Source organism: Nonomuraea composti, assembly GCF_012034275.1.
GTDB classification, from domain to species: domain Bacteria; phylum Actinomycetota; class Actinomycetes; order Streptosporangiales; family Streptosporangiaceae; genus Nonomuraea; species Nonomuraea composti.
In genome coordinates, this window is sequence record NZ_JAATEP010000059.1 from 1 (window position 1) to 57,176 (window position 57,176).

At 68.0% G+C, this 57,176-nt stretch carries 52 protein-coding genes and 2 pseudogenes; 31 read left to right on the plus strand and 23 right to left on the minus strand.

Annotated features, from left to right (window positions below):
• Positions 1 to 160: 160 nt before the first annotated feature.
• Both HCN51_RS47850 and HCN51_RS47855 read right to left on the minus strand, forming a co-directional pair.
• Positions 161 to 1,417, minus strand: coding sequence for a sensor histidine kinase (locus HCN51_RS47850; RefSeq protein ID WP_168018661.1), 1,257 nt, complete (start codon positions 1,415 to 1,417; stop codon positions 161 to 163).
• Positions 1,417 to 2,070, minus strand: coding sequence for a response regulator (locus tag HCN51_RS47855; RefSeq protein WP_168018663.1), 654 nt, complete (start codon positions 2,068 to 2,070; stop codon positions 1,417 to 1,419). The genes HCN51_RS47850 and HCN51_RS47855 overlap by 1 nt, the downstream gene beginning before the upstream one ends.
• 202 nt (positions 2,071 to 2,272) lie before the next feature.
• Here HCN51_RS47855 and HCN51_RS47860 point away from each other — a divergent pair, with 202 nt between their 5' ends.
• The 5 genes from HCN51_RS47860 (at position 2,273) to HCN51_RS47880 (ending at position 7,779) form a co-directional block, all read left to right on the plus strand.
• On the plus strand, positions 2,273 to 2,869 hold the full coding sequence (locus HCN51_RS47860; protein WP_168018665.1) for a hypothetical protein: 597 nt from the start codon (positions 2,273 to 2,275) through the stop codon (positions 2,867 to 2,869).
• Between the two features lie 200 nt (positions 2,870 to 3,069).
• Positions 3,070 to 4,002, plus strand: coding sequence for a peptidoglycan-binding protein (locus HCN51_RS47865; RefSeq protein ID WP_168018667.1), 933 nt, complete (start codon positions 3,070 to 3,072; stop codon positions 4,000 to 4,002).
• On the plus strand, positions 3,999 to 4,772 hold the full coding sequence (locus HCN51_RS47870) for an ABC transporter ATP-binding protein (RefSeq protein WP_168018669.1): 774 nt from the start codon (positions 3,999 to 4,001) through the stop codon (positions 4,770 to 4,772). The genes HCN51_RS47865 and HCN51_RS47870 overlap by 4 nt, the downstream gene beginning before the upstream one ends.
• Complete coding sequence (locus HCN51_RS47875; protein ID WP_168018671.1) at positions 4,769 to 5,965, plus strand: ABC transporter permease; 1,197 nt, start codon at positions 4,769 to 4,771, stop codon at positions 5,963 to 5,965. Before HCN51_RS47870 ends, HCN51_RS47875 begins: the two co-directional genes overlap by 4 nt.
• 239 nt (positions 5,966 to 6,204) lie before the next feature.
• Positions 6,205 to 7,779: an alpha/beta hydrolase gene (locus HCN51_RS47880; protein WP_168018673.1), complete on the plus strand. Its 1,575-nt coding sequence runs from the start codon at positions 6,205 to 6,207 to the stop codon at positions 7,777 to 7,779.
• 240 nt (positions 7,780 to 8,019) lie between these two features.
• Here the strand turns inward: HCN51_RS47880 and HCN51_RS47885 are convergent, their stop codons facing one another.
• Entirely contained in the window at positions 8,020 to 9,108 is a 1,089-nt protein-coding gene (locus HCN51_RS47885) for a serine hydrolase domain-containing protein (RefSeq protein WP_168018675.1), read from the minus strand.
• A 278-nt stretch (positions 9,109 to 9,386) separates the two neighbouring features.
• On the opposite strand from HCN51_RS47885, the gene HCN51_RS47890 reads away from it, so the two are divergent.
• Positions 9,387 to 10,187 (plus strand): IclR family transcriptional regulator domain-containing protein, encoded by an 801-nt coding sequence (locus tag HCN51_RS47890; RefSeq protein WP_206068743.1) that lies wholly within the window; start codon positions 9,387 to 9,389, stop codon positions 10,185 to 10,187.
• 20 nt (positions 10,188 to 10,207) lie between these two features.
• Here the strand turns inward: HCN51_RS47890 and HCN51_RS47895 are convergent, their stop codons facing one another.
• On the minus strand, positions 10,208 to 11,230 hold the full coding sequence (locus HCN51_RS47895) for a Glu/Leu/Phe/Val dehydrogenase family protein (RefSeq protein WP_168018677.1): 1,023 nt from the start codon (positions 11,228 to 11,230) through the stop codon (positions 10,208 to 10,210).
• Between the two features lie 76 nt (positions 11,231 to 11,306).
• On the opposite strand from HCN51_RS47895, the gene mdlC reads away from it, so the two are divergent.
• The 5 genes from mdlC to HCN51_RS47920 are packed head-to-tail and all read left to right on the plus strand — an operon-like array spanning position 11,307 to position 17,464.
• Positions 11,307 to 12,851 (plus strand): benzoylformate decarboxylase, encoded by a 1,545-nt coding sequence (gene mdlC, locus HCN51_RS47900; protein WP_168018679.1) that lies wholly within the window; start codon positions 11,307 to 11,309, stop codon positions 12,849 to 12,851.
• A gap of 16 nt (positions 12,852 to 12,867) precedes the next feature.
• Entirely contained in the window at positions 12,868 to 14,181 is a 1,314-nt protein-coding gene (locus HCN51_RS47905; protein ID WP_168018681.1) for an NAD(P)/FAD-dependent oxidoreductase, read from the plus strand.
• 8 nt (positions 14,182 to 14,189) lie between these two features.
• On the plus strand, positions 14,190 to 14,564 hold the full coding sequence (locus tag HCN51_RS47910) for a RidA family protein (RefSeq protein WP_168018687.1): 375 nt from the start codon (positions 14,190 to 14,192) through the stop codon (positions 14,562 to 14,564).
• A gap of 9 nt (positions 14,565 to 14,573) precedes the next feature.
• A complete protein-coding gene (locus HCN51_RS47915; protein WP_168018689.1) occupies positions 14,574 to 16,178 on the plus strand; it encodes a helix-turn-helix domain-containing protein in 1,605 nt (534 codons plus the stop codon).
• 47 nt (positions 16,179 to 16,225) lie between these two features.
• Complete coding sequence (locus HCN51_RS47920) at positions 16,226 to 17,464, plus strand: serine hydrolase domain-containing protein (RefSeq protein ID WP_168018691.1); 1,239 nt, start codon at positions 16,226 to 16,228, stop codon at positions 17,462 to 17,464.
• A 1-nt stretch (position 17,465) separates the two neighbouring features.
• Here the strand turns inward: HCN51_RS47920 and HCN51_RS47925 are convergent, their stop codons facing one another.
• Entirely contained in the window at positions 17,466 to 18,311 is an 846-nt protein-coding gene (locus HCN51_RS47925; RefSeq protein ID WP_168018693.1) for a M55 family metallopeptidase, read from the minus strand.
• Positions 18,312 to 18,437: 126 nt separating this feature from the next.
• On the opposite strand from HCN51_RS47925, the gene HCN51_RS47930 reads away from it, so the two are divergent.
• From HCN51_RS47930 to HCN51_RS47950, 5 genes are read left to right on the plus strand one after another with little or no spacing between them, the layout of a single operon-like run.
• On the plus strand, positions 18,438 to 20,084 hold the full coding sequence (locus HCN51_RS47930; RefSeq protein WP_168018695.1) for an ABC transporter substrate-binding protein: 1,647 nt from the start codon (positions 18,438 to 18,440) through the stop codon (positions 20,082 to 20,084).
• Positions 20,081 to 21,019: an ABC transporter permease gene (locus HCN51_RS47935; RefSeq protein WP_168018697.1), complete on the plus strand. Its 939-nt coding sequence runs from the start codon at positions 20,081 to 20,083 to the stop codon at positions 21,017 to 21,019. Before HCN51_RS47930 ends, HCN51_RS47935 begins: the two co-directional genes overlap by 4 nt.
• Positions 21,020 to 21,022: 3 nt before the next feature.
• Positions 21,023 to 22,885: a dipeptide/oligopeptide/nickel ABC transporter permease/ATP-binding protein gene (locus HCN51_RS47940; protein WP_346434057.1), complete on the plus strand. Its 1,863-nt coding sequence runs from the start codon at positions 21,023 to 21,025 to the stop codon at positions 22,883 to 22,885.
• 49 nt (positions 22,886 to 22,934) lie between these two features.
• Positions 22,935 to 23,849, plus strand: coding sequence for an oligopeptide/dipeptide ABC transporter ATP-binding protein (locus HCN51_RS47945; protein ID WP_240974015.1), 915 nt, complete (start codon positions 22,935 to 22,937; stop codon positions 23,847 to 23,849).
• Positions 23,827 to 25,263, plus strand: coding sequence for an aldehyde dehydrogenase (locus HCN51_RS47950; protein WP_168018701.1), 1,437 nt, complete (start codon positions 23,827 to 23,829; stop codon positions 25,261 to 25,263). The genes HCN51_RS47945 and HCN51_RS47950 overlap by 23 nt, the downstream gene beginning before the upstream one ends.
• A gap of 353 nt (positions 25,264 to 25,616) precedes the next feature.
• On the opposite strand, the gene HCN51_RS47960 is transcribed toward HCN51_RS47950, so the two are convergent.
• Positions 25,617 to 25,826 carry a membrane dipeptidase gene (locus HCN51_RS47960; RefSeq protein ID WP_168018703.1) on the minus strand — a complete coding sequence of 70 codons (210 nt, stop codon included), beginning with the start codon at positions 25,824 to 25,826 and terminating at the stop codon, positions 25,617 to 25,619.
• Entirely contained in the window at positions 25,823 to 26,317 is a 495-nt protein-coding gene (locus HCN51_RS47965; protein ID WP_168018705.1) for a VOC family protein, read from the minus strand. The genes HCN51_RS47960 and HCN51_RS47965 overlap by 4 nt, the downstream gene beginning before the upstream one ends.
• 158 nt (positions 26,318 to 26,475) lie before the next feature.
• On the opposite strand from HCN51_RS47965, the gene HCN51_RS47970 reads away from it, so the two are divergent.
• Positions 26,476 to 27,033 (plus strand): fumarylacetoacetate hydrolase family protein, encoded by a 558-nt coding sequence (locus HCN51_RS47970; RefSeq protein ID WP_346434058.1) that lies wholly within the window; start codon positions 26,476 to 26,478, stop codon positions 27,031 to 27,033.
• Between the two features lie 58 nt (positions 27,034 to 27,091).
• Positions 27,092 to 28,642, plus strand: a complete 1,551-nt coding sequence (locus HCN51_RS47975) for a bifunctional 3-(3-hydroxy-phenyl)propionate/3-hydroxycinnamic acid hydroxylase (RefSeq protein ID WP_168018707.1) — start codon at positions 27,092 to 27,094, stop codon at positions 28,640 to 28,642.
• Between the two features lie 249 nt (positions 28,643 to 28,891).
• Here HCN51_RS47975 and HCN51_RS47980 read toward each other — a convergent pair whose 3' ends face one another.
• The 9 genes from HCN51_RS47980 to HCN51_RS48020 all read right to left on the minus strand — a co-directional run bounded on the left by HCN51_RS47980 (position 28,892) and on the right by HCN51_RS48020 (position 38,390).
• Entirely contained in the window at positions 28,892 to 29,728 is an 837-nt protein-coding gene (locus HCN51_RS47980) for an alpha/beta fold hydrolase (RefSeq protein ID WP_168018709.1), read from the minus strand.
• Positions 29,725 to 30,252 carry a RidA family protein gene (locus HCN51_RS47985; RefSeq protein WP_168018711.1) on the minus strand — a complete coding sequence of 176 codons (528 nt, stop codon included), beginning with the start codon at positions 30,250 to 30,252 and terminating at the stop codon, positions 29,725 to 29,727. The genes HCN51_RS47980 and HCN51_RS47985 overlap by 4 nt, the downstream gene beginning before the upstream one ends.
• The gene (locus HCN51_RS47990) at positions 30,249 to 31,709 is read right to left on the minus strand and encodes an amidohydrolase family protein (protein WP_168018713.1); all 1,461 of its coding nucleotides are present in this window, start codon (positions 31,707 to 31,709) and stop codon (positions 30,249 to 30,251) included. The genes HCN51_RS47985 and HCN51_RS47990 overlap by 4 nt, the downstream gene beginning before the upstream one ends.
• Positions 31,706 to 32,590, minus strand: a complete 885-nt coding sequence (locus HCN51_RS47995; RefSeq protein ID WP_168018715.1) for a fumarylacetoacetate hydrolase family protein — start codon at positions 32,588 to 32,590, stop codon at positions 31,706 to 31,708. The genes HCN51_RS47990 and HCN51_RS47995 overlap by 4 nt, the downstream gene beginning before the upstream one ends.
• Positions 32,565 to 33,503, minus strand: coding sequence for a LysR family transcriptional regulator (locus HCN51_RS48000; RefSeq protein ID WP_168018717.1), 939 nt, complete (start codon positions 33,501 to 33,503; stop codon positions 32,565 to 32,567). Before HCN51_RS48000 ends, HCN51_RS47995 begins: the two co-directional genes overlap by 26 nt.
• A 4-nt stretch (positions 33,504 to 33,507) precedes the next feature.
• Entirely contained in the window at positions 33,508 to 34,098 is a 591-nt protein-coding gene (locus HCN51_RS48005; RefSeq protein ID WP_168018719.1) for a flavin reductase family protein, read from the minus strand.
• Between the two features lie 65 nt (positions 34,099 to 34,163).
• Positions 34,164 to 35,723 carry a 4-hydroxyphenylacetate 3-hydroxylase N-terminal domain-containing protein gene (locus tag HCN51_RS48010; RefSeq protein ID WP_346434059.1) on the minus strand — a complete coding sequence of 520 codons (1,560 nt, stop codon included), beginning with the start codon at positions 35,721 to 35,723 and terminating at the stop codon, positions 34,164 to 34,166.
• Complete coding sequence (gene hutH / locus HCN51_RS48015) at positions 35,713 to 37,362, minus strand: histidine ammonia-lyase (RefSeq protein ID WP_168018721.1); 1,650 nt, start codon at positions 37,360 to 37,362, stop codon at positions 35,713 to 35,715. The genes HCN51_RS48010 and hutH overlap by 11 nt, the downstream gene beginning before the upstream one ends.
• Positions 37,363 to 37,661: 299 nt before the next feature.
• Positions 37,662 to 38,390, minus strand: coding sequence for a sensor histidine kinase (locus HCN51_RS48020; RefSeq protein ID WP_168018723.1), 729 nt, complete (start codon positions 38,388 to 38,390; stop codon positions 37,662 to 37,664).
• Between the two features lie 660 nt (positions 38,391 to 39,050).
• Between HCN51_RS48020 and HCN51_RS48025 the strand changes: the two genes are divergently transcribed.
• Positions 39,051 to 40,073, plus strand: a complete 1,023-nt coding sequence (locus HCN51_RS48025; RefSeq protein WP_168018725.1) for an IS481 family transposase — start codon at positions 39,051 to 39,053, stop codon at positions 40,071 to 40,073.
• Here the strand turns inward: HCN51_RS48025 and HCN51_RS48030 are convergent.
• Complete coding sequence (locus HCN51_RS48030; protein ID WP_168018727.1) at positions 40,070 to 41,332, minus strand: serine hydrolase domain-containing protein; 1,263 nt, start codon at positions 41,330 to 41,332, stop codon at positions 40,070 to 40,072. The two genes, HCN51_RS48025 and HCN51_RS48030, sit on opposite strands and share 4 nt — an antisense overlap.
• 144 nt (positions 41,333 to 41,476) lie before the next feature.
• Between HCN51_RS48030 and HCN51_RS48035 the strand changes: the two genes are divergently transcribed.
• From HCN51_RS48035 to HCN51_RS48055, 5 genes and pseudogenes are all read left to right on the plus strand, one after another.
• The gene (locus tag HCN51_RS48035; RefSeq protein ID WP_168018729.1) at positions 41,477 to 42,130 is read left to right on the plus strand and encodes a response regulator transcription factor; all 654 of its coding nucleotides are present in this window, start codon (positions 41,477 to 41,479) and stop codon (positions 42,128 to 42,130) included.
• Between the two features lie 2 nt (positions 42,131 to 42,132).
• Complete coding sequence (locus HCN51_RS60640) at positions 42,133 to 43,296, plus strand: ATP-binding protein (RefSeq protein ID WP_206068746.1); 1,164 nt, start codon at positions 42,133 to 42,135, stop codon at positions 43,294 to 43,296.
• Between the two features lie 95 nt (positions 43,297 to 43,391).
• Complete coding sequence (locus HCN51_RS48045) at positions 43,392 to 44,309, plus strand: MFS transporter (protein WP_206068747.1); 918 nt, start codon at positions 43,392 to 43,394, stop codon at positions 44,307 to 44,309.
• Between the two features lie 113 nt (positions 44,310 to 44,422).
• A pseudogene (locus HCN51_RS60645) lies at positions 44,423 to 44,679 on the plus strand (transposase); the annotation flags it as partial.
• Between the two features lie 165 nt (positions 44,680 to 44,844).
• Positions 44,845 to 46,266, plus strand: coding sequence for a hypothetical protein (locus HCN51_RS48055; RefSeq protein ID WP_168018659.1), 1,422 nt, complete (start codon positions 44,845 to 44,847; stop codon positions 46,264 to 46,266).
• Here HCN51_RS48055 and HCN51_RS48060 read toward each other — a convergent pair whose 3' ends face one another.
• The 5 genes and pseudogenes from HCN51_RS48060 to HCN51_RS48075 form a co-directional block, all read right to left on the minus strand.
• Positions 46,267 to 46,710 (minus strand): hypothetical protein, encoded by a 444-nt coding sequence (locus tag HCN51_RS48060; protein ID WP_168018733.1) that lies wholly within the window; start codon positions 46,708 to 46,710, stop codon positions 46,267 to 46,269.
• A 47-nt stretch (positions 46,711 to 46,757) separates the two neighbouring features.
• Positions 46,758 to 47,129 (minus strand): RIP homotypic interaction motif-containing protein, encoded by a 372-nt coding sequence (locus HCN51_RS48065; RefSeq protein WP_206068749.1) that lies wholly within the window; start codon positions 47,127 to 47,129, stop codon positions 46,758 to 46,760.
• Between the two features lie 544 nt (positions 47,130 to 47,673).
• Positions 47,674 to 47,841, minus strand: a pseudogene (locus HCN51_RS60650) (ISKra4 family transposase); the annotation flags it as partial.
• Positions 47,842 to 48,282: 441 nt separating this feature from the next.
• Positions 48,283 to 48,681, minus strand: a complete 399-nt coding sequence (locus HCN51_RS48070) for a hypothetical protein (RefSeq protein WP_168018735.1) — start codon at positions 48,679 to 48,681, stop codon at positions 48,283 to 48,285.
• A gap of 173 nt (positions 48,682 to 48,854) precedes the next feature.
• Positions 48,855 to 49,514: a transposase domain-containing protein gene (locus HCN51_RS48075; RefSeq protein WP_346434060.1), complete on the minus strand. Its 660-nt coding sequence runs from the start codon at positions 49,512 to 49,514 to the stop codon at positions 48,855 to 48,857.
• Between the two features lie 335 nt (positions 49,515 to 49,849).
• Between HCN51_RS48075 and HCN51_RS48080 the strand changes: the two genes are divergently transcribed.
• From HCN51_RS48080 to HCN51_RS48105, 6 genes are all read left to right on the plus strand, one after another.
• Positions 49,850 to 50,845: an SAVED domain-containing protein gene (locus HCN51_RS48080; RefSeq protein WP_206068750.1), complete on the plus strand. Its 996-nt coding sequence runs from the start codon at positions 49,850 to 49,852 to the stop codon at positions 50,843 to 50,845.
• A 180-nt stretch (positions 50,846 to 51,025) separates the two neighbouring features.
• Positions 51,026 to 52,000 carry a nucleotidyltransferase family protein gene (locus HCN51_RS48085; protein ID WP_168018741.1) on the plus strand — a complete coding sequence of 325 codons (975 nt, stop codon included), beginning with the start codon at positions 51,026 to 51,028 and terminating at the stop codon, positions 51,998 to 52,000.
• Positions 52,001 to 52,214: 214 nt separating this feature from the next.
• Positions 52,215 to 52,580: a ubiquitin-conjugating enzyme family protein gene (locus HCN51_RS58580; RefSeq protein ID WP_206068751.1), complete on the plus strand. Its 366-nt coding sequence runs from the start codon at positions 52,215 to 52,217 to the stop codon at positions 52,578 to 52,580.
• A complete protein-coding gene (locus HCN51_RS48095) occupies positions 52,577 to 53,872 on the plus strand; it encodes a ThiF family adenylyltransferase (protein WP_168018745.1) in 1,296 nt (431 codons plus the stop codon). Before HCN51_RS58580 ends, HCN51_RS48095 begins: the two co-directional genes overlap by 4 nt.
• Complete coding sequence (locus tag HCN51_RS48100; RefSeq protein WP_168018748.1) at positions 53,869 to 54,138, plus strand: hypothetical protein; 270 nt, start codon at positions 53,869 to 53,871, stop codon at positions 54,136 to 54,138. Before HCN51_RS48095 ends, HCN51_RS48100 begins: the two co-directional genes overlap by 4 nt.
• Positions 54,135 to 54,353 carry a hypothetical protein gene (locus tag HCN51_RS48105; protein ID WP_168018750.1) on the plus strand — a complete coding sequence of 73 codons (219 nt, stop codon included), beginning with the start codon at positions 54,135 to 54,137 and terminating at the stop codon, positions 54,351 to 54,353. Before HCN51_RS48100 ends, HCN51_RS48105 begins: the two co-directional genes overlap by 4 nt.
• Positions 54,354 to 54,479: 126 nt before the next feature.
• Here HCN51_RS48105 and HCN51_RS48110 read toward each other — a convergent pair whose 3' ends face one another.
• Positions 54,480 to 55,628: a coiled-coil domain-containing protein gene (locus HCN51_RS48110; RefSeq protein ID WP_168018752.1), complete on the minus strand. Its 1,149-nt coding sequence runs from the start codon at positions 55,626 to 55,628 to the stop codon at positions 54,480 to 54,482.
• A gap of 183 nt (positions 55,629 to 55,811) precedes the next feature.
• Here HCN51_RS48110 and HCN51_RS60655 point away from each other — a divergent pair, with 183 nt between their 5' ends.
• On the plus strand, positions 55,812 to 56,867 hold the full coding sequence (locus HCN51_RS60655; protein WP_168018774.1) for a tyrosine-type recombinase/integrase: 1,056 nt from the start codon (positions 55,812 to 55,814) through the stop codon (positions 56,865 to 56,867).
• The last annotated feature ends 309 nt before the right edge of the window (positions 56,868 to 57,176 follow it).

Genomic DNA, 57,176 nt, shown 5'->3' on the forward strand with positions numbered 1-57,176 from the left:
TGCCACGTCCGCCCCGGCCGGCTGAGTGGTGCGATCCGGTCGTGAAGGGCACTCCGGGCTTCCGGAGGGTCGGTCCACCGGGTGATCTCGCCGACACCCCACACAGGTCCCGAGCCGCTACGGTTCGGGACCTGTGATGTCTTCGGAGCGTTCGAGACGGTCAGCGACGGTGACGTCGAGCGGGCGGGCGCGGTACAGGTCGTGAGGGGAAGGTGACGGTGACGGTGAGCCCACCCTCCGTTCGCGGGCTGGCGGTGATGGTGGCGTCGTGGGCCGTTGCGATCGCTTGGACGATGGACAGGCCGAGCCCCAGGCCGTCCGGGCGGGTGGCGCGGGCGGTGCCGTGGCGTTGGAAAGTCTGGAAGAGCCGTTCCACGGTGTCCTGAGCGACCACGGGCCCCGGGTTGCTGATCGTGAACACGGCATGGCCCTGCACGGTGCCGGTCTCCACTCGCACCCAGCCAGGCGAGGTGTTGTAACACAGCGCGTTGTCCACCAGGTTGGCGATCAGGCGTTCAGCGAGAGGACGGTGTCCTGACACGGGAGCGACGTCGTAGGACGCGTGGATCGTCACGCCGCGCCGGCCGGCTTCGGCGCTGCGGCTGTGGACGACTTCCTCGGTCAGTTGGGCCAGGTCGAAGGGGTGGCGGACGTCGAGTCCCGCGTGTCCGCGGGTCAGGGTGAGCAGTGCCTCGATGAGGCGTTCCTGGTGCGCTCCGGCGGCGAGGATCTGCTCGTGCGCCTCTCGCAGCGACTGCACGGTGGCCGTGGGGTCGGACAGGACGACCTGGCCGAGTGCCCGCTGGCGGGTCAGCGGGGTGCGGAGCTCGTGGGAGGCGTTGGCGACGAACTGACGCTGCGCCTGGAAGGACGCCTCCAGCCGGGTCAGCAGAGCGTCGATGGTGTCGCCGAGAGCCTTGAGCTCGTCGGCGGGTCCGTCGAGGGCCAGGCGCCGGTGCAGGTCCGTCGCCGAGATCTCCTCGGTGGCGGCGATGATCGTACGGAGCCTGCTCAGGATCCGCCCGGCGATGATCCAGCCGAGCACGACCGAGATCACCGCCATGAGGGCGAGCGCGATCGCGGAGTTGATCAGGAGCTGGTCCAGCATCGCGGCCGTTTGGCGCTGGAGTGCCTGTTGCAGCTCGGCCGGGAGCAACTGCACGGTGCGGGACTGGCCGGGGGGTGGCATCCCGGGGGAGGGCACGGGGGTGTGGTGGGGCGCGGGGATGAAGCTCTTGGCCATGCGGCCGGTGAGTGCGTTGCGCACCAGTGCGTACGTGATGGCGAGCAGGACGGTTCCGGAGATCAGGAACAGGCCGCCGTACAGGAGCGTCAGCCGCAGCCGGACGGTACGGCGGGGAAGGTGGGGACGGGCCAGCCGGCCGGCGAGCCGCGTGAGCGCCGACAGGGAGGCCATCAGATGCGGTAGCCCTGCCTGGCCACGGTCTCGATGATCGGTGGATCGCCGAGCTTGGCCCTCAGTCTGCTGATGGTGATCTTGACGGCGTTCGTGAAGGGGTCGGCGCTTTCGTCCCAGACTCGTTCGAGGAGTTCCTCGGCGGAGACCACTCGCCCTTCGGCGGCCAGGAGCAGCTCCAGCACGCCGAATTCCTTCGGCGCCAGATCGAGCGGCCGGCCCGCCCTGCTCACCCGGCGTCGCGCTGCGTCAAGTGTGAGATCACCGTGACGCAGCACCGGGGGAAGCGCGGGATGGACGCGGCGGGCCAACGCGCCGATCCGCGCCACCAGCGCGGGGAAGTCGAAGGGCTTGGTGAGATAGTCGTCGGCGCCCAGCCCGAGCCCGTCGACCAGGTCCTCCAGCGTGGCCGCGGCGGTCAGCATCAGGACCCGGCTGCGGCAGCCGGCGGCGAGGAGCTGTGCGCACACCTCGTCTCCATGCATGCCCGGCAGGTCGCGGTCGAGCACGATGACGTCGTAGTCGTTGAGCAGGGCACGCTCCAGCCCGCCGGGACCGTCGAGCGCCACGTCCACGGCCATCCGGGCCCTGCGCAGCCCCGTGGCCACCGTCTGCGCGGTCACCTCGTCGTCCTCCACCACGAGCACACGCACTCGCTACTCCCTCCGATCGAGAAACGTCACCCTGGCAAGCATCGCCCGAGGCCGGTTTCGGTGGCGTTTCGTCCGCAGGCCACGGCCCACGAAACCATGCCGAAACCATCGATCGATTACAACCATGCACACCTCACCGTGCACGCGTGGCCTCTGCGGACCGCTGGCGCGGGTACCTCCTCAGGACCTCATGGAGAGCGCCATGCGAAGCGTCGTCGATGCCGGCATCCGTCGAAAGGACCGCGTGCTGCGGGGGAGCGCGACGGCCGCATTGTTGGCCTGTCTCGCTCTGGCGGCGGCCTGCGGCGGTGGCGAGGCTCCGGCCAGGACCGTCGCCTCCGTGGCGCCCAAGGCAGGCACCACGGCGTCTCCGGCAGCGGGCGCCTCCACAGGAGACCCGTTGGCGTTCGCCGCGTGCATGCGTGCCAACGGCATGCCGGACTTTCCCGATCCCCAGCCTGGCAAGGGGCCTGCCCTCTCGCCGGAACTGGTCGACTCCCCGCAGTTCAAGACGGCCGAGAAAAGCTGCAAGCAGTACCAGCCGTCGGCTCCCGCCAAACAGCCCGCGCCCGACGACTCCTGGCCGATCTCGGACAAGCTCAAGTACGCGAAGTGCATGCGCGACAACGGGGTGCCGAGCTTCCCTGATCCCGACGACAACGGCGGATTCATCTTCCCGCAGAACGGCACCGTGGATCCCGCCTCCGAGCCGTTCAAGAAGGCCGAGCAGACGTGCAAGCAGTATCAGCCGCAGAACATGCCGAAGAAGGGGCAGATGAAGGGGGGTGACACGCCGTGAGTGCCGCCGCGCAGCGGGACGCCGGCCACGCGGACGCGCACGTGCCGCGCCCCCACCGAAGCCGGTCGGGTCCGCTGGTGGCGGTCCTCGCAGGCGGGGCGGCGATCGCCTGCGGTGTGTGGCTCGTGCTCTCCGGCCCGTTCGCCGCTGGGACGCCGTACTCTTCCGTCCGGACCGCAGCCGCCACCGCACTGGCCCAGGTGACCAGAGGCACCTTGTCGGCCAGGACGATGGAGAACGGCACGCTCGGCTACGCCGGCGATTACCAGGTGGTCAACAAGGCCGGCGGCACCATCACCGGGCTGCCCTCGGTGGGGCAGACCATCGGCCAGGGCAAGGTGCTCTACCGGGTGGATGGCAAGCCGGTGGTGCTGCTGCGCGGCGACGTGCCCGTCTACCGTAGCCTGTCCTGGGGCTCGCAGGGCGCCGACGTGCGGCAGCTGAACACCGCGCTGGTGAAGCTCGGATATGCCACCGACAACCAGATCGACCCTGGCTCCGACCACTTCGGCAGACAGACCTACTACGCCGTCAAAGAGCTGCAGGACGCGGTCGGGCTGGCGGAGACCGGCAGCCTGGCACTGGGCCAGGCGGTGTTCGTGCCGGCAGGGCGCATTCGCATCACCGAGGTCGTCGCGGTGCCCGGCGGCATGGCCGCGGCCGGTTCCGTGGTGCTGCGGGCCTCGTCCACGGCCCGCGAGGTCACCGTCGCGTTGAACGCCAGCCGTCAGTCGCAGGTCGCTGCCGGGGACAAGGTGACCATCACACTGCCCAACGGCAAGACGACCGCCGGCGTGGTCTCCTCGGTGGGCAAGGTGGCCGTCAAGGCCGACAGCGGCACCACCGTGGACGTCCGGATCAGGCCGCTCAAGCCGCAGGCGACAGGACGGCTCGACCAGGCGCCGGTGCAGGTCTCCATCGTGACCGACACGGTACGGGACGTGCTCTCGGTGCCGGTCAACGCGCTGCTGGCGCTGGCCGGCGGCGGCTACGCGGTCGAGGTCGTGGAGGCAACCGACCGGCATGAGCTGATCCCGGTGAAGACCGGGCTGTTCGACGACAGCGCCGGCAAGGTCGAGGTGAGCGGTGACGGTCTGGCGGCCGGCCAGGACATCGTGGTCCCGGGCACATGACCGGCGTCGGGCCGGATCGCCGGTCGCTGGGGGACCAAGAGGTCGGCGAGCCGGTGCTGCGGCTCGAACACGTGACGAAGATCTACCCTGGTGCCACTCCGGTCGTGGCGCTCGCCGAGGCCACCTTCACCGTACGGAGGGGCGAGCTGGTGGCCATCGTGGGCCCGTCCGGCTCCGGAAAGTCGACCCTGCTGCATGTGATGGGCACCCTGGACCGGCCCACCTCCGGGATCGTTCGCATCGTGGGGCAGGACGTGGCCCGCATGCCGGACCGCGCGCTGGCCCGGCTGCGGGCCGTGCGGATCGGGTTCGTCTTCCAGCAGTTCTTCCTGGCCCAGCAGGCCACCGCGCTGGAGAACGTGGCCGACGGGATGTTGTACTCGGGTGCCCGCCATCGGACCCGCCTGCCGGCCGCCGCAAGGGCCTTGGAAAGGGTCGGGCTCGGGCATCGCCTCCACCACCGGCCGCCGAAGCTGTCGGGTGGGGAACGGCAGCGCGTGGCGATCGCGCGTGCCCTGGTCGGCGACCCGGACATCGTGCTGGCCGATGAGCCCACCGGCAATCTCGACAGCGCCTCCGGCAACGCGATTTTCGCGTTGTTGCGGGAGCTCAACCTCGACGGCGCCACCATCATCATGATCACCCACGATCGGGAGCTGGCCGCACGCCTGCCTCGCCGCATCGAGGTCCTCGACGGCCGCATCGTCGCTGACACGGAAGCCGGCACGGAAGCCGGCACGGAGACCGGCGCCGCAAGGAACCGCCGATGACGACTACGGCCACTGGGCGGCTGCATCCGGCGGACCTGGCCCGCGTCGCGAGCGTGGGCCTGCGCACCCGTCGCGTGCGCGTCACGCTGTCCGCCCTGGGCATCGCCATCGGTGTCGCCGCGATGGTAGCCGTACTCGGACTGTCGGCCTCGTCACGGGCCGGCCTGCTGGCCGAGATCGACAAGCTCGGCACCAATCTGCTGACCGTCACCCCCGGCCAGACCATGATCGGCGCCGACGCCGAGCTTCCTCTGGACGCTCCCACGATGATCGCGAGGATCGGCCCGGTCGACTCCGTGGAGCACACCGGCAAGATCGAGGCCAACGCTTACCGTAGCCCCCACATCCCCAGCGTCAACACCAACTCGATCACCGTCTACGCCGCCAGCCTGAACCTGCTGGCGGCCGTACGCACAGCCGTCGCCCAAGGCCGGTACCTCAACGCCGCCACCGCCGAGCAGCCGGTCGCCGTGCTCGGCTCGGACGCCGCCGCCCGCCTGGGCATCGCCCGCATCCACCCGGACACCCGCATCTGGGTCGGCGGGCGATGGTTCTACCTGGCCGGCATCCTCCAGCCCGCCACCCTGACGCCCGAGATCGACGCCTCGGTGCTGGTCGGTTACCCGGCCGCGCGGCGGTATCTCGACTTCGACGGCCATCCCTCCACGGTGTACGTGCGTGCCCAGACCGAGCAGGTGAGCCAGGTGCAGCAAGTGCTCGCCGCCACGGCCAACCCGCAGAACCCGGGCGAGGTCAGCGTCAGCCGGCCCTCCGCCGCGCTGGTGGCCCGCGCCGCGGCACAGTCGGCACTCGACGGCCTGTTCCTCGGTCTCGGCGCGGTCGCGCTGCTGGTAGGCGGGATCGGTGTGGCGAACACCATGGTCATCTCCGTTCTCGAACGACGGTCGGAGATCGGGCTCAGGCGCGCGCTCGGGGCCACCAAGGGACATATCCGGTTGCAGTTCCTGGCCGAGGCGATCCTGCTCGCCGCGCTGGGCGGCGTCGCCGGAGTCGCGATCGGAGCGGCGGCCACGACCGTCTACGCCCACGTCAAGGGGTGGGCCACCGTGGTGCCCCCGCTCGCCTGGGGCGGCGGGCTCAGCGCCGCCGTCGCCATAGGCGCTCTCGCGGGACTGCTCCCGGCGCTGCGCGCCGCTCGTATGCAACCCACGGAGGCCCTCAGAAGCGTCTGAGCCCTGACCGCTTCCTGGCGCAGTGGGACGAGGACCGCGGCGCCAGGTATCGGCATGCCCGCTACCAGGTACTTCATCTCGCCGGCCGCACCGTGGATGAAACCATCCCGAAACTGTCACCCCCGTATACCTGTGACCCATCGGTTCGGCATCCGTAAATGCCCGGCGGGCCAGACCGCAATCCGCGCGTGATGCCGCCCCGCTTTCCGAACCCCGATCGAACGACGAAGGGAAGCCTGATGAGGCTCCGCAGCCGCGAAGATCATTCACCTGCCAGACCTCGTACCGAACGCCTGGCCGCTTTGCTGGCCGCCGCGTTCATGCTGACGACCTCGGCGTGCACGGCCGCCCAGGCCCAGGCCACGTCACCGAAGGCCGCCATCGACTGGCAAGCCTGCGAGGACGCCTCGGGCGTCGAGTGCGCGACCCTCAAGGTGCCCCTCGACTGGTCCAAGCCCAAAGGGAAGACGATCGAGATCGGCCTGGCCCGCCGCAAGGCCACCGGCGCCCGGATCGGCTCCATCCTCATGGACCCGGGCGGTCCCGGAGTGTCCGCGGTGGACGAGGTCAAGCGGAAGGAGAACCTGTTCACCCCCGCCATCAGCGAACGCTTCGACGTGGTCGGCTTCGACCCGCGCGGCGTCAACACCAGCACCCCCGTCACGTGTTCCACGGAACTGATCCAGAAGGCGGATGAGGCCAAGAGGTATGCCAGCCGTAGCGAGGCCGACTTCGAGGCCCTGCGACAGATCAACAAGGAGCTCAGCGAGGACTGCCGCGAACGTACCGGCCCGCTGTACGACCACGTCGACAACCTGCACGTCATCCAGGACATCGACGCCATCAGGCGCGCCCTGGGCGAGGACAAGATCACCCAGGTGGGGTACTCCTACGGCACCGAGATGATCCAGCAGTACGCCGAGAAGTACCCCCAGCACGTACGGGCCCTGGTCGCCGACGGCAACGTGGACCGCAGCCTGCAATCCGCCTGGGACTTCCTGGACGGCCAGACCGCCGCCATGGAGAACAACTTCAACCAGTGGGCGGACTGGTGCGACAAGACCCCCGACTGCGCCCTGTACGGCCTGGACACCAGAAAGGTCTACGGCGAGCTGCGCGAACACGCCAAGGACGGGACACTGGTGAACCCCGCCACCGGTGAGGTGCTCGACTTCGGCTGGTTGAGCAGCCGGGCCCAGGCCGTCAGCTTCCCGGAGGGCTGGAAGGAGCTGGCAACGGTCCTCAAGCCCGTGTACGACGGCATAGGGACCACCCCTACGCCCTCGCCCACCTCGACGCCGGAGCCGCCTGAGGTGCCCGAGACGAGGACCTATCCGCGGCAGGCGATGTGGTGCGAGGACTGGACCTTCGAGATCAAGGACTACGCCGAGCTCAAGAGCACCATCGCCCGTCTGTCCCAGCGCTACCCCAACGTCGAGTGGAACCCCAACGCCACCGACGGCGCGCTGGACTGCGTGGGTTGGGAAGGCAGGACCACCAACCCCCAGAAGCCCATCCAGGTGAAGGACGATCTGCCGCTGGTCATGATCGGCAACCTCAACGACCCCATGAGCGTCTACCAGTGGTCCAAGAACTCCGCCGAGCAGAGCGGAGCCACCCTGGTGACCTACGAAGGCTTCGGGCACACCATCTACCCCTCTACCGTCGCCTTCGGGCCCAGCACCTGCATCAACGACGCGATCGACGACTTCCTCATCGACCTCAAGACCCCCGATGCGGGCACGAGTTGCCCGGCCATCGAGGTGCCGGGCGAGGGCACGAAGCCGAGTCCTCTCGCTGAGTACTCCAACTGACATCACCGCCCCTCACCCACTGCCGGGAAGGCCGAACCAGGCACTCCCGGCAGTGCCCTGCCGTCCGGCGTGCCCGTATCAGCCCCGCGTGGCTGTTGCGGGCACGCCTCGATGTCGAGCGAACGCGCAACCGGGAAGGTGCCGACCACGCCACCGGATCACCTGGCGATCGATGCCCGCCCCTTGGAAGCGGCCGGCGAGGTGGCGTCGGTGCTGCGCCTGCCAGGCCGGAGCCGGACGTCAGGCCACCGGACAGTAAACGGCTTCGACGGTTTTGATCAGCACGGGGACGATGGCGTCGTCGCCGGCCGTGCTCCGGGTGACGGAAACGGCGAACTGCTGCCGGCCGTCGGTGGAGGCAAAGGTCAGTGTGGTGAAGCCGGGCGCCGAACCACCGAGCATCTGTCCTTGCAGCTTTCCCCCGCACAGGCCCTTACTCTGCTGTGCGCTCCCACCCGTCAGGACCTCCCGCAGCGCCGGCGGCAGCAGCTTGCCCTGATCGAGAGCCCGCCGGAAGGCGCTGACGTCTCGCGTGGTCGAGATGACGCCGCCGGCGCCGTTGCCCCAGCTTGCGTTCAGCCGGTGCACGTCGCGCAGAGTGCCGGTGGAATCAGGGTAGTAGCCGTGCCCGTGCGGGCCCTTGATGCCCTCCGGCGGCTTGGCGACATGGTAGGTCGCCGTCATGCCGAGCGGGCGGAAGATACGCCGGTCGAGCTCGGCGCCCAGGCCGTGCCCCGTCACCTTCTCGATGATCATGCCAATGAGGGTGTAATTGGTGTTGGAGTAGCTGTACGTCTCGCCCGGCTCGCCGGTTCGCGGCCGGCCCCGCGTCATCTTCACAAGGTCAAGAGGCCGGTAATAGGTGGTGAAGTCGAAGACGTCGAACGCCGGGGCAGTCGAGCCGCTCTCGTGGAACCAGTCAGGGATGCCAGAGGTGTGCTGGACCAGCTGCTGGACGGTGATGTCAGCGGCCCGTTCCACCAGCCCGTCGGCGGCCACCTCGGGCAGCAGATCGGCGAGCTTGTCATCAAGGCCGAGCCGGCCCTCCTCGACGAGTTGGAGGAGTACGGTGGCCACCATCGTCTTGGACTGCGAGCCGATGCGGAACCGGGAGTCCGCCGGAATGGCACCGCCCTTGCCGTTGAGCAGCCGGGACCCGGCGGTGCCCCGGCCGGCGAGCTTGCCGTCCACGTACGCGCCGCCGATGGCGCCCACGACGCCGGGCGTCTTGGCAAGGGTCTCCATCGCCTTCTGCACGTCCCCTACCTTGACGGGAGCGTCAACTGCCGAGGCGGTGGCGGCCGGGGCCGGGCTCAAGACCAGCACCATGCTCGCCAGGGAGGCCGCGCCAGTGAGCGTCGCTCGACGCAAAATCATGAAATTTCCTCTTCCAGGGATCGTCGGGGAGCGAATACTCCGCTGTCGAGCCACAAGTCCTAACAAGGGCGGTGTTTCCCCGGTGTTACCGGTGGCGGGGAGTCCGCAAGGCATCGTGCTCGGCGACTGAAAGTGGCGGCTGAAAGAGGCGGCCGAGCACGCGGAGGACTACGCCAGTCGGCGCATCGAGGGCCGGCACCACCCGCGAAGCCGTCCAGTACCATTTCCGCGTGCCAGGAACAGACTCGCAGGCCTCCGCGTACCGCAGCCGTAACTCCACGGCCGACCGGGCGCTGGACATCCTGTTGATGTTCGGCGACGACGTCACCGTCCTTTCGGCGAACCGCGTGGCCGAGCATCTCAACGTCGCTCGTTCGACGGCCTACCGCTACCTGCAGAGCCTGACGTCCACCGGATTCCTGGAGGAGAACGAGGGCGGATCGGGCTTCCGGCTCGGCCCTCGCATTCTCGACCTGGCGCGGCTCGCCCGTAAGGGCATCGGCCTGTCCGACCTGGCCCGGCCGGTCATGCGCGAGCTGGTGCGCGAGACTGGCTTCCCCGCCCTGCTGACCCGTCGTGCGGGTGCCTCGGTGGTCTGCCTGGAGCGGGAGGAAGCCGGTCAGACGCTGCGGTTGTCGTACGAGCGCGGTCAGGTCCTGCCGATCAACGCGGGCGCCGCCGCGCTCGCACTGCTGGCCTGGGCCCCCGTCGAAGTCGTCGAAGAGGTGCTCCGGCAGCCGCTCGTCAGGTTCACCGATGCGACGAACACCGATCCGGAACGGCTACGTGACCGGCTGCCGCAGATCCGGGACCAGGGATACGTCATCTCGCGAGGCGAGCTGGACCCCGACGTGCTCGGTGTGGCCGCGCCCGTGTTCGGCGCCGACGGCGGGCTGGTCGCCGCCGTGAGCATCGCCGCGCTGTCGCACCGTGTCACCGACGCTCAGGCGGTGGCGACCGCCGAAGTCGTCATGCGGGCGGCTCGTGAGCTCGGTGCCCAGGTCGCCAGGCTGGAGGTCGCCACCATCTGATCACGCGCGTGCGGGCTTCGTCACCGGGTGCCCATGCGCTCGGCGACCATGCGCTCGGCCGCCTCGGTCTCGGTGATGGACTGCGTCGCGGCTCGTTCCAGCACGTGGAGGACGGTCGTACGAATCCGGTCGATGTGCTCGTGGACGGCGCTCTCGTCGAAGCCGTCGAGCTCGTGCTCGCCCGCGATGAGACCGCCCGCGCTGATCACGAAGTCGGGCGCGAAGGCGATGCCGCGGCTCGCCAGTGCCCGCCCGGCGTCCGGGTCGGCGAGCTGGTTGTTGGCGGCGCCCGCCACCGCACGCACTCTCAGCCGCTCGACGGAGGCTCGTGTGAGCACTCCGCCGAGGGCGCACGGCGCCAGGATGTCGGCCTCCGCATCGAGGAGCGCCGTCGGATCGATCGACCTGGCGCCCAGCTCTGACGCCAGCGCGTCGGCCTTGGCGGTGTCGGTGTCGGCAATCGTGACGATGGCGCCGGCCGCCACGAGCAGGCGCGCCAGCTGGGCGCCGACGTTCCCGGCGCCCTGGATGGCTACGCGCACCCCTTCGAGCCGGTCACGGCCCAGCTTCCACTCCGCGACCGCCTCGATGCCACGGAACGTGCCGCGGGCGGTGTACGGGGCGGCCGGATGGTCCACGGCCACCACATGGGGGGTCACACTCCGGATCACCGCCAGGTCCTCGGTGCCGATGCCCACGTCAGGCGCGCACACGTACGCTCCGCCGTAGGAGTGCACCACCTGGCCCATGGCCTGCAGCAACGCGGGCGTCTTGGGACGCGAGGGGTCGGCGAGCACGCACGACTTGGCGCCGCCGGCGGCGACTCCCGCGAGCACCGCCTTGCGCGTCATCGCCGCCGACAGGCGCAGCACGTCGTCGATGGCGGCCTGCTCGCTGGAGTAAGGGCGATAGCGGATGCCTCCGCAGCCGCGGCCGTCCCGTTTGCGGTGGATGGCCACAAATGCGCGCAGGCCCGTCTCCGGGTCGTGGTGAAAGGCGAGGGATTCGTGCTGGTCGAAGCCAGGGCTTGACGTGATGGACATGCACTCTCTTCCCTTGAGTCCTGAATATCGGTACCTTGGTCTCAACATTCAGGAAAGAACGGAAGGGTGTCAACCGATGCGGACCGTTCTTTCGTCCACCTTCAACATCCTTCGCGCCAGCGGGTTGACGACCGTCTTCGGCAACCCGGGATCGAACGAACTGCCCTTCATCGGAAACCTGCCGAATGACTTCTCGTACGTGATGGGGTTGAACGAGGCGGTGGTGGTGGGCATAGCCGACGGGTACGCGCAGGCATCCGGCGGTCCGGCGCTGGTCAACCTGCACTCTGCCGCCGGCACCGGCAACGCGATGGGTGCGCTGACCAACGCATGGTACGCACACAGCCCACTGGTGATCACCTCCGGCCAGCAGGTCCGCGAACACATGGGCGGGGAGGCGATGCTGAGCAACGTGGCCGCCACGACGCTGCCGCAGCCGCTGGTCAAACTGGCCCTCGAACCGGCCCTTCCGGCCGACGTGCCGCGTTCCATGGCTCAGGCCGTCCACAGCGCGATGCTCCACCCCCGCGGCCCCGTCTACGTCTCGATTCCCTACGACGACTGGGATCGCGAGCTGGATACCGAGGTGCAGGCGCGACGGGTTCGCCAGGGAGGTGGCCTGCCCGCCGGAGACCTTGACGAGATCGCGGCGCGCCTGTCCACGAGCGAACGTCCCGTTCTGGTCCTGGGCGGCGACGTGGACGCCGCGCAGGCCAACGCCCTGGCGGTGCGGCTGGCGGACCGGGCTGGGCTGCCGGTCTGGATCGCTCCCTCGCCCTATCGCTGCCCGTTCCCCACCAGGCACCCGCGCTTCCAGGGAGTGCTTCCCGCGTCGATGCGGGGTGTCTCCGCCGCGCTGGCCGGGCACGACCTGATCCTGGTCGTGGGCGCGCCGGTCTTCCGCTACCACCAGTACGAACCCGGACCGCTCCTGCCGGACGGCGCGTCGCTCGTGCACATCACCTCGGACCCGGGCGAGGCAGCCCGGGCATGGTCCGGAGACGCCTTCGTCGGCGACGTGCCAGGCACGCTCGACGGCCTGCTCCGGCGCCTCCCGGAGAAGCAGGCGCCCGCCCCCGTGCCACGACCCCGCCAAGTCCTCAGCAGCGGGCCGGAGCGGGTGTTCGAGACGCTGAACCAGGTCGCACCCGAGTCGGCCATCTACGTGACCGAGTCGACGTCCACGGCGGACGCCTTCTGGACGACCATCGACATCTCGGCCCAGGGCGGCTTCTACTTCCCGGCGGCGGGCGGGCTGGGCTTCGGCCTGCCTGCCGCGCTGGGCGTACAGTTGGCGCAACCGGAGCGGAAGGTCATCGCCGTGATCGGGGACGGAGCCGCGAACTTCGCCATTCCCGCCCTGTGGACCGCGGCCCGCTACGACATCCCCGTCACCTACTTGATCCTCCAGAACAACGCCTACGGGGCGCTCCGCGGCTTCGCGGACCTGATGGACATTCAGCACCCTCCGGGCCTCGATGTTTCCGGAATCGACTTCTGCTCGATCGCGGAGGGGTACGGCGTGCGGGCGGAACGGGCCGAGGCCGGCCCCCATCTCGCTGACGTGCTGAAACCCGCGATGGACGCCGATGCCCCCAGCGTGATCGTGATCCCGACTTGAGAGAGGTGATGAACACATGCATACAGTCGTGATCGGCGGCGGCGTCATCGGCCTGGCGGTGGCGCACTATCTGACGCTTGAGGGCTGCGAAGTGACGGTCTTCGACCAGGGACCCGCCGGCATGGGATGCTCGTACGGGAACGGCGGCTGGATCGTGCCGCGTACGACGGCTCCCCTGCCCGCGCCGGGCATCGTGGGCTACACGCTCAGGTCGCTCGGCAGGCCGGCGTCGCCGGTCTACCTCAAGCCGCAGCCCAGCCTCGGTTTCGCGAAGTGGATGTGGGATTTCTGGCGCTCTTGCGACCGGGACAGCTACGAGCGCGGCCGTGCCGGGCTGGTCCGGCTCGGCGGGCGCAGCGTGGAGATGTTCCACGAGCTGTACGAACGAGCGCCGTTCGCGATCGGCTCTCTGGAGAGCATGCGCGTCTTCCGGCAGCCCGACGGTGCCGCGGGGGCCGCCGCCGAGCTCGCGTTCCTCAAGGAGCTCTCCATCGACGCCGACTACGAGGTCCTGTCGGGGGCCGAGGCGCGCTCGGCCGAGCCGGTCCTTTCCGGCAAGGCCGGCAGTGCCCTGCTCATGCGGGGCGACCTGCTGGTCGAACCCAAGTCGGTGTGTGACGCGCTGGCCGCGCAGATCGTCGCGAACGGCGGGACGATCAGGGAGAACGAGCGAGTGCTCGCCTTCAAGGTCCGCGACGGCGCGGTCACCGCGGTCCGGACGCAGGCCGACATCGTGGAGGCCGACGACGTCGTCATCGCCGGCGGCTCCTGGTCGTCCTTCCTGACCGGGCTGCTCGGCGTGCGACTGCCGCTGCAGGCGGGCAAGGGGTACAGCTTCTGCGTCGAGCTGCACCCTCGCCCCACCCGCGTCATCGACATCGCCGACGCCAAGACCGGCATCGCGCCTTTCGAGGACACGACCCGGGTCGTCGGCACCATGGAGTTGAGCGGCCTGAACTCCAGGATCGACCGGCGCCGGATCCGCGCGATGATCGCCGGCGCGTCGCCGTACGTGGAGAACTGGCCGGGGCAGGTCACCAGGGAGTGGGTGGGCCTGCGGCCGATGCTGCCGCACGGACTGCCGGTGATCGATCGGCTGTCACCGTACGAGAACGTGTACCTGTCGACCGGCCACGCCATGATGGGCGTCTCCCTGTCGCTGGCGAGCGGGTTCGAACTGGCCAGGTACGTGAGGAGTGGCACGCGGGCCGAGGTCCTGCGGCCGTTCACCCTGGGCCGGTACGGCCGCTTCAGCAAGCCCCGGCTCACCGGGTCGTGGACGGGCGCCGTCAAGGAACGTCTGGTCGTGCCGGACGGCGCCAACCCATAGGAGATCTCATGCCGGTGCGTCATCTTCCCCCCGCCTTCGACACGCTGCCCATCGCCAAGGCTTCGATCGCAGGCTCTCTCGTCTTCTGCACCGTCGTTCCCGAGGACGACAGCGGTGCGATCGTGGGCGCGTCGATCGTCGAGCAGGCCCGCGTCGTCTTCGCCAAACTGGCGGAAACCCTAAAGGAGTGCGGTTGCGAGCTCGGCGCCGTCGTCCACGTCACCGTATACCTGCCTGACATCGCCGATCGCGGCGGCATGACGCAGGTGTGGCGCGAGGTGTTTCCGGACACCCCGCCCGCAAGAGCCACGATCGGCGTGTCAAGCCTCGCCCATCCGGACATAAAGATTGAGATAACCGCAATTGCCTATAAAGGCGACTAGGGGCGCACGATGCCGGACAAAAGCCTGACGCGTATCCGGCTCCAGCGGCTCGTCGATGATCTCGGCTCGACCCTGCTGGAGGTCGTCGAGCCGGCCGGGGCGCTCGACACCGACGTCACCGGCGTCACGATCTTCGATCCGCACGATGAGCCGCCACTGTGTGCCGGGGAGCTGGTGCTCGGCGTCGGCCTCCAGGACGAGAAGCAGACCGCCGAAGTCATCGGCCGGCTCGCGCCGGCCAAGGTGGCGGCCCTGGTCGTCAAGGGCAACGTGAGCCTCGCGTTGCGGGAGCGGGCCAGGGATCAGGGTGTCCCGCTGATCGCGTTGACCCGCTCGGCGTCCTGGTTCCATCTCGCCGTACTCCTCCAGGCGCTGCTGGAGCGCTGGCTGGTCATCGACGGCGACCAGCACGGCACCAGCTCCGCCGGAGACCTGTTCGCCTTCGCCAACGCGGTCAGCGCGCTGGTCGACGCGCCGATCACGGTGGAGGATGAGGCCTCGCATGTGCTGGCCTTCTCCGGGCGGCAGGACGAGGCCGACCCCGGGCGGATCGAGACCGTCCTGGGCCGCCGGATGCCGCAGGGCACACGCAGAATGCTGGAGGAGTCCGGAGTCTTCCGGGAGCTCCACCGCAGCCGTGAGCCGATCTATGTGCCCGGTCCCGACGAGAGCGTGCTGCCGCGGGTCGCCGTGGCGGTCAGGGCGGGGGAGGAGGTGCTCGGCTCGCTGTGGGCGGTGGTCAGGGAGCCGTGGCCGGAGGACCGCATGAGAGCGCTGGCCACCGCCGCCGACATGGCCGCGTTGCACCTGCTCCGCCAGCGCAGCGCGCTCGACCTGGAGCGGCGGCTCAACGCGGAGCTGCTCCAGGCCGTTTTCGACGGCGGCCAGGACGCGGTCGAGGCGGCGAGCCGGCTGGGCCTGCGTGAGGGCTCTCTATGCGTGCTGACGGGGCAGCCGCTCGGCGTGGAGAGCGCCGATTACGAGATGGCCAGCCGGCATCTGGCCATCTCGCTCTCCCTGCACCTCAGTGCCATCCACCCGCGCTCCGCGGTCGCCTGGATCGGCGGCTTCGTCTACGCCGTGATCTCGGTCGCCGGCTGCGGCACCCAGGAGCGGGCCCTTCGCCGCGTCCACGCCACCGCGTCCGACTTCGTCTCCAGAATGGGCAACAGGACCCCGGCCGTGATCGGCGTCGGCGGACCAGTGCCCACCAGATCCCTGCTCGACCGCGCCAGAGCGGAGGCCGAGAGCACCGTGCGCGTGCTGCGCGACGGCGGCAGGGGCGCCGCGGCCTGCTTCGACGACGTCTTCCTGGAGACCGTGCTGGACAAACTGGACGATGTCCTCGCCGGTGAGGACCCGCGGGCGCGCGGCCCGGTGGCGCGTCTGCTCGCCTACGACGAGGCCAACGGCGCCGATCTGACCACTTCGCTCAAGGCATACCTCGACGCGTTCGGCGACGTCATCGCCGCCGCGGCGGTCACGGGGGTGCATCCGAACACCTTCCGCTACCGCCTGCGGCGCATCCGCGAGGTAGGCGACCTGGATCTGGACGACCCCAGGAGCCGGCTGGCCGCACTCGTGCAACTGGCCACGTTGCAGCGCCGTCCCTAGTCGTACGGCACGAGGCGGCGGCATGTCGCCGCTGTCACCATCGACCCATGGACGCGAAAGAACTGATCCGCGCGCTGAACGCCCGCGACGAGGCGGCCGGCCCGGACCTGCTGGCCCGGACCAAGGCGACGGGTCCCCTCGAGATCAGGGGTGAGTTGCTGTACGCCCCGCTGGTGCGCAACTGGTACGAGCTGACGGACTCGCTGGAGCTGATACCGGCGAAAGCCCCCGAGTGGCGCCCGCTGCAGTGCGGCATCGATGAACGCGCCCAGGCGGCCACCGGTTACCTGCTCGCGCTGGCCGAGGCCGATGTGTTCTCCGGCGTGGTGCGGCTCTCCCGCGGCGAGGAGATCCTTTTCGAGGAGGTTTACGGCTGGGCCGATCAGGATCGGCGGCGTCCCAACCTGCCCGGCACCCCGTTCAACGTCGGCTCGATGAACAAGATGATGACCTCCGCCTGCGTCGGGCGGCTGATGGAGCAGGGCGACGTGCGCCTGGACGACAAGGTCATCCGTCACCTGCCGGGCTTCCGTCCCGATATCACCGCCAGGATCACCGTCCGGCAGTTGCTCACCCACACAAGCGGGATGGGCGACTTCTTCGGCCCGAAGTTCTTCGCCGGAGGGCGGCACCGCCTCGAAACGATCGACGACCATCTGGACCTCATCCGCGATGATGAGCTGCTGTTCGAGCCGGGTGCCAGGTTCGAGTACAGCAACTCCGGCTTCGTCGTGCTGGGCGCGATCATCGAGGCCAGGTCCGGGTGCTCGTACGCCGACTACGTCCGCGAGCACGTCTTCGAGCCCGCGGGCATGCGCTCCAGTGATTTCCCCGCCTTCCACGAGCTCGATGGCCAGGCCATCGGATATACCAACTTCACCGCCCACGGCGCCGTCACCGGGCCCAGGAGGCCGCACGAGGACACCCTGCCACGGCGGGGCTCAGCACCGGGCGGCGGCTACTGCAGTGCCGAAGATCTGGCCCGGTTCGGCGCCGCCCTGATGCGGGACACGTTGATCGGCCCTGACGTCAAGGCGGCGCTGCTCGGCCTCCGGAGCGACAGCGGGTCAGGACGTCCCGGCGGCGTTCCGTACGCACATGGCTTCCAGGTGGAGAGCGAGCATGGCGTGCTGAGCTACGGGCACGGAGGCGGCGGGCCGGGCATCTCCGCGTTCATGGACGTCTTTCCCGATCAGGGCCTCACCCTCGTCGCCTTGTCGAACTACGACGATGGCGCACGACAGATCCGCCGGGAGCTGAGGCGCATCTTCTGGCCCGCCGCGTGATTCAGCGCCGGGCGCCGACCTTGGCGAGTTCCCGGGCTCCGTACGCGGACAGGTAGCCGCACGCCGAGATCAGCCGGAGCAGCTCCTGGGCGCTGCCCACCTCGCGTTCCAAGGTGTGACCGCCCACCCGCCGCGACTCCGGCACGGTCATCGCATAGTCGCAGGCCAGGGGAGAGGTGAAGTCGATCTCGACTCGCATCGTGCCGGGCACCGGCCGGCAGCTCAGCCCGCCACTGGAGGAGACCGCCTCGCGGGCCGCCGCCCGGATGCGTGCGGCGGCCGCGTGCGGGTGCAGCGAGCGGGCCGTGTGAAAACCGGTGGCCTGCTTGACCGCCACGACCCGCACGCCCGGGAGCTCCTTCTCAGCCGTCGAGCACACGGCGTCGTCCCCTGTGACGAGACCGACGGGCACGCCGAGCGAGGCGGCGTACAGGCCGTTCACCTCGGTCTCGCCCACCGGTCGCCCGTCGAGCCGGATCTGCAGGAAGTTCCCGGAGAAGCTGTGGGTCAGGACGCCGTGCTCACCCGACGCCGCGTGATAGCCGAGGAACAGCGCCACCGCGTCACCCTCGGCCAGGCCCTGCACCATGGCGCACGCCTTCGGCGTGCCGGTCACGAGCAGCGCCCGCGGATCCAGCTCGTCCTGGAGCAGGTTGTCCATGGTGCCGTGGCTGTCCTCGACCACGACCTCGTCGGCTCCGGCGTCGAAGGCACCCTGGACAGCGGCGTTCGCCTCGGCGGTCATCAGGCGCTGGGCGCGGGGATAACCGCTGCCGCCGCGGACGGTCTGGTCGAAGGTCGCGATGCCCGCGACGCCTTCCATGTCGATGGAGATGTAGACACGCATGCGGCGAAGCTAGCGCGCAGCCGATGAGCGGTTGTTGGTCGATCCGCACAATCCGGTGTCCGCCCCTTCTGACCGAGCGCACGAAACCTTGTTTGGCCCCGGCGACGACCCGGGCCACTTCTGCCTGTGCCGGACGACGAACACCTGCCAGACGCCAAGCCTCACCATGAACGAAACGACAAGCCACCTGGAGCAGCTGTGAAATCCTCCTTGGCGGTCACCGTGACGGCCACGGCCGTGGCTCTGAGCCTCTCGGCGTGCGGGGCAAGTGGATCCGGCGACAACGCGAAACCTGTGAGCGGAGCCACCTTCACCTACGCCGTCGGCACCGATCTCGGCAGCCTGGACCCGTATCAGGCGACGCTCAATGTCACGAGCACCTTCGACACCTTCCTGTACGGCACCCTGGTCTCCCTCGACGCGCAGGGCAACGCCCAGCCGCAACTCGCGCAGACCTGGTCGGTGTCCGGCACCAAGAAGGCGACCTTCACCCTTCGGGAGGGGATCACCTGCTCCGACGGCGCCCCGCTGACGGCGAGCGACGTGGCCGCCGTCATGACCTACCTGGGTGAGCCCGCCAACAAGTCGTCGCTCCTCGGGCAGTACGTGCAACCGGGGACCACGGCGACGGCCGACGACACGAACCGCGTCGTCACCGTCACCAGCGGCAAGCCCGACCCCTTCCTTCTGGAAGACCTCGGCTCGGTGCCGATCGTCTGCAAGGCGGGGATGGACGACCCCCGGCTGCGTACCGACGGGAAGGCGGGAACCGGCCCCTACAAGATCTCCGAGGTCGTGCAGGGGGACCACTACACCGCCGAACTGCGCACCGACTATGCCTGGGGCCCGGCCACCTGGACCGCTGAGCAGAAGGGTGTCCCGTCGAAGGTCACGGCCCGGGTCGTCGCCAACCCGACGACCGCGGCGAACCTGCTCCTGTCCGGCCAGCTCAATTATGCCGAGCTCACCGGTCCGGAGGAGCAACGCGTGGCCACGCAGAAACTGTTCACCGCCACCAGCGTCACACCCGCCGAAATCCTCTTCAACCAGGCGAATGGCCGCCCGACGGCGGACCGGGCCGTACGTGCCGCGATCGTCCAGGCCCTCGACCTCGCGCACATCGGCAAGGTGTTGTCCGCGGGAAAGGGAGAGCCGTTGCGCCAGCTCTTCCAGGGTGCCGTCCCCAATTTCTGCCCCGGCGACACGATCACCGGCCACATTCCCGCCTCCGACGTCTCCGCCGCGCAGAGCGCGCTGGACGAGGCCGGCTGGGTCCCCGGCGCCGACGGAATCCGCGTCAAAGACGGCAAACAGCTCTCCTTCGGCCTGATGTACATGAACAAGCCGAGTCAGTCCGCGGCGGCGGCCGAGCTGATACAGCAGCAGCTCAAGGCGATCGGAGTGAAGCTGACGCCGAAATTGGTCGACGGACCGGGGGCCAACAACTCCATCAGCAACGACAACTGGGACCTCTTCCTGGTCGGGCTCATGGTCAACAACCCCAGCGCCTTCGTGCCGTCGTTCTCCGGCCCGAGCTTCCCGCAGGGCGGTCAGAACTTCGGCAGCGTGAAAAACGCCTCCTACCAAGCGCTGACCGCCAAGGCCGCGACCATGCCGGGCAAGCAGGGCTGTGACACCTGGAATCAGGCCGAGGCCGCCCTGATCGAGAACCTCGACATCGTGCCGTTCTACGCACTCAAGTCGTCCATCTACGGCAAGGGCGCCACGTTCAGCACGACCCAGTTCGCGTGGTCCGTCCGGATGACCCCATGACGGCTTTCCTGCCTCGGAGGATCGGTCGGCTGCTCCTGTCGGTCTGGGTACTCGTCAGCGCCTCCTTCCTGATGATCCACGTCGTCCCCGGTGATCCCGTCCGCGCGGCGATGGGCTTGACCGCCTCGCCCGAGGTCGTCGAGGCCAGACGGCAGGCCCTCGGGCTGAACGATCCGCTGCCCGTCCAGTACATCAGCTACGTACGTAACCTGCTGACCGGCGATCTCGGTGCCTCCATCGTCTCGAACCTGCCGGTCTCGCAGGTCATCCAGCAGCGGCTGCCCGCCAGCCTCCAGATCGCACTGCCCGCGTTCGCGCTGCTGATGCTGCTCGCGGTGCCGATCGGCGTGCTGATGGCGGTGCTGACCCGCGGCGGGCGGAGAGCCTGCCTGAACCTGGGCTACACCACCGCCAGCGTGGTCGTCGGCGCGATTCCCGACTTCATCGTCGCGGTCGTGCTGGTGTACGTCTTCGCCGTACGTCTCGGCTGGTTTCCCGTGGCGGGGCGCGAGAGCGCCGGCTCCTTCGTGCTGCCCGTGCTCACCCTCGCGGTCGGGGGAGCGGCGGTGCTGTCGCGCATCGTGCGCGCCGAGACCTTGTCGGTGCTGGACCACGACTTCATTCGCACGGCCAGGGCGAAACGGCTGCCCGCCCTCCTGATCTACCTGCGGCATGCCGTACCGAACGCCGTGACGGCCACGCTCACCCTCGGCGGCATGCTGCTGGCCGGCCTGGCCGCCGGGACCGTGCTCGTGGAGAACGTGTTCCAGTGGCCGGGGCTCGGCACGATCCTCGTCCAGTCGATCCAGCAGAAGGACTACCCGGTCGTCCAGGCGCTGGTCCTGGTGTACGGCGGGCTCACCCTGGTCGTGAACCTCTGCGTCGACGTCTTGCTGGCCGTGCTCGACCCGCGTTCGGCCGTGAAGGAGGGCTGAGGCGTGGCCAAGCTGATCCGCAGCCCGCTCGGCGTGATCGCCACCTTCCTGATCCTCCTGGTGCTGGTGACCGCCGTCTTCGCGCCGATCCTGTGGGGCGCCAACGCCGAGGCCATCGACACCGACGCGCTGTCGCAGGGACCGTCGGCCGCCCATGTCTTCGGCACCGACTCCTTGGGGCGCGACATCCTCTACCGGCTGCTCGTCGCCACCCGGCTGTCGATCGGGCTCACCCTGGCGGCCACCCTGCTCGGCGTCGCGACAGGAATCGTGCTCGGAACGGCGCCCTCGATCCTGGGACGCCGCATCGGCCGCCTCGTCACGGCGATCGTGAACATCGCCGTGGCCTTCCCGGCACTGCTGCTCATCCTCTTCTTCGCGGTCGTCTTCGGAACCACGACCCGCGGCGCGGTGCTGGCGCTGGCCGCCGCCATGGCGCCGTTCTACGCGAGGCTCACGCAAACACTGGCCGCTTCGGTGTCCGGGCGCGACTTCATCGCCGCCGCCCGGGTGGCAGGGGTCGGGCGCATGCGCATTCTGGTGCGGCATCTCCTGCCGAACATGGCCGAACAGTTGATCATCAACGCCATGGTCGGTGCCGGCAGCACCCTGGTGGCCTTCGCCGGGCTGTCCTTCCTGGGCATCGGCGTGCAACCGCCGCAGTACGACTGGGGACGGATACTCAACGAAGGACTGCTGGGCATCTACGTCAACCCGGCGGGCGCGCTCGCGCCGGCCGCCGCAGTCGTGCTGGCCACCCTCGCCTTCAACCTCTTCGGGGAGGCTGCGGCGCTGGTCATCGGCGTGCAGGTCCCGAGCCGGCCCTACTCCAGCCGTCCTTTCGCCGGCCGGGCGAAACGGGAGCGCGCCGGCGACGATGACGTGCCGATGCTCGAGGTGGACAACCTCCGGGTCTCCTATCCGGCGCGTCACGGCTGGACGAGCCCGGTGCGCGGCGTCAGCTTCAGCATGCGCGCCGGTGATTCGGTCGGCATCGTGGGCGAGTCAGGCTCCGGCAAGTCGCTGACCGCGCTCGCGATCGCCAAGCTGATCGAGCGGCCCGGGTCCGTCACCGCCGACCGGCTCACCTTCCTGGGCAGGTCTCTGCTCAACGGAGATGACCGCCGCCTGCGGCGCATGCTCGGCACCTCGCTCGCGATGGTGTTCCAAGATCCGATGACCTCGCTCAATCCCGCCATCAGAGTCGGCAGGCAGCTCTCGGAGATCTCCGTCCAGCATCAGGGGCTGAACCGCCGCCAGGCCATGGACAAGGCTGTCGGCGTGCTGGAGGCAGTGCGCATCCAGGCCGCGCGCCGCCGGGCACGGCAGTATCCGCACGAGTTCTCCGGCGGCATGCGCCAGCGCGTCATGATCGCGATGGGACTCATGGGAACGCCGAAGCTGATCGTGGCCGACGAGCCGACCACTGCGCTGGACGTCACCGTGCAATGGCAGGTGCTGCGCCTGTTGCAGGAGGCCCGCGCCAAGGAGGGCGCAGCGATCCTGCTCATTTCCCACGACATCGGCGTCATCGCCGAGACATGCGAGCGGGTGATGGTGATGTACGCGGGCCGGATCGTGGAAGACCTGCCGGCCGCCAACCTGTTCAGTCGCGCCCGCCATCCGTACACCCGGGCGCTGCTCGCCTCGGTGCCCGACCTTGAAACGGATCGCGAACGGCCGCTGGCCACCATTCCCGGCCGGCCACCCGATCCCCACGCCATGCCCGCGGGCTGCGCGTTCGCGCAGCGATGCTCGTTCGCCGACGACCTGTGCACCAGCAGCGAGCCGGCGCTGACCCCTCTCGGCGACCGGCACCGCATCGCCTGCTGGCAACCCCAGAGCCCGGAGGCAGGCGATGAATGATCTCCTCTTCGAGGACGTCACCGTCCGCTACGGCAGCGGGAAGCACAGCATGACCGCGGCCGACGGCGTCACGCTCACCGTCCCCGGCGGCAAAGTCGTGGGGCTGGTCGGGGAGTCAGGCTCGGGCAAGTCCACCCTCGCCCGCGCGGCCGTCGGTCTCGTGCCACTGACCTCGGGCCGCATCCTGCTGGACGGGGCCGATCCACACCGCGCGATCCAGATGATCTTCCAGGACCCGTACGCCTCCCTCGACCCGCGCATGACCATCGGCGCGTCGATAGCCGAGGCGATCCCCAGAACCGTCGCCCGCCGCCGGGCCGAACGGCAGGCCGACGTGGCACGGCTCCTGGAGCTCGTCAACCTCGACCCCGGCCGGATCTCCATGCGGCCCGGCAGGCTGTCCGGCGGCCAGCGCCAGCGAGTGGCGCTGGCCAGAGCTCTGGCCGCGCGCCCGAAGGTGATCGTCGCTGACGAGATCACCTCGGCACTGGACGTTTCCGTTCAGGGCGGCGTGCTCAACGTCATCCGGGAATTGCGGCGCGCTCTGGACCTCAGCATGCTCTTCATCTCCCACGATCTGGCGGTGGTGCGTTACGTCAGCGACTACGTGGCGGTGATGTATTTGGGCCGGATCGTCGAAGCAGGCCCGACCGACGAGGTTCTGCGCGCTCCGCAACATCCGTACACAAGGGAACTCCTCGAGGCCGCACCGCACCGTCACAAGCGCGTGCACCTCGCGGGCATGGAGGCGGACCCGCCCGACCCGCATCACCCGCCTGCGGGGTGCCGTTTCCACCCTCGTTGCTCCATCCACCAGCTCATCGGGCCCGACCAGGAGCTCTGCCGCCGCAGCGACCCTCAAAGGGGCGCCATGCAGCGCATGCACCAGGCGGCCTGCCACTTCGCAGACAGCTTGTCGTACCAGGAGAGGAAGCAGGGCCATGTCCACGACGATTCGCAGTGAGTTGTACATCGGCGGGCAGTGGGTGCCACCCCACGGGCAGGAAACGCTCACTGTGCGATCGGCGGCCACCGAGGAGGTCATCGGGTCGGTCCCCGCGGCGGCCCCGGCCGACGTCGACGCGGCCGTGGCCGCCGCGAAGGCGGCGTTCCCCGGGTGGCGGGCCTGGGCGCCGGAAAGGCGCGCCGCGATCCTCGACCGGTTCGCCGACGAGATCGACGAACGCACCGAGGAGATCATCACAGCGATCTCCCGGCAGAACGGCATGCCGATCACCGTCGCCCGCAGGCTGGAAGCGGGCTTCTCCTCGCTGCTGCTCCGCTACTACGCCAGGCTCGTCCGGCACCAGCCGGCGGCCGAGGTGCGGCCGGGTCTCCTGGTCAGTCAGACGTCCATCCGCAGGCACCCCATCGGTGTGATCGCCGCGATCGTGCCGTGGAACGTGCCCCAGACGCTGACCTTCACCAAGGTCGCCCCAGCGCTGGCCGCCGGATGCACGGTCGTGGTGAAACCCTCACCGGAGACGGTCCTCGACGCCTACCTGATCGCCGAGGCCGCGCTGGCGGCGGGAGTTCCCCAGGGAGTTCTCAGCATCGTGCCCGGCGGGCGTGAGCTGGGTGCCTACCTCGTTTCCCATCCGGGTGTGGACAAGGTGGCGTTCACCGGCTCCACCGAGGGCGGCAGAGCCGTGGCCGAAGCGTGCGCTCGGCTGTTGCGGCCGGTGTCGCTGGAGCTCGGAGGCAAGTCCGCGGCCATCTTCCTGGACGACGCCGACCTCGACCCGGACGCGATCGGGGAGTCGTTGTTCGCCGCGACGCTGGTCAACAACGGTCAGGTGTGCTTCCTCGGCACCAGGATCCTCGCGCCGCGCAGCCGTTATGCCGAGGTTCTGGGGCTGTTGGAGGCGGTCGTGCGCGCGTCGCCCGTCGGCGACCCGCTGGACGAGAGCACCCTGATCGGGCCGCTGGCCAGCGCTCGCCAGCGCGATCGCGTCCAGGGCTACATCGAGATGGGGCGCGCCGAAGGCGCCAGAGTCGTGGCCGGCGGCGGACGGCATCCAGGGCCTGGCTGGTTCGTGCAGCCGACGATCTTCGCTGACGTCGACAATTCCTTCCGTATCGCCCAGGAAGAGATCTTCGGGCCCGTACTGTCGGTGATCCCGTACGACACTGACGACGACGCCGTCAGGATCGCCAACGACACCATGTACGGCCTGGGCGGGACCGTGTGGTCCGCGGACACCGAACGCGCGGCGTCCGTGGCAGCGCGCGTGCAGACCGGCACCATCGGCATCAACGGCTACGCACCCGAACCCACGGCGCCGTTCGGCGGCATCAAGGCCAGTGGCATCGGCCGGGAATTCGGCCCCGAGGGGCTGGCGAGCTACCAGAACCTGCAGTCCATCTACTTCCCCTGATGGGCGCGAGCGACGCCCTCAGCGCCGGGCAGCGCGCGTAGCACGTTACGCCCAGCCAGTTTCGTCAGTCAGCGTCCGGTCAGCCGATGGCCGGCCGCGGCTGGTCGCTCGCGTCCGGGGGAAGGAGCAAACACCCTGGACCGAGGAATGGGAGAAGATCGCCGGCGCCCTGGTGATCCGCAGGGCGTGGCGCATCGAGCCGACGGAAGGCATGGGACGGGTCCACCCGTATGCCCCATCCTGCCGCCCGCGAAGAGGCTCTCCACCTTGTTCGCGGTGGAGAGCCGGCGTCAAACTGGTCGCCATAGCGCCGCACCATGGTCAGCACGCTGACAATATGCTCAGCACGGTGATCACAGCTCCCCGCCGCGGAGCGTGGACGGCACGAGCACCGATCGGAACTGCCCGCCGACCATGCCGGCCATCGGCCTGGGCAGGTCGGTGTGGGCGATCCCCGTGGTGTCGCCGCTGATGTCGGAGCAGGCGCATCGCCACAGCAGATCATTATGACAATCGATCAGAGGATGCTCGCGGAGCAGTTCCATGCGGGCGAGCCAGGTCACCGGACCGGTTGGTAGGCCGGGCCGCCATCGGCGAGAAGCCGTTCGGCCTCGGCGTAGATCTCCTCCGGTGACTGGTCGAGGTTGAGCGTCTTGCGGAACGGCTGTCGCACATCCCTGTCGATGCGCAGGTAGACCTCGTTCCTGTTGCCCTCGGGATCGAAGAAGTAGATGCCGAAGGCGTTGCCGTGGGTGACCTCCTGTTGCACCTGGATGCCTTCTGCCCGGAAGCGGTGGTGGAAGGCGATGAGATCGTCAAGGCTCTGCAGCCGCCAGGAGATCTGGTGCTGCTGCTTGCTTCCAGGCTCCGCGGTGCGGCCGGTCTGCAGGACGAACTCGTGGTGCTCCTCCTCAGGCCGGGAGCTGAAGAAGACGATGCCCAGGTCGGTGTCCTCGTCGGTGACGGTGAGCCCGAGGACGCGCTCGTAGAAGTCCCGCATGGTGGCGAGGTCGAAAACCCACAGTCCGGTGTGTCCCAGCTCAGCGATTGCCATCGGATCCTCCATGTTCTATTTTTCAGGATAGTAGTCCTGAAAAATGAAACGAGTCAATTGAGGAGATTCATGTTCTCGCCAGGAAAGATCCTTTGTGTCGGGCTCAACTACCGGGAGCACGTCGAGGAATCCCAGCGCGACTTGCCGGAATATCCGGTGTGGTTCGCCAAGTTCGCCTCCAGCATCGCGTCCGGCACGAGGAGCCGATCCTCCTGCCGTCCGAATCGCACCAGGTGGACTACGAGGCCGAGCTTGCGGTCGTGATCGGCAGGCCAGGGCGCCGCATCCCCAGCGATCAGGCCCTTGATCACGTGCTGGGTTACACGATCGCCAACGACGTCACCATGCGGGACTACCAGTACAAGACCCACCAGTGGCTCCAGGGCAAGGCATGGGATTCCTCCACGCCCCTCGGTCCGGCACTGGTCGCTCCTGACGCCGTCGACTCCGGTGCGCTGGACATCTCCCTGCGCCTGAACGGCGAGGTCATGCAGTCGTCCAACACCTCGCTGATGATCTTCAGTGTTCCCCGGCTGATCAGCCTGGCCTCCCAGTTCACCCGGCTGGAGCCCGGCGACGTGATCCTCACGGGCACCCCGGGCGGCGTGGGCTACCGCCGCGAACCACAGGTGTTCCTCACCGACGGAGACGTGGTGGAGGTCGAGATCGAGGGCATCGGTGTCCTGCGCAACCCCGTTCGCCAGGAGAAGGCATGACCTGGCGGCCCCTCCGGATGCCGCGGCCTTCGCCTCTCTGGCACCAAGGTCGACCATCGTGAGCAGGCTTCCCGTCCTCGTGGTCGGCGCCGGCCCGGTGGGACTGACCGTGGCCAACCTCTTGGCTGCCCGGCAGGTGCCGGTCCTGGTGGTCGAGCGCAACGCCACCACCAGTGACGAGGCGAAGGCGATCAGCCTGGACGACGAGTCGTTGCGGACCATGCAGATGGCCGGCCTGGACGACGCGGTGCTCGAGATCGTGGTGCCGGGCACCGGGACCCGCTACTTCGGCCGTACGGGAAAGGTGCTCTTCCACGCACGAGGGCCGGAACCCTACCGGATGGGTTTTCCGTTCAAGAACCAGTTCGCCCAGCCCGAGCTGGAACGGGTGCTGCTACGGGCGCTGAAGAACCGGCCCGACGTGGAGGTGCGCTTCGGCACGGCCCTGGTAGGACTGCACGAAGGAGAGGTGGTCACCGCGGTGCTGGAGTCGGGTGAGGCCGAGGTCGGCTGGGTGCTCGGTTGCGACGGTGGCCGCAGCACCGTGCGCGAGCTGAAGAAGATCGGCATGGCGGGAACCAGCCATTCCGAGGTGTGGCTCGTCGTCGACACTGTCGGAGACGCCCATGACCAGCGGTATGCCATGCACTTGGGGACGCCTTCCCGTCCCACCGTCGTCGTGCCCGGCCGGAACGGGCGGTGCCGGTATGAGTTCCGGCTGTGGCCGGGCGAGGGGGTGGCGGGGGAGCGGCCGGAGTTCGAGCTGATTCGACGCCTGCTCTCGCCTTACCGTGACATTTCGCCCGCCCAGGTGGAGCGGTCCGTCACCTACACGTTCAACGCGCTCGTCGCCGACCGCTGGCGGGACGGGCGCAGCTTCCTGCTCGGCGATGCCGCTCACATGATGCCGCCGTTCGCCGGGCAGGGCCTCAACTCCGGCATCAGGGACGCCGCCAACCTGGCCTGGAAACTCGCGGAGGTCTGGCACGGCCGTTGCGATCCGAGTCTGCTCGACACCTACGAGCTCGAACGCCGTCCTCACGCGACGGCGACCGTCGCGTTGTCGCAGCGCCTGGGGCAGGTGGTCATGACCACGAGCCGGCCACGCGCCTGGCTCCGCGACATGATGATCCGCGCGATCCGGCTCACCGGCCCCGGCCGGCGCTACCTGGCGGAGATGCGCTTCCGCCCGCGTGCCGTACATCGTCAGGGAGTCGTCTCAGGCAACGGTGATCTTGTCGGAACCCTGTTGCCGCAGCCGTGCGTGCTGGTGGCATCCAGCGCGCGCCCCGTGCTGCTGGATGAAGTGCTGGGAGCAGGGTTCGCCCTGCTCGGAGTGGATGTGACCGCGGCCGAGTGGGACCGTGTGGCTTCCCTGCTGCCCGCGGACCGGCTGGTCACATGCGTGGACGTGGTGCTGGACGAGCGGCTGCCACGCCCCAGCGACGAACGGCAGTCCGTCGCGGACGCCGACGGGCGCTTGCAAGCCGCTCTTGGCATGGCACGCGGGCACTTCGTCCTGGTCAGACCGGACCGCTATCTCGGCGCGGTGTTCACGGCAGAGCGCGCTGGGCCCGTGGGCGACCTGCTGGGCGCCTGTGTTCGATGAGCTCCTGCTCCAAGCCGCCAGGGTGGCTCTTATGAGCCCCCGAGCGCGAGACCGCGAGCCCTTCCTCGGCCGCCACCACCTCATCGTCGAACTCCTTCCGGGCGGCGGCCCGGTCGTTACCCGGCCAGAAAGGGGTGAGCATCAACCGCCGCGCACCTGCCGAGGACGGTCACTGCTCGCACCCGTACAGGATGCCAGTTCCAGACGGCCATCAATGGCGGCGGTCTCAGACGGGCCCGCAAGCACGATTCAACAGATCTGACGGAGGAAACCGAGAACCTCGCGGTGGAAGAGCTCAGGTGCCTGCAAGTAGGGCATGTGCCCGACTCCGGGCAACAGCACAGACGAGATCGCGGGCACGTGTCGGGCGATCCGCCGTCCGATCTCCGGCGAGATCGAACGATCAGCCTCGCCCCAGACCTGCAAGACCGGTAGCTCCCATGCGAGCCGGACCAGAGAGTCGAGCAAGGGTTGGGCGTCCAGCTCCTCGCGCACCATGGCGGCGAGCCGCTGCATGGCATGGACGGTTCCCGGGAAGTTTGTGATGCGGTATTCCTCCTCGGTAAGAACATCCAGGTCGGAGCCGGTCATGCCCGTCATGAACGACAGACGCGACCGCACCGTCTCGCGATCCGGCTGTGCGAGGCGATCGGCGAGTCCTTCGCGTGCCTCTGAGCCGAGCGCGCATATCCCGGTGGGAGCGCACAACACCAGAGCATGCAACGGTGACGTGTCCACTTCGGTGTGAAGATCGAGCGCCGTGCGAAGCGCCACATGTCCGCCGAACGAGGTGCCGATGAGGGTGATCGACTCTCCCTCGGCATAGCGTGCCAGGGTCTCCGCCATGAAGGCCGCGAAGCCGGCCACGGTATAGCGGGCCTCGGCCGAACGGCTGGCGAAACCATGTCCGGGAAGATCGACAGCGCGCACTCGATATCCGGCTTGGGCGAGTGGTTCGAGGCATGACCGCCAACGGTCAGCGCGTCCGCCGATGCCATGGACGAGCCAGATCTCCTGCGGGCCGGTTCCGGCTTCCACAATCCTGCTCCGGATGCCCATGGACCGGATGGGATAACTGATGATCATGTTCTGTGGGGCTCCGGCCGTACATCAGGGCGATCGGTGATCACCGCGTCGGCATCGATCTCGATGAGCGCGTCCGGCCGGACGAGCGCGTCGATGCGGACCAATGTGCTGGCCGGCTTACGGGCCCCGCCAAAAAAGGCGCGCCGGCTGTCGTGAATCGCTTCGAAGACCTCTTTGGTGAGCGGCGCCCGCACGTACACGCGGACGCGGACGATGTCCTCCATCGTGCCGTGGAGGGAGTGCAACACTGATTCGATCTTGGCCAGGGCGGCGGCGCTCTGCCGGAAGATCTCGTCCGCCAGGGTCAGCTCTGTCTGCCCGTCGCGGTCCAGGCTTTGAGGGGCGGTGCCGGTGTGCCCGGAGATGAACACGAACCTCGCGTTCCCGACCCTCACCACGCTGGCAGGCGCGTACGTCAGGGAGTCCGCGCAGACCGCGCCATCGGCGAAGCGGAATCCGTGCGCTTCCTGGATCCGGACGGATTCCTCGCGAACCACCTGTGGCGCCTCAGCGGGTACGCTCATGCCTTCTCCTGTTCGTCGATGTCGAGGACGGCATCGCGTTCGAAACGCCGCACCGTGTGGAAGACCTCCGTGAGGTCGGGATCCTTGGCATCAGGGCCGTCCATCACTGCTGTGGACGCGGCGGCCGGCGGTATGCCGTCAAGGAAGTCGCGGCGCAGCACAGTGCCGTGCGAGAGCGTGCGCGATCGCAGATTGCGCCACCGTCGTTCCTGCTCCTGGTCAGAAGTGTCTATGGGGTGCCCGCTCTGGATGACGGTCCTGATGCCGCCGGGCTTGAGCAGGACGGACAGGTCCCGGAGCGGGTCGCTCTCGAGCACGAGCAGGTCGGCCGTCGCGCCGATGCGCATGGTGCCCAGCTTGCCCTCCATGCCGAGTGCTCTGGCGGGGATGGTCGTGGCGGCCTGCAGGGCCTCGGCGATGGACAGGCCGGCGAAATCGCGCAGGAGCTGCAGCTCGCGCGCGTGCCATTCGCCGTAGGGGGTGACGGCGAAGCCGCTGTCCGTACCCACCATGAAGGTGACGCCGGCGTCGTGGGCGTCGTGCAGGGTGGCGGCGGTGCGGTCGAGCAGTCTTTTGACGTTGTCGCGCGTCTGTGCCGCGACACCGACGTTGTCGCCGTAGTCGGCGATGTTGGCGAGCAGGAGCAGGGTGGGCACGAGCGGGATCCGTGATTCGGCGAGTTCCTCGATGACTTCCGGCGTCATCGTGTTGCCGTGCATGATCCAGTCCATGCCTGCGCGGACTGCCACCGAGACCTCCGCGGAGCCTCGCGCATGAATGGTGATCTTGCGTTTCAGCTGGTGGACGAGGGCCGCCGCGATGGCCATCTCGTCGTCGGTGAACGCCTGGTACTCGCCGTACGGGCTGTCGGCGAGCTTGATGAGGTCGACGCCGTTCTTCACCTGGTGGCGGATCTCCCGGACCATCTCCTCCACGGTGTTGGTCAGCACGCCGATGCTGCCCTCGGGCACGCCGACGTGGTCCGGATACCAGTCGGTGAGCCCGTTGCTGGTGGTGAGATAGCGGCCGGCGGTGTGCATCCGCGGCCCCTGGATCAGCCCGCTGACCAGCGCGTCGCGGAGCCCGACTCCGATGTAGTAGCTGCCGCCGGGCTGGGAGATCGTGGTGAAACCGGCGCGCAGCACCTTGCGCAGGTTCGCGGCCGCGATCAGGGTGCGCAGCTCCACGCTGGTGTAGAGATCCTGCTCCTCCTGCGTGTTGCTCTCCCCGTAGGTCATGTGGCAGTGCATGTCGATCAGACCTGGGCAGATGTACGTGCCGCGGGCGTCCATCTGCTCGATCGGGTCTCCGCGCGGTACGTCCGCGGCGAGGTCGATGCCGGATGCGATCTTCGCGATGGTCTCGTCCTGGATGAGGACGTCCTGGTCGCGCTGGACCGTTCCGGATTCGGTGTCGACGACATGGCCGCCTTTGATGAGCAACCACGAGCTTGTCACGATGTCCCTCCGATGTTCGGGTCGTGCGGACCGCCGCGTCGGCGGCAGCGATTGAGGCAGGCTCCGATCCCGGCCGCATCGGTTCGGACCACGTCGCCGGGCTGGAGGAAGACGGGTGGACTCATGGCGGCGCCTACCCCTCCAGGGGTCCCGGTGGCGACGATGTCGCCGGGGCGCAGGCCGACGCTTCTCGACAGGTAGCTCAGGAGCGCCGGCACGCCGAAGACCAGGTCACTGGTCCTGGCGCGCTGGCGGGTCACGCCGTTGACCTCACAGCGGATCTCGATGTCGACCTGGCCCGCGCTGTCCTGCGGGAGTTCGTCGGGTGTGACGACGACGGGGCCGAGTGGAGTGCTCTGCTCGAAGTTCTTGCCCGCGAACCACTGGCTGGTGCGGTGCTGCCAGTCCCTGGCCGTGACGTCGTTGATCAGGGTGTAGCCGGCGATGGCCCGCCGGCAGTGATCCTCGGGAGCGTCACGGAGCTCGTCGGCCAGGACGACGGCGAGTTCGGCTTCCCAATCCATCGCAGCAGACGAGGCCGGTAGCAGGATGTCGTCGTGCGGGCCGACGGTGGCGGAGCTCATCTTGTAGAAGATGGTGGGATGTTCCGGGACGGGGCGTCCCATTTCTCGGATGTGCTGGCGATAGTTGTGGCCCACGCAGAAGATGCGCGTGGTTTCGTCGGCCGGGCTCAGCATCACCGGACCGGTGATGGTCTCGTCGCGGTTGAGAGCCGACGTGGCCGCGTGCCTCCAGTCACCGTTCCCGAAGAGATCAGCGAACCGTGTCGCTTCCAGGAGCGTTGCGCGGGGGTGGTCGCCGGTGTCGGTGATGACCGCGATCTGAGGGCCAGTGTCAGTCAGGACCCTGGCGAGTCTCATCGGGTGTCCTTTCGTGTCGCGGCCGGTCGGCGGCCAGGCAGGAGGTTGCCTCAAGATGGTTGAACAGCAGGTGCTCCGCAGAGTTCGGGAGGTCACCACGCGTCACGTAATAGATGGGGAGGATGAAGCCGTCGTCCAAGGGGATGATGACCGCGCCACTTCCGTGGTCGCCCAAGCGAGCGGGCACCAGACCAACGCCCTCGCCGAGTGCCACACGTGCGAGCACGCTCGGGAACGCCACCTCCTGCGCCGCGATGTGCAGCGCCCGCCCGGCGTCGTGGAAGCGTGCGATGAGCTTGTCGTGCAGTTCGCCGTGCAGATTTCTCGGCACGACGATGAAGGGCTCGTCAAAGAACTCCTCGATGCCGGCCGATTCACGCGATGCGAGCGGATGGTCGGCGGGGACGGCGACTCCGAGTCGCTGCGCACCGATCTGATGGCTGAGGTGCTCGTCCTTGTGTGAGGGCAGAGTGGTCAGCATCGCGTCCAGCACGCCGAGATCGAGCAACGGGCCGAGTTCGTCGGCGCTGCGGACGGTGGCCTCGAAGCGCACCTGAGGATGTTCCTGTTTGAATTTCCTCAGGACGGTGGGAAGGTCGCTGGCCAGGACAGCGGAGGACAGGCCGATGTGCAACGCTCCGGCATACCCTTGTGCCCACGCCTCCGCCTCCCCCTCGAGGCGATTGATCGAAGCCAGGACGGTGTGAGCGTGTGCCAGGATGGCCGCGCCGGCCGCCGTCAGCTCGACCAGGCCGCCCCCACGGGTGAAGAGCTTGACGCCGAAATGCGTCTCCAGCTTGGCGATGTGTTGCGACACGCCCGGCTGGGTAGCGTGCAGGGCCTCCGCCGCCCGTACGAAGCTCTTGTGCTCGGCGACGGCGAGCAGGGTCTGAAGAAGCCGGGCGTCGAACATGTGCTCATCCCTCTCTCCGGTGCGAGCCGTCGTCCTCTTGGGGCAGCCCGCATGGTCGGCTTGCCACGTCCGCGCCACAGTTTCCAGCGATCCGCGAAATCAACGGCGCTTCGGCCGCCGGGGCGAGGTCCACGCTGAAGTAGCGGCGCCCGGCGTAACCGAGCCCCCAGCGGTCCGGGGTGCGAACGATGTCTATGACGGTGCACACGAACATCTCGTGAGTGCCCATCACCGTGGAGTGGGAGACACGGCAGTCGAAGCTCGTGAGGCAGCCCATCAGTAAAGGGGCGCCGGTGGAACCGCGGCTCCAGGTAGCGCGGGCGAAGCGAGCAGGCATGGGGCCGCTGCCTTGCCCCGCGAATTCCGGAGCCAGCGCGAGTTGGTCGTAGGAGAGGGTGTTCACGGCCAGGACGCGGCTGCGGGCGATCATGCTGTGCGCGTAGCTACGGCGGTTCAGGCAGACCAGCAGGCTGGGGGGCGTGTCGCTGACAGCGCAGACCGCCGTGGCTGTGATGCCCGCGTCGTTGCCGTCGGCGACGGTGGTGACGACATGCACCGACGAGGCGACGAGGGCCATCGCTTCGCGAAACGCCATGCCTGCTGCTGTTTGGGGTGGCACCGGTGATGCCGTCAAGAGACTCTCCTGCTTCCTGTCCATGGTCATCGGTGCGGGACGGGCGCATTCCAGGGGTGAATTCGCCAGCCATGTTCGTCGTAGTCGTGCATGCACTGCTCGATGAGGTCGTCCAGTGACTCCATGACCCCGCTTCCATGAGCGGATCGCAGGCACTGCAGGCGTACTTCCTCGTGATTGCCGGCGTAATTGCGTTCATAGAGCTCGTGCCGCCCGGCGAACTCCGTACCGACGGCGTCCCACAGGAGCTTCATGACCTTGACACGTTCGCCGGCGGTGATGCCATGCGATCCACGGACGTAGCGGTCGAGGTACGGGCCGATGTTCGGGTCGAGCAGATCGACGCCGGACGACGGCAGGTAGACCAGCGCGGACGCGACGATCTTGTGGACGATCTCGCGCACGCGGGGGAAGGCATCAGGCGCGAACACCCGGTAGGCGAAGGCGGACTGCAGGTTCGGCAGCACGGTGCCGTTGACCCACGGCTGGGCGCCGTCCGCCATGGCGTCCGACAAAACCCAGAACGTGTTGCGCAGAGCCACTATCTCGCCCAGGAGCGCCTGATTCCCGCGGAAGGCGTCGCCTCCGGTGATTTTCAGCGCACGCGCGACGAGCCCGGTCATGAAGTCGAGCTTGACCGCGTACCTCGTGCAGCCCTGAAGGCAGAACCCTTGCATGAAACCGGACTCGCGATAAAAACGCTGGACCCGGTCCACGTCCCGGTAGACCAGGACGTTCTCCCACGGGACGAACACCTGATCCAGGACCAGGATGGAGTCGTTCTCATCGAAACGGCTGGACAGGGGATAGTCGAAGGGCGAACCGGCTGTGGTGGCGTTGAGCTCGTAGGACGTCCGGCAGATGAGGGTGCACCCGGGGGAGTCCATGGGGGCCATGAACATGACGGCCATGCTGGTGTCCTCGGCGTCGGATGATCCGCTCTGCCCGACGAAGGTGACCTGCGACAGGGCTGCCCCGGTGGCGACGACCTTCGCGCCCGAGACGATGATGCCTCCGTCCACCTCCTTGTCGATCCGGACGTACACATCTTTGACGGTCTCCGCGGACCTGCCGCGATCGACGGGTGGATTGACGATCGCATGGTTGATGAACGGCACCGCTTCCTGCGACCAGCGGTGCCAACGGCGCGCGTTCTCCGCGAAATCGCCGTAGAAATCGCTGTTCGGGCCCAGCATGTTCGTCAGCGCGGCCTTGAAGTCGGGAGTTCGGCCCATCCAGCCGTATGTCATCCGCGACCATGCGGCTATGGCGTCACGCTGAGCGCGCACGGCGGCAGCCGACTCGGCCGGCCGGAAGAAGCGATGGGTGTAACCGCCGTTCCCGGTGTCGGTGGGCGTGGTCAGAACGTGGCGGTGCTCATCGGTGTGCAGCGCGTCGTAGAGCCGGGCTATCGATCGTGCGGTGTTACGGAACGCTGGATGACTGGCCACATCGGTAACCCGTTCGCCGTTGAGGTAGATGGTTCGTCCATCACGAAGGGATGCCAGATACTCCTCTCCGGTGAACGGGCGGGATCTGTTGCCACGGTGGTCGTCTATGCCGGTCGGCACGGTTTCAGGAATCACGGACCGTCCTTTCAAGGGGGAAACGAATTGCCTCACGCAGTCCAGCGCAGCCGGTGATGTCGCCGCCGCGTACCAGGTCACCTGCTGCGGCCACCGCCTGAGAGAACTCCCAGTCCTCGCGCATCGGCCGGACGTGCGAGCGCACCAGCTCGCGCACCTTCTCCAACGGGGCCGATGAGCGCATGCCGGCGCGATGGTCCATGCCTTCGGTGGCGGCGAGCAATTCGATGGCGATGATGGAGCACGTGTTGGCGGCCATGTCGAGCAGCCTGCGTGCTCCGTGGGTGGCCATGGAGACGAAGTCCTCCTGGTTACCCGCGGTGGGAATGCTGTCGACCGACGCCGGATGAGCGCGCTGTTTGTTCTCGGAAGCCAGCGCGGCCGCAGCGATCTGCAGGCTCATGAACCCTGATGTCAACCCGCCGGCATCGGTGAGGAACGCGGGAAGCCCGCTCAACGAGTGATCGGTGAGGAAGGCGACGCGCCGCTCCGACATGGCACCGATCTCGGAAAGCACGATGGCCAGCATGTCGGCCGCAAAGGCCACCGGTTCGGCGTGAAAGTTGCCCGCGGACACGACCTCACCGGTCTCCGCGATCAGCAGCGGATTGTCCGTCACGCTGTTGGCCTCGATCCCCAACGTGGTGCGCGCTTGCTGAACCACGTCCAGACAGGCACCAAGAACCTGAGGCATGCAACGCACCGAATAGGGATCCTGAACCCGATTGCCGGCACTCGCCTGTCGATAGTCGCCGGATGAGAGCAACTGCCCGAGGAGGGACGCGACCCGGACCTGTCCCGGGTGCGGCCGCAAGCGCTGTACGGCGGGACTGAAGGGGGCGGTCGAGCTGAGGGACGCTTCCACCGACATCGCACCGGTGACGAGAGCGGCCGCCAGAGCATTTTCCGCCTCGAAAAGCCCCGCAAGCGCGAGCGCGGTCGAGACCTGAGTCCCGTTGAGGAGCGCCAGCCCTTCCTTCGGGCCGAGCACGAGCGGCTGAATACCCGCCCGCCGCATTGCCTCACCGCCAGGAAGTGTCTCTCCGTGAAGCCTGGCCGTCCCTCGTCCGATCATCACCGCGGCCATGTGCGCGAGAGGAGCGAGATCACCAGAGGCGCCGACTGATCCCTGACCCGGAATCACGGGAAGAACTCCACGTTCGCACATGTCGATCAACACGTCGGCCACGATCGGCCTGGTGCCGGACGCGCCCTGAGCCAGCGCCGCCAATTTCAGGCAAAGAATGAGCCGGACAACGGAATCCGGCAAGGGCTCGCCCACGCCCACGGTGTGCGACAGGACCAGGTTTTCCTGCAGCCGCTGGAGATCCGCCTTTTCTATCCGGCTGGTCGCCAGCCTTCCGAAGCCGGTGTTGACACCATAGATAGGCAGCTCCGTGTCGAGCAGCCGCAGTGCCAGGCCATGAGACCGTTCGACCGACTCGCGCGCCGCCTCGCTCAGACGCACCGTCACAGGGCCATGCGCCAGGTAGATCTCTCGCCATCCGGCAAGGCTGTTATCTCCGGGACTAGGGTCAGCATCATGTGGGATTCCTTCTCGCCCCTGCGCGGTGGTGACACAGTCAAGGGTTGCCTGACTGGTGCCATAAAGGCCAATAATGTTTACAGATGAATCCATCGCGGATTTTTATTTCCGCGTTGTGGGATGCTCAACCGACGGCAGGTCTTCCTGTGAGGCCGCCTTCGTATGAGTCTTTTTCAGCTGGGCCTCGATGAGGGCGCCCGGCGGCTTCTCCGGCTTCCGGGCGGGCAGGCATCCCGCTTGGCGGCGAACGAACGCACTCTGGCTCGACGGCACCCCCACCGCAGAGTTTGAACAACCCAGGCCCTGCGCGCGGATGGCGGAGTCGAAGAGATTCAGGACCGTCAGGTAGATATGCCGGCTGAACCGGTCCGCCGATGGGGCTGCTCAGTCCTTCACCGCAATCTCGGTAGGCGCAAGCTGAACCGCGCCCCGCCCGAGTCTGCCTGACCGACGTCGAGGGAACCGCAGTGAGCCAGAGCGATCTCGCGTGCGATGGTCAAACCCAGACCGGCTCCACCGTGAGTCCGGCTGCGTGCGCCATCGATGCGGGTGAACTGCTCGAAAATTCGTTCCCGCTGAGCTTCGGCCACACCTTCGCCGTCGTCAGTGACGACGAGTTCGACATGCGCGTCACCACGAATCACCTCGAGCTGGACGGTTGCGGACGCATGCCGCTGTGCGTTGTCCAGCAGAGTCTCCAGGACTCGAACGATCTGAGAGGGAACCGCTCGTACGAAGGCGTTCGGCGCCATCCGCAGCTGGATCGGAAGGTGATCGGATCGGCGAAGAACCTCTCGCCTGGTCAGATCGACCAGGTCCCATTCCTCGTACTCCGCCGCCGTGCTGGCCCGCAGACTGGCGAGCAGGAACAGATCGCTCACGATCGCTTCGAGGCGATCGACACTTTTCAACGCCCGATGGAGCGATCCGATCAAGTCGGTCTGTTCCGGATGCAGTAGCGCCTCCTCCAGCTCCACGCGCAACCCGGCCACAGGGGTGCGGAGCTCATGCGAGGCGTCGGCAACGAATTGGCGTTGGCTAGTGAGAACCGCCTGAGCCGCTGTTGCGGCGTGCTCGCCACCATAAGCGGAGTGAGATCGGGATCGATCAGGAGACACCATGTCGCTCCTCCAAACTCCAGCCCGCGAGCGTTCAGCGGTCTGGTGTCACCTCCAAGCCTGACGAAGCCGCTGAATAAAAGCCAATAATGTCTCGGCATGAGGTCATCACGCCGGCTTATGCGGCCTGGTCCGCTCCCGCTTGTAACGCCGGTCTGCCGCCGGTGATCGCTCCGCGTCCCCGCTGTTCCTTGCCGGTCTGACCGCTTCCCTCGGACGCGCTGCGGACCTCCGACATGCCGCAGGTGCACCATGACCTGCCGTCGTCGCACCTGTTCCAGTAGACAATCGTGCTCGTAACGCCGGAGGGGCGTCCACTCGCCACGGGCTTACCAGTCGACCTCGTCGGCAGGACCTAGTACCGCGCCCGGCCACTGCCGCAGCCGCTGCGGCAGCGCGAGATCCGTCTGTACCGGCGGGCCGGACAAGTGTCCGCCCCGCCGGTGGGCGCCTTCGTCGAGCTCTGCGCCAGGAAGCCCGCGGGCCGATGGCATCTTCCACGTGGGGCAGCATGTCCCGGCTCGTGCCGTCAGAAAGCTTGACTAGCTGTACTGCCCACAGAGGTTGAGTACGGACGACACGACATCGATGATCTTGTGAATGGGTGAGGGCCTTCGGTTTGGTGTGGATTGCGACATCTGCACACCAACCAGAAAGGCCCTCATGCCCCACCGTAACGCGCCGCTGACCGTGAACCGCCCCGAGTTTGATGGAGACCTTGGACGCCTGCGCCTGGCCCGCTGTGTTGTCGAGGACGGCTGGCCACTGCGTCGTGCCGCCGAACGCTTCCAGGTCGCCGTCACCACCGCACGGCGCTGGGCTGGCCGCTATCGGCAGTGCCCAGCGGCAGGCATGTCCGATCGCTCCTCACGCCCGCAGCACAGCCCGCGCCGCACCCCCACCCGCACCGAGCGACGCATCATCAAAGTGCGACTGCTGCGCCGATGGGGGCCGGCCCGCATCGCCTACCTCCTCGGCCTGCACCCCTCCACCGTGCACCGCGTGCTGACCCGCTACCGGCTCACCCGCCTGACCCATCTCGACCGCGCCACCGGCCGGACCATCCGCCGCTACGAACACCCCGCGCCCGGCGACCTGGTCCACGTCGACATCAAGAAACTGGGCAACATTCCCGACGGCGGCGGCCACAAGGCGCACGGCCGGCAGGCGGGCGGACGCAACAGTTCCGCCCACCGCGACCCGGACCGGCCCCGCACCCACCACGGCCGCCCCAACCTCGGCTACGGCTACCTGCACAACGCCATCGACGATCACTCCCGCCTGGCCTACACCGAGATCCTGCCCGACGAGACCAAGGAAAGCGCCACCGCGTTCTGGCAGCGCGCCCAGGCCTTCTTCACCGTCTACGGCATCACCGTGCGCCGGGTGCTCACCGACAACGGCAACTGCTACCGCTCTCGCCTCTGGCGCGAGACCCTGACCAAGGCGGGCATCACGCACAAGCGCACCCGCCCCTACCGGCCCCAGACCAACGGCAAGGCCGAACGTTACAACCGCACCCTGCTCGACGAGTGGGCCTACGCCCAGCCCTACACTTCAGAAGCCGAACGCCGCGCCGCCCTGCCGGCCTGGCTACACGCCTACAACCACCACCGCGGACACACCGCGCTGAACGGCCTGCCACCCGCCAGCCGCGTACCCAACCTCACGAGACAGAACAACTAGCCGGTGGTGCAGAGGGCGTGGTCGACCAGCGTCGTGAGTGCGTTGTTGGTGCGCCGTGAGGCCGCGAGGTCTGTGGGGGAGCGGGAGGTGACCTCGACCGCGACGCTGCGTCCGCCGTCCGGGACAACACCTACTCTGGTGCTGAAACCGGCCTCGTCACCACCGTGGCCCCAGTAGCCGCCACCGCAGCTCAGCGGCTGATACATGAGCCCGAGGCCATAGGCGGCGCCGGTGACTCCCATGTCCTGGAGCGCCTTGGCCGGGACGGTCTTCTTCATCTCGGCCAGCTGAGCGGGCGCGAGGAGCCTGCCGTTCAGCAGGGCGCGGAAGAACCGGTTGAGGTCGCCGGTGGTGCTGATCATCGCCCCGGCCGCGTCACCCATGGTCTGGTTGTGGGTGGTGACGTCCATCAGCGGGCCGTCCGGCGTGAATCGGGTGTAAGCCGTGGCGTGCGGGTTCGGCAGGTTCGGATCGGTGCCGGGGATTTCGGTGTGCCGCATGGACAGGGGGGTCAGGATGCGCCGTTCGATCTCCTCACCCCAGGTCCGCCCGGTCGCCTTGCGGATGATCATGCCGGCGAGGACGTAGTTGGTGTTGGAGTAGCCCCACTTCGCGCCTGGCTCGAAGGCTGGCTTGTTCTCCATCGCCAGCGCGACGAGCTGCTCGGGCCGCCAGGTCCGCAACCGCGCTTCTTGCCATTGTTCCACCGAGGTGGCCGGCCGCAGATATTCGGGGATGCCGCTGGTGTGCTGCAAGAGTTGCCGCACAGTGACCTTGCGCCCGTCGTTGCCGTTGCCGCGCACGACCCCGGGCAGCCACTTGTCCACGGTGTCGTCCAGCGACAGCTTGCCCTCGCCGACCAGTTGGAGCACCACCGTGGCGACGAAAGTTTTGGTGGTACTGCCGATCCGGAAGTAACCGTTCAGCGGCATGGCCTTCTTGGTCGTCAGGTCGGCGACTCCGCTCCGCGCGGGCAAACGGCCCGATCCCGTGTCCACCTCTCCGAGTACTCCCACCACCCCCGTGGCATGCACGGCTCGCACGTCGTCACGCAGCCGGTCCAAGGTCGCGCTGTCCACCTCCGGCTTGGCGGGACGTGCGGGCGCGGTCGGGGATGTCTGCTGGACTGGCTTCGGCGGCGTAGGCGACGGCGGTAGCGCCGCCGCGGACGCTGTCACGACGATGCCGGCAGCTGCTGCCGCCGTCGCGAGCCGTTCGACGCATCTGCGAAGTGATGAATTGCTTCTGTCGATGGACATGGAGTCCCTCCGGGAAGATCGATGGCTGATTGCCGGGAGGTACTCAACCGCAACGCCGGTTACACGGACGGAACAGCCGCCTTTACCGCGGTGTAACCCCTCGCTCGGGATACTCCGTGCTGTGCCGATCGCGAAGGATGTGGAATGAGAGTGCTGGTGGTGGAGGATCACCGGGAGCTGGCCGACACGCTGGCGGCTGGGCTACGTCGCGAAGGCATGGCGGTCGACGTGGCCTACGACGGCGTGCAGGCGTTGCGACGTACCTCCGTCTACCGGTACGAGGTCGTCGTCCTCGATCGTGACCTGCCGGCTCTGCATGGCGACGAGGTGTGCCGGACGCTGATGTCGGAACGGTATCCGGCTCGGGTGCTGATGCTCACCGCAGCGGCCACCATCGAGGACAGGGTCGGCGGATTGAGCTCGGGCGCCGACGACTACCTGCCCAAGCCTTTCGCCTTCGCCGAACTCGTGGCTCGCGTCCGTGCTCTCGCCAGGCGAGCGCAACCCGCCGTTCCGCCGATCCTGGTGCATGGCGAGCTTCGCCTCGACCCGGGACGCCGCCTGGCCACGCGCAACGGCCACAGGCTGGAGCTGAGCCCCAAGGAGTTCGCCGTCCTGGAGCTTCTCCTGGCCGCCCAAGGCCGGGTGATCTCGGCCGAGGAACTGCTGGAACGCGCGTGGGACGAGGCCGCCGACCCCTTCACCGCCACGGTCAAGGTAACCATCAGCCGCCTGCGCCGCAAACTCGGTGATCCTCCACTGGTCGAGACGGTCCCGCACGCCGGCTACCGGCTCTGACCGTGCGCACGCCATTCGGCACGCGGCCGACCACGCGGTGGACGGTACGGCTGCGACTGACGCTGCTCTATGGCGGGCTCGTCCTGGGGACGGGGGCGCTGCTGCTCGGCGTCACCTACGTACTCATGAATCACGTGTTGCCAGTCGTTCAGGTGAAACCGCCGGCCCGGCCCGACCTGCGGGGCGCCATCACGCCTCCGGCACTGCCGATTCCAGACCTGCAGAACAAGCCGGAACAGCAGCGGGCCGAGGACATGAGACAGTTCCTGACAGCGGCGGCGCTGGCGCTGGTCCTGATGACCTTCATGTCCGCCGGGCTCGGCTGGGCCGTCGCAGGGCGCGTGTTGCGCCCCCTGCGGATGATCATCAAGACCGCGCGGGGCATCACCGCGCGCAACCTGCACCAGCGCCTGGACGCCCGTGGACCTGATGACGAGATCAAGGACTTGGCGGACACCATCGACGGGCTGCTCGACCGCCTGCAGAGCGCGTTCGAAGCGCAACGGGCGTTCGTGGCGAACGCCTCTCACGAGCTGCGCACGCCGCTGACCTTCGAGCGTAGCCTGCTGGAGATCACGCTCGCGGACCCCGGCGCGAGTGCCCAGGACCTGAGGGCCGTCTGCGAACGGCTCCTGGCCGGCAACCAGAGCCAGGAACGGGTCATCGAGGCGCTCCTCACCCTCGCCCGCAGCCAACGAGGGCTGGATCAGCTCCACGACCTTGACGTGGCCAAGGCCGTCACAACCGCCCTGAACTCCGCCCGCGAGCAGGCGGCTGCACGCGGGCTACGACTGGAGACACAGCTGGACGTGGCCTGCACATCAGGCGATCCAACGCTCGTGGAGCGGTTGGCGGTCAACCTCCTGGACAATGCCGTGCGCCACAACACGTCGAGAGGAGGCTGGGTGAGAATCCGGACAGGCCTCGACGCCGGGCGGCCGACGCTGTGCGTGAGCAACAGCGGGCCGACCATCCCCGCCGATCAGGTCGATTCCCTGTTCGAACCGTTCCGCAGACTCGCCACGGTGCGGACCGGGCAGGAGGACGGGTCGGGGTTGGGACTGTCCATCGTGGCCGCCATCGCCGCCGCCCACAACGCCCGGCTCGACGCCCACGCCCTTCCCGAGGGCGGTCTACGGGTCCGGATCAGCTTCCAGCCGGCATGATACGGCTCCATCTCTCCCAAACCACAGTCGATAGGGTCTTGCCGCCGCCAGGTTTGGATGGGCCGACGTCTCCGCGTACGGCCTCCTGCCAGCCGATGACCTTCTTGCCGAGCCCGCGCACCAGCCGCACCACGCCCGAGACGAACCTGGCGCAGGCCGACCGGCTTCCGGAGGAGCAGCGCGGCAAGGTCGCGGGGCTGTCCGGCGTCGTCCAGCAACTCGCTTCCGTCAGCGGCACCCTGCTGGCAGGCGTCCTCGTCGGTGACAACCTGCTGTTGTTCCTGGTACCGGGCGCTGTGGGCGCGGTGGCCGTGACGCTGTTCGTCTGCCTCGTCCGCGAGCCCGACAACCGCCACCTGGCTGTGGAGACCGAGCCGTTCACTGCCCGCGACCTGATCCGCCCCTACCTGTTCAGCCCGCGCCGCGACCCCGATTTCGCCTGGAACTGGCTCGGCAAGTTCCTGTTCATGGCCGGGCTGGCCTTCAGCACCACCTTCACCGCGTTCTTCCTGGCCGACCGCCTGGACGTCAGCGTGGAGGAGGTGGCCTCCACGGTCGCCGTTCTGGGGGCCGGCGGCATCGTGGCCGCCGTGCTGGGGGCCATCGGCGGCGGTTTCCTGTCCGACAGGCTGCGCCGCCGCCGCGTCTTCGTCCTGCTGGGCGGCTGTGTCTTCGCCGCCGGCGCCGTCATCATGGCGCTGTCGCCCAGCGTGCCGTTGATCATGGCGGGTGCGATCCTCGGCAACTTCGGCATCGGCGTCTTCTCGGCCGTCGACCAGGCGCTCCTCCTGGACGTGCTGCCCGACCGTGACACCGACGCCGGCCGCTACGTCGGCATCTACGGCTTCTCCACCTCGATCGCGCAAGGCACCGCACCCCTCATCGCGCCCGCGGTCCTGGCCATCGGCGCCACCGCGACGGACAAGAACTACACCCTGCTCTACTTGGTCTCCGCCGCCTTCACCCTGGTTGCTGGCCTGGTAGTGCTCCTGAGGGTCAGATCCGTTCGCTGAACGAGAGGGGCACCTCCGGAGAGCCGCCCACGCGCCAGTCTCATGCTCTGCCTCAAGGAGATGATCTCCACCGATCTACTACAGCGAGGCTTTGAGATCTATAGCGTGAAGGCATGCCAGACGACTTGACCGCTGCTGATCTGCAGGAGTGGGTTACGGGGCTGGATGGGCTGTTCGGCCGGGTGGCGGGCCGGTTCGGGCGTGTGGAGCTGCGTCGGCAGGCACGGGCCTACCTGCTGGGTCTCCTGGCGCCGATCGAGCGCAAGAACGGCTGGCAGCTGGCCGAAGCGGCCCGGGACACAACACCGGATCGTATGCAGTGCCTGCTCAACAGCGCTCGCTGGAACCGCGCCAGGTGCGCGTCGACCTCCTCGCTGAGCGGGCATCCGTTCATCCGAAAAACTCGTTGACGGACGCCGACAGAGGGGAGGACCGTGGAATCGGCGACAGGTCCAGGAGAATTGACATGTTCATTTCGAAATCACGGCTGGCGACTCCTCAAACTCGGCCTGCGCCTGCTGCGGAAGAGAAGCCCGTGGAGACCCAACTGTCGCAGAGTCCCCATGCTAAGAGCGTCAAGCCCTTGGAGCACCGCAAGCAATCATGTAAGCCCGCCGCGGAGAGCGCCGACGAAACGGTGGACACGCGCTCCCCAAGCCATGCCGACCAGATCAAGGCGGCCTTCCTGCCTAAGCATGCGCCCGCCCCGAGAGTAAAGCCCAGGGAACCAGAGAAGGCCGCCTGCGAGGCCGTATCTTCCAAGAAGCCGGACCACGACATCAAACCCTTTGCGCGCCACGACCATTCACCCCCTCCGCACGAGAAATACCTAGAGGCGGGCGAATCGCAGTCCGAGCCCTCCGACCCAGCCCATGAGGCGCCGGCAGCCGAATCTGCACCTGCGAAGGCCGTATCGCAACCGGATCAAAGGCCAGCCGCGCGACCATCGGCTCGCAGCTCCGCCAACGAGGCGAAGACCGCGGACGACATGGCCGACACGCCCTTCCCAAGCTTCGCCGACCGGATCGCGGCGCTGGAGAAAGCGGCGGAGAGCCCAGCACCCGAGAAGGTCCCCAAGCTTCTCCGCGAGGCCGAAAGGCTGACGGACGACATCTGGCGGCAGGGCGAATTCGCCTGGTCGGAGCCGGACACGCTGGCGGAACTGCTGCACAGGGTGCAGGAGGTGCGCAAGGGATTGGAGATCCCGGCCACGGCCTCGGACGGGCGGGCGACCGAATTGACCGCGGGGGCGACATCCCCGACCGGCATGACGGTGGAACGAGCGCGGCAGCCGGGAAAAGTGGAGATTTCCCACTCGGCGGCGGTCGTGGTGGGCGATAACAACCGGCAGACCAACGACCACCACGTCCAGGCAGCTCAGCTAAAGGTCTCCCTGGACAAGCTTCTCGTCGAAACACCGGCTCAGCGGCGGGCGTTGGCCAACCTCATCAAGAACCCCGACAGCCCTTCGGCCGCCCATGCCGTATGCAAGCTGCTGCCAGCACCACTTGAGCAGGGCAAGGTGATCACACTCAAACCTGGCCCGAAACCCGCCACGCTGTCGGGACACGTGGGCGAGCGGGGCGAGGTCGTCGTACGCAAGTCCAAGGGCGTAGTGCTGGGACACGGCACCGTGCAGCGCAACCACTTCCACTACCGGATCGAACAGCCCGAGGCCCTGATCGCGCATGCCCTGCGCGAGAAGAAGATGCTCGTATGCGAGCTCGCGTCGGTCCTGGAACTCCCCCGAGGCGACGCCGCGCGGCGCAAGGTAGAGAAGAAGCTGGAACGCTTCTCCGGCGAATCACTGCGGCAGATCCACTTCGTCGATCTCCACGGGGGCCGCGGCCGGGTCCACGCCGTCTCACACGGTCATGGCGTCATGCTCGGATCGGGAAATATCCGCAAGGACAAGGTTCACCTCCCCAGGTCTCCGCGCGTGACCCTGCGGTGGTGATCAGAACGTGCCCAGGAGGGCGGTCACCAGGTCGTCGACCAGGCCAAGGTCGGGGCACGGCAGGATCTCCTCCTCGTGACGCAACCTGAGAAGGCACGTGTAGGTCCCATCGCGCAACACACCGACCGCCAAGTGCGCCTTCCGGCTCTGGCCCCGCCCATCCGCGAGCACGGCCTCGACCACGAGAACGCAGCCGCGTACGGTGTCCGGCCAGGTCACTTCCGCGAGCACGTCCCCGATGTCGCCCGGCCGAAGCGGGTCAAGCGGGACGACCACCAACTCGTCCGGCCGCAGCGGCGGCATCGGGTCGAGGGGATAGACGGTGTCGACGTAGGTTCGGGGATCGGTCAGGGCGTACATCCGGCGGGAGCGATCCCACTTCTGGCCAGCCGCGTCCTGCGCGGCGGCGATGACCGCGACGCTCAGGGGGTCCAAGTCGGTCACACCAGACATGCTCGCCACCGCCGCGCCGTTAGGAACACCGCCCGCAGTCAGGGGAACGTGTTCGTCTGAATGTTCCCCTCACCGATCTGCACGCCCTTGGAGTCCTGGACCGTCACTTGGTACTTGCCGACCTGCCCGGGGTCAGTGAGGCCCAGCAGGCGCTGGGCCAGCCGCGCGATCTCCGCGTCCTCACCGGCCTCAACGGCCCGCAGCGCCTCCACCAGACGTACGCCGCCCGTCTCCGGGTCCCGCTCGTGCTCCTCCAGTGCTTCGTCTCCGTCGGGCCCCGCGATCAAACGGCGGCGCACGCTGGCGCGCAATCCAGCGTAGGCATCCTGAACAGCGGCGGAGGCCGTCGCTGTGACTCCAGCTGACATGCCCGCCGTCAGCGCGGCCACGATCAACTCCACGGCGATCACTGTTTGCTCCCGTCGAGAGGGTGCTTCCACCCAATCACCGAAGGCGACCTTTCGCTACGGCCGGAACGCGTGATCGGGCGGAGATGTTCGCCGCCTTCTCCTCGGATGCCGATCCCCTCGTGCACCGGGCCGCGATTCCGGGACTGGCGCTGCTCCTCGATGACGCGGACTAGGCTGCGGCGCCGCTGCGCGAGCGGCTGGTGCTGAGCCAGGAATCGCTGCGCGGCTACGAGTCCTGCAAGCGGCGGCGATGCTGCGGTGGCGCCTGCCGACGTCGCGCAAGACCCCGCTGGTGTGGCTGGCCACGCTGGTAGCGATCCGGCCGTGGATTCCGGAACAGGCTTGTGGCCGTGGTGCAGAGGGCTTGCCGCGTCCCCAATCGCCTTGGTGAGGTGAAGGGCCGCGTTCGATGCCGGGCAATAGCAAAGGTTCCAACAAAGCCTCAATCAAGGCTGTGAGCAGCAGTTTGTTCGGGACATAATCAGGTCCATCCAGCCTTTGGCAATGTCCGTTGGGTGTGGCTCTTCCGTATTGGCTGATTCGATCAGGCGCTGAGGGTGCATTCGTCCTGATGGCGATGGTGGTGGACGCGCTGGTTCTCGCGGTCGACGTGGAAGGTCCAGTACTCATCGAGGTCGTTGTTGGCGATCAGGGCGCGGAGCTTCAAGATGGCCTCGGCTCCGGCCAGTCCCCAGCGGGCGCCGGTGATGTCGGGGGCTCGCCCAAGGCCAGGTAGTTAAGGTTTCTGAGCTGCTGGCAAGAGCGCCGGGGGTCGGCCCGGCGGTGTAGACGCCTGGCCCGATTTTGCGGATGAGTTGGCTGGCGGCCCAGCGCGAGAGTTGTCGATACATGGTGTTCAGGGTGACCTCGCCGAGGTGTTGGGCGATGTCACGGGCCTTCGAGGGGCGGTTGGGATCTTGGTGAAGGAGGGCCAGGACCTGTTGTTGTCTGCGGCGGTCGGTGGGGGTCATGGGTCGCTCGTCCCGGGAGCGGCGGGCAGTGTGGGCGGGGGTGGCAGGAGACTGATGTCGAGGTCGGTGATGGTGCGGCTGTGGTCGGGCCGGCCGTCGTTGAGCCGTTCGTTGTAGCGGGAGGGTGGGTGATTTGACCTTGCGGGTGCTGACGCGCGGGCGGCGGGATGGCAGCAGCGCCGCTAGGACACGGCGTCCGATGGTTGCGACCAAGCAGTGGCCATGCCGGGGTTGTCGCCCGGCTGAAGGATCAGGTCGAGGGCGGTATGCAGGGCGATGGAGAAGTTGCAGCGGTCGGGATGGGTGCCGGGCCGGGACTCGGCGGCGTCGACCATCACGGTGCGCAGCAGTTGATAGAGCGTGAGCACCGGCCACATCTCCTGCTCCAGTCCGGCGGGGTCGCCCGAGCGCAGGATTCGTCCTTGCATGATGGTGTGGCGGAGGGCGTAGTAGGCGGACTCGTGTTCCCAGCGCTGGTGGTAGAGCCTGACCAGGGCGGCGGCGGGGTAGCGGCGGGCATCGGTCAAGGTGGTGACCAGGCGGTAGGTGCCGCTGAAGGTGGTGCCGTCGGCGCAGGTCACCGTGATGCGGGCCTCGGTAACGCGATCTGCAAGCTGCCGATCATCGACAGATAGGAGCCGTCGGTAAGGGTGGCCAGGATGGGGCTGCGCCGGTTGCTGCGCAGCCGGCTGAGCACCTGGGCGCCGGTGGCGCTGACCTGGGCGAGGAAAGCGGTGCCGTCGAAGCCCTTGTCCTATAACACCAGCATGTCCGATGTCAGCAGGTGCAGCAGGCGCCGGGCATAGCTGCTCTCGCCCTCGCTGGTGAGGCCGAAAACCGCGCCGATCAGGGCCCGCGTTCCGGTCTCCACCAGCGTCATCAGTTCCAGCAGCGGGTAGCCGCCGTGACCGGGGCTGCCCAGCCAGGCCCGGTCACGGACGGTGTCGGGGGTCTTGAGTGAGCTGCAGCCGTCGAAGGAGACGATGCGGTAGGTCCCGAACCGTACTCCGGGCGTCGCGGGCTGGGCCAGCGGTCCGCTCAGCACCTCGAACAGGCGCCGCATCGGCGCGCAACCGACTCTGCGGCGCAGGTCACGCAGCGCTTTGGTGGTGGGCGTCACGACCGGCAGGGCGCTCAGCGAGGCCGTCAGCTTCTGCCAGACCAGCAGGTAGCCGACCTCGGGGAACAGGCACATCGCCAGCAGGAAGTAGACCCCGACACGCGAGGGCAGCGCGCGCAGACGGCGCTGCATGCTGCGGGTTTCCTCAAGGACTGCATCGACGAGCTCGAACGGTACGAGCGCGGCCAGCTCCCCGAAATGCCCGGGAGCGAACAATCTCCCGGCTGCTGAGCGGGGCCAAGAGCTCGTCTCGACAGCGCGGAGAACAGCAAAGCTGGCATACTCGGCACGCAACGGAGATCCAGTTCTTCGACGGCTGGTTGTGGAAGATCACCGTTCTACTGGATCTCCGCTCCCACGTCCTGAGAACTCGCGTGCTTGACAGCACCACGACGACCTTAACTTTCTGGCCTTGGGACAGGGCCCGATCGTCCCTCTGCCGCGCAATTGCCGCGCCAACAGGCTCGACCCGCTGCACCTGTTGGCGCGGCACATGAATATCGGTATCTTCTGTCGCTTCGCCCCGAACGAATGGCTTGTTGATGACACATTCGCAGCGGCCGGATCCACCCCGACTGACAGTCGTCGGTTCCGCCGGTACCTCCAACGGCTCACAACAGAGGTGGGCGGTGCTGACAGATGGCACGGCGTCGCTCACCATCGGTGGCGCGATGGCTGGTGGCTTCGGGGTGGAGGCCACGAAGTCCTTCCTCACGAACGAAGTGGAGGGGCGTTGGTGGTTCGTCCTGGCCTTCGCCGCAGGGCTGGCGTTTGTTGCCCTGGGGCTGCGGCTTAGAGGCTGGTCGCGCCGTCAGATGAGGGTCGGAATCGTGGTGACCGCGATGGACGCTCGTCGTGGTCTGGCTCGCGCCCAGCAGCTAGACCAGCAAGCGGAAACGTTCAGCCGGAACACGTGCACCGTGACCCTGAAGACGAACATCGACTTGCCTGGCGACGGTGTGTGGGATCGGCGTCAGATTGATGCTCTCGCCGATGAGACACTGGCCGCCGCGACGATGGCGGAACGCCTGACGCCCGATGCCGTCCAGATCAACCTGATCCCGACCATGCCGCTCCACGTCGCGTTCTGGTTCGGCGCCAGGCTGGGGTACACCCACGCCCGCGAGATCGTGGTCCACGCGATCCGGCAGGCTGACGGGGCTCCGGCGTACTTCCCGGCAACGTCGTTGCGCACCATCGACTCCGCTAGGGAGCCGCTAACGATTGAACGGCTGGACGCCCTCGACGACGGCGACCCGACCAAGGTCGCCCTCGCGCTAGATCTGCAAGGCCGAGGCGACCAGTTCTTCGATCAAGTGATGGCGACATGCCGGCAGCAAGGCATCGGCTATCTGCTTCGGCTCCGCAGCACATCCCCAAAGCTGACTGAGGACAGAGAGACCTTTACCGGCGTGGTGGAGCAGACCTGTCGCGCCTGGCGGGAGGCGCCACTGCCGGCGGGAGCTCGAACGGGCCAGCACGCCATCTTCCTCAGCGGGCCCGTCGCCATCGCGGTAGTGCTCGGCGCGCGGCTCGCGTCGCCCGAACATGGCCGGTGGACCGCCTTTACCTTTGATGCGGCCAGCAACTCCTACGAGCCCTTCCCTCCGCCGATCGCCGTCTGATGCCGAGGACATGAGGGACTTCGGCAGCGCATGGCGAGCGCGGTAGGAAACTGTCGGTCCGTGTGGTTACGCTGCTCGCCATAACGCCGCCGGAAGGCCGCGTGCCGGCCACCGCTCGTCTCTGACCGAAGTTGGCCTGGGCCAGGCGTTTCACGCGTATCTGCAGAGAAAGGAATCTCGATGAGCCTTGCCGCGGCGTTTGATGCGTTCCAGAAACAGGTTGACGCAGAAGCCGAGCAGGTCAAGGAAGCGCGCGAACGGCGCGAAACCTTCAAGAGCGCCCTGGGCGCCGAATCCGACGTCATCGACGTCTGGGGCTCGGGCTCCTTGCGGCGTAGCACGCATATCGGTCCCAAGATCCACGATCTGGATCTGGTGGTCGTCTTCGACTCGAACGAACACCCTGAGTGGGGTAAGCCCGGAGACTCGGCCAAGGAGGCCCTCGACACGCTTGGCGGCAAGGTCAATAGGCTGCTCGGCATCACCAACGGCACCATTGAGAAGCTGGTCCGCATCGCCGCCCCGCGCAATCACGCAGTCAAGTGCTTCATCGACAGTCCCGGCGATGACGACGGGTTCACGGTCGATGCGATGCCCGCGCTCAAGCACAACGGCGCCCTGCTCATCCCGGAGAAGAAGTCCTCCGACTGGGTCCCGGCCGACCCTCAGTTCCTGGTCGAGAAGGTCAAGCAGCGCAACGCGGACTGGGACTACTTCCTGCGCATGGTGCGGGTCCTGAAGGCGTGGCGCCATCGGGCCGAGGTGGAAGGTACGGTCAAGTCGCTGGTGATGGAGGTTCTTGCCCTGCACCACTTGCCCGGCGGGTTGTCCCGTCCCCAAGCACTCAAGAGCTTTTTCACAGCGGCGGCCATTGCGGTCGGAAACGGGCCGGTCATGGATCCCGCCGGCTTGTGCGGTGAGATTCAGCCTGACCTGGATCGGGTCGCCCTGCGAGACTCGCTGCTAAACGCCGCGGACCTGGCCGACCAGGCGTGCGACGCGGCCGAGGAAGGCCACACCGATGACGCCAAGAAGTTGTGGCGCGAGGTGTTCGGAGACGACTTTCCGGCTCCGCAGGGCACGCCGAAGACCAGTCCTGCTCTGATCGTCCCGACGGTGATGCCACGACCGATCAAGGACGCCCCGCAGGGCTGACCGGACCGTGACCACTTCACGTGCCAGGACGCCGATCAACTGGTGGGTGGCGGAGCCCGCCCGGTTCGCCAGAGACCGGGCGGAAGTCGCCGCTCGATTCCCGGCACTGACCTGGACATCGGACGGCGCTGGAGGCTGGGAAGGACGGCTTCCAATGTGGCCTTTGGATCGACCGGAGCCACCCGGCCTGGCTGCCCTTCTCGGTGGCACAGGCATGGAAGTGGTGATCGCCTACGGGCAGGCGTACCCGATGGTGCCGCCGCGGATCTATCCCGTCGACCCGCGACCGGAACCTGTTGAGTGCACCCAGCACCGGTGGCATGTCAACGGCGATGGCAGCCTATGCCAATTCCAGACGGACACCGCCTGGGATCCTCGCGACTCGATCTGCGACCTCATCATGAAGGCGGCGGCCTGGCACGTTGAGTACGCCTTGATGAAAGCGGGGGTCTTGGACCAGATGTCGTTGCACGGGATCGTGAGCAACCCAGCCGTGGACCATCTCATCATCACCGCAAGCGAGAACGCCTACAGCGGTCGTGACGCCGTGGTGCCGAAGATCGCGGGAAGTGCAGGATGATCGACACGCTATTTCTGCTGCCTCGCGACGGACTCCGCTACCTCATCGCCACTGACGCCGGCACGTCCGGGACCATCAAGTTCAGACGCTCCGATTCCGACGGGCTCGTCCTGATCAGCTACCTCAGGAACTCAACAGCCGGGTTTCAGTTGCAGCTCGATCCCAGGAGTCACCCCTTGAACACCGGCCTCCCCGGCGGGGACGGGTTCTGGTTTCGCGTACCGGCGGAACTTCACGGACTGTGGTACGAGATCACCAGGCGGGGTGAACACGTGGGCGTCTCGTTCGACGCGTTCGCCGCGCGACTTCCCAAGCAGCTTATGGATCCCGGCGCCCTCGGGTACTTTGCGCTCACCTACGCGCCGGACGCCGACAAACCACCCTACGACGAAGCCCCTGTTCCCCGGCTCGCCGCATGGCGGGTGACACGAAAGGCGGTGTTCGGCGCCTCGGTGGCGGTAGAGCCGGAGCCCATCGGCATCACGCAACTGGAGCCGTACTGGCCCGTCACCGACCTTGCGTCCGTCACTGTCATGGTGGTCGGCGTCGGCAGCATCGGCGGGGCAGCAGCTACCGCACTCGCAGGCTACGGACTTGGACGGCTCCTGCTGGTTGATCCCGACCGACTGCTGTGGCACAACCTCATCCGCCACGTACTGCCCCGCCGCTACATCGGGAAATTCAAGGTCGACGCTCTCCGCGACTATCTGGCTGACCGACACGGGGACACCGAGATCGCCGCATTCCGGTACGACGTCGTCAACGACGCCGATCTCATCCGTGCGCTCCTGCAGGAAACTAGCATCATCCTCTGCTGTACCGACGGCGTTGCGCCACGACGCGCCAGCAGCCACCTCGCCCGCCGCGCCGGCAAACCCGCGATCCTGGCCTGCGTCCTGGCCGACGGAGGAATCGGCGAAGTGATCCGTCTACGCCCGTGGCCCGACCACGGCTGCCTCCTGTGCCGGCGCCAGGCACTCACCAACGAGGGCACCCTTGACCCCGAACCAGCGCTCGAGGCCGGCTACGGCACAGGAACACTGCACCATCCCATGACCGCCGTCGGCTCTGACCTCTTCCTCATTGGAAATCTCGCCGCCAAGATCACCGTTTCGACCGCCTTGGAAGCCGCAGGCCACTTCGCTCACCGTCTGCCGAGCGAACACCTCACCGTCGGCTTGCAGGCGTGCCGGGGCTGGACTGGCCCCTTCGATCTCGGTTACACCGGCAACGTTCGATGGGCACCGGCCACGCCACCCCGCGCCGACTGTCCGACCTGTGGCCAGCCGTGACCACGCCCTTCCCGAAGGAAATCATCCTCTCCGCGCCCGCCATGTCCGACATCATGGATGAAGCTCAAGTTTCCAGCGACGGCCTCGAGACCGGCGGCATCCTGCTGGGTGCGGCGCAGCCGGATGCGGTCGTTGTCAACCATGCCGGAGGCCTCGGCCCAAGGGCTATCCGACAGCCTGACTTCTTTCAACGTGACCTTCCGCACGCACAGTCCTTCGCAGACCGAGCCTTCACCCTCGATCACAGCATCTGGATTGGCGAGTGACACACCACCTGAGCGCGCCGCCAAGGCCGAGCGCCAGAGACCTCGCCACCTATCAGACGCTGCTCAACGATCCCGAACTCGCCTTCGCCTACTTCGTCGCGATCATCCTGGCCGGCCCTGCAAACACCTGGCGCGCTCCTGTCTTGACGGCGTGGATCATCGCACCTCCTCACGGACACGCTGCCCTTGCCCGCATTGTGCCGAGAGACAGCTGATCATCTCACCGGCGATGACTGGACAGCGTTGCCATCGGCCAAGCTGAAATCCAGTTACCATGTGCGGGCGAACGCCACTGCTCCCTTGCCGATATTTCAGCGGTCAGGTGAGCTGGCTTACCTGGCCTAACTCGGTTGCTGTTTATCGTTCGTTGGCTGGGCATCATGATCCGACCTGGCGGCTGGCTCAGGGTGGCGAGGCTGTTCAGGGCTGTCCTGCTTGGACAGCAAGGCCTGTGCCACCGCGGCGGCAGTGACGGCTTCTTCGCGCTGCCGCTGAGCGCTCTTCAGCGCGCTGGCGAGGTCGGCAAGTTCGCCACGCAGCTGATCGGCCTCACCGGCGGCGTCGGCCCGGGCTTGGGCGGCGGCCTCGCGGGCCTGCTCGGCCACGGCGGCCGCTGTGACGGCCTGTTCGCGCCGGTGCTGTTCGGCGGCCAGCGCCCGGCGCAGCCGGTCGGCCTCCTCGGCGTGCGCCCCGGCCATGCCGCGTGCCTGGTCGCGTTCCTGCTCGGCTTGCCGGGTCCGGGCTTCCTGATCCTTCAGCCGGCGACGGAGGTCGGCTAGCTCGTCCTGCTGCTCACTGGCCTGCTGTTCCAGCTCGGCGATGCGGGCGGTCGCGGTGGCGTGCAGTTCGGTGAGCTCGGTGGTTCGCCGGCGGGCGGTGTCCCGGTCGTGCTCGGCCTGGCGCTGCCGGTCGGCGGCTTCGATGGCACGCTGCTCGGCTTGGGCGCGGGCGGTCTGGTGCTCGCCGACCTGCCGCCAGGCGTCCTGCTCACGTTCTTCGGCGCGGTCGCGGGCGGTCTCGGCCTGGGCGCGGGCCTGTTCGGCGGCGGCGATCCGGGTGGCGGCGGTGCTGGCCGCGGTCATGGCGCGTTGCTCGGCCGCCGCGGCGGCGGCGCGGGCTTCCTCGGCGGCCTGCTCGGCGGCCTCCACCTGGGCCAGCGCGCCGCTGCTCAGCTCGGCCAGTTGGTTGCGCAGCGCCTCCTGGGCGGCCTGCCACTGCTCGCCGGCCGCCAGTAACGGCGCGATCAGGTCTCCGGCTCGTAGCAGCGCGTTGGCCACGGGGGTGGCGTGCGCGGTGGTACGCGCGCGGTAAGCGGCCGCCCGGCAGGCGTCGCTGCAGTACTTGGCGCGGCTGCTGCGCCCGGGCAGCGCCTTGACGCAGCCGGGTCCGGCACACCGCAGTTCCTCCGTCGTTCCGATCGTCCCGCTCTCAGCCTTGTCGTTACCTTCGGCCGGTACGACCGCCCCCACAGTTCCTTGATCGTTCGCCACAGGCAGCAGCGTAGCGTTCGCAGCGTTCGAACGCAGCAGTTTCGTGCGTTCGCAAACGCTCGCGCCGAGCGATCTAACCCGTGATAACCTTCCTTATCGCGGGTCAGAAACAAGGTGTCGGATCGGTGCCGGACGAGGGCCGAAACGGGCGACAGCGGGCGAGAACGGGGCGGGGAGACGGGCGTGCACGACGAGCAGGAGGCATTGCCGGCCGCGGCGGCGGGGGAGCGGCCACCGATTTATCCGCTGCCAGAAAATACGGCCCACGAAGCCGGGCATACCGCCGCGGACTACACGCTCAGCACGCGCACCCAGCAGCGCATCGCCGACGGCGTGCCGGCCAACACCCGCCGCGCCTACACCCGCCAATGGGCGCTGTTCACCGGCTGGTGCGCCACCCACGGCCGCATCGCGCTGCCCGCCACCGCCCACACGCTGGCCGAATACACCTCCCAGCTGTGCGAGGCGGGCCAGGCGCCGGCCAGCATCGAACAGGCCGTCGCCGCCGTGCGCACCATGCACCGCCTGGCCGGCCACCCCGGACACCCCGCCACCGAAGCCGCCCGCCTGGCCCTGCGCGCCTACAAACGCGCTCGCGCCGAAACCGGCGGCCGCGGCCAGCGCGAAGCCCCGCCCATCACCATCGACGCGCTGCGCGCCATGGTGGCCGCCTGCGACCTCGACACGCCGATCGGGCGGCGCGACCGGCTGCTGCTCGTGCTCGGCCTGGCCCTGATGGGCCGCCGCAGCGAACTCGTCGCCCTGCAGCGCGAGGACGTACGGGAAGTGGCCGACGGCCTCGAGGTCACCATCCGCACCAGCAAGACCGACAAGGACTCCGCCGGCGAAACCGTCGCCATCCCGCGCGGCAGCCACCCGCTCACCGACCCCGTCGCCGCCTGGCGCGACTGGCTGCACGTCCTCGACCAGGCCGGACACACCACCGGACGGCTACTGCGCCGCATCAACCGGCACGGCACCCTCGGCCCCTCCCTCGGCGCCGACGCCGTCAACACCATCGTCCGCGACCTCGCCATCCGCGCCGGCGTACCCTCCGCCGACACCGTCACCGCGCACAGCCTGCGCGCCGGCGGCGCCACCGTCGCCTACGCCGCCGGCGTCCCCGTCGCCGTCATCGCCAAACACGGCCGCTGGGCCCCCGCCTCACCCGTCGTGCTGCGCTACATCAGAGCCGTCGACCGCTGGCGCGACAACGCCATGCGCAACGTGGGGCTCTGAGCGGCCTGTAGGTTCTCAAAATCTGAGGCTTTCCAACCTGATCGCGCCGGTGAGAAGAGGCTTCTCGGTAGGCAGCAGTCGACCAAGATCCGATGCCTCTACTGGAGAGCCTCGGCTGTGCTGCTGCCCGCACCGCGCCACCACGATCGTGCCGGCCGTCCTCGTCCTGCAGCTCATCGAAGGAGGCCGCGACTCAGAATGAAAAGCGCTCGATTTTTCAGGGTCGGTGTCCGGGCAGTTTCCGCGCACCTGGGAGGACCGGCCGATATGACGGAGACGATGGTTTCCGGAACTCTGCGTTGATCTTGT

Coding starts and splice junctions, on each gene's coding strand:
- HCN51_RS47850 (WP_168018661.1), bottom strand. CDS start 1,417: ATGGCCTCCCTGTCGGCGCTCACGCGGCTCGCCGGCCGGCTGGCCCGT.
- HCN51_RS47860 (WP_168018665.1), top strand. CDS start 2,273: ATGCGAAGCGTCGTCGATGCCGGCATCCGTCGAAAGGACCGCGTGCTG.
- HCN51_RS47870 (WP_168018669.1), top strand. CDS start 3,999: ATGACCGGCGTCGGGCCGGATCGCCGGTCGCTGGGGGACCAAGAGGTC.
- HCN51_RS47875 (WP_168018671.1), top strand. CDS start 4,769: ATGACGACTACGGCCACTGGGCGGCTGCATCCGGCGGACCTGGCCCGC.
- HCN51_RS47880 (WP_168018673.1), top strand. CDS start 6,205: ATGAGGCTCCGCAGCCGCGAAGATCATTCACCTGCCAGACCTCGTACC.
- HCN51_RS47885 (WP_168018675.1), bottom strand. CDS start 9,108: ATGGTGCTGGTCTTGAGCCCGGCCCCGGCCGCCACCGCCTCGGCAGTT.
- HCN51_RS47895 (WP_168018677.1), bottom strand. CDS start 11,230: ATGTCCATCACGTCAAGCCCTGGCTTCGACCAGCACGAATCCCTCGCC.
- mdlC (WP_168018679.1), top strand. CDS start 11,307: ATGCGGACCGTTCTTTCGTCCACCTTCAACATCCTTCGCGCCAGCGGG.
- HCN51_RS47905 (WP_168018681.1), top strand. CDS start 12,868: ATGCATACAGTCGTGATCGGCGGCGGCGTCATCGGCCTGGCGGTGGCG.
- HCN51_RS47910 (WP_168018687.1), top strand. CDS start 14,190: ATGCCGGTGCGTCATCTTCCCCCCGCCTTCGACACGCTGCCCATCGCC.
- HCN51_RS47915 (WP_168018689.1), top strand. CDS start 14,574: ATGCCGGACAAAAGCCTGACGCGTATCCGGCTCCAGCGGCTCGTCGAT.
- HCN51_RS47920 (WP_168018691.1), top strand. CDS start 16,226: ATGGACGCGAAAGAACTGATCCGCGCGCTGAACGCCCGCGACGAGGCG.
- HCN51_RS47925 (WP_168018693.1), bottom strand. CDS start 18,311: ATGCGTGTCTACATCTCCATCGACATGGAAGGCGTCGCGGGCATCGCG.
- HCN51_RS47935 (WP_168018697.1), top strand. CDS start 20,081: ATGACGGCTTTCCTGCCTCGGAGGATCGGTCGGCTGCTCCTGTCGGTC.
- HCN51_RS47945 (WP_240974015.1), top strand. CDS start 22,935: ATGACCGCGGCCGACGGCGTCACGCTCACCGTCCCCGGCGGCAAAGTC.
- HCN51_RS47950 (WP_168018701.1), top strand. CDS start 23,827: ATGTCCACGACGATTCGCAGTGAGTTGTACATCGGCGGGCAGTGGGTG.
- HCN51_RS47965 (WP_168018705.1), bottom strand. CDS start 26,317: ATGGCAATCGCTGAGCTGGGACACACCGGACTGTGGGTTTTCGACCTC.
- HCN51_RS47980 (WP_168018709.1), bottom strand. CDS start 29,728: ATGATCATCAGTTATCCCATCCGGTCCATGGGCATCCGGAGCAGGATT.
- HCN51_RS47985 (WP_168018711.1), bottom strand. CDS start 30,252: ATGAGCGTACCCGCTGAGGCGCCACAGGTGGTTCGCGAGGAATCCGTC.
- HCN51_RS47995 (WP_168018715.1), bottom strand. CDS start 32,590: ATGAGACTCGCCAGGGTCCTGACTGACACTGGCCCTCAGATCGCGGTC.
- HCN51_RS48000 (WP_168018717.1), bottom strand. CDS start 33,503: ATGTTCGACGCCCGGCTTCTTCAGACCCTGCTCGCCGTCGCCGAGCAC.
- HCN51_RS48005 (WP_168018719.1), bottom strand. CDS start 34,098: ATGGCGTTTCGCGAAGCGATGGCCCTCGTCGCCTCGTCGGTGCATGTC.
- hutH (WP_168018721.1), bottom strand. CDS start 37,362: ATGGATTCATCTGTAAACATTATTGGCCTTTATGGCACCAGTCAGGCA.
- HCN51_RS48020 (WP_168018723.1), bottom strand. CDS start 38,390: ATGGTGTCTCCTGATCGATCCCGATCTCACTCCGCTTATGGTGGCGAG.
- HCN51_RS48025 (WP_168018725.1), top strand. CDS start 39,051: ATGCCCCACCGTAACGCGCCGCTGACCGTGAACCGCCCCGAGTTTGAT.
- HCN51_RS48030 (WP_168018727.1), bottom strand. CDS start 41,332: ATGTCCATCGACAGAAGCAATTCATCACTTCGCAGATGCGTCGAACGG.
- HCN51_RS48035 (WP_168018729.1), top strand. CDS start 41,477: ATGAGAGTGCTGGTGGTGGAGGATCACCGGGAGCTGGCCGACACGCTG.
- HCN51_RS48045 (WP_206068747.1), top strand. CDS start 43,392: ATGACCTTCTTGCCGAGCCCGCGCACCAGCCGCACCACGCCCGAGACG.
- HCN51_RS48085 (WP_168018741.1), top strand. CDS start 51,026: ATGAGCCTTGCCGCGGCGTTTGATGCGTTCCAGAAACAGGTTGACGCA.
- HCN51_RS58580 (WP_206068751.1), top strand. CDS start 52,215: ATGGAAGTGGTGATCGCCTACGGGCAGGCGTACCCGATGGTGCCGCCG.
- HCN51_RS48095 (WP_168018745.1), top strand. CDS start 52,577: ATGATCGACACGCTATTTCTGCTGCCTCGCGACGGACTCCGCTACCTC.